Source organism: Rhodococcus sp. Z6_132, from assembly GCF_058133635.1.
The window spans coordinates 1-56278 of record NZ_JBYUNP010000003.1 but is presented as its reverse complement, the minus strand read 5'-3'; the positions used below and the strand labels follow the sequence as shown (position 1 = coordinate 56278).

Here is a 56278-nt window from a genome sequence, read left to right as displayed (position 1 = left end):
CTCGTCGTCCACCGAGCGCAGGTGGTCGTCGACGACGATGGCGCGCTCCACGGTGAGCCCGGCCCGCACGGCCAGTCCCACGTTGGGCCGGATTCCGGCGGAGACCACGAGCATGTCGCAGGGCACCTGGGTGCCGTCGGAGAACTCGATGCCGGTGACGGCGCCGTCGGCGCTGAGCACCTTCTCGGTGCGCTTCTCGGTGTGCACGGTGATGCCCAGGTTCTCCACCGACCGGCGCAGGATGGCCCCGGCGTCGTCGTCGAGCTGGGCGTTCATCAGGGTGGGCGCGGCGTGCACCACCTCCACCTCCAGGCCGCGGTTCTGCAGCCCGCGCGCGGCCTCCAGCCCCAGCAGCCCGCCGCCGATCACCACTGCGCGGGCCTTGCCGGCGGCGTAGTCGATCATCCCGGAGCAGTCGTCCAGGCTGCGGAAGCCGAAGACACCCGCGGTGAGCGTGGTGTTGTCCGCCCACATGCCCTCCATCGGCGGGAAGAAGGAGCGGCTGCCGGTGGCGATGACGAGGCGGTCGTAGTGCAGGGTGCTGCCGTCGTCGGCCAGCACCACCTTGGCGAAGCGGTCGATGCGCACCACGCGGACGCCGGCGCGCAGGTCGATGTCGTTGTCGGTGTACCAGTCGACGGGGTTGAGGTAGATCTCCGAGGTGTCGTCCGAGCCGGCCAGCACGTTGGACAGCAGGATGCGGTTGTAGTTGCCGTAGGGCTCGTCGCCGAAGACGGTGATGGCGAACTGCCCGGCACCGTCGCGGGCCAGGATCTCCTCCACGGCGCGCACCCCGGCCATCCCGTTGCCCACCACGACCAGGCGCGAGCGCGACGGCTCGTGGCCGTTGCGGGCGGCTGGGGCTTCCTCGAGCAGCGTCATCAGACCTCCACCAGCCCCAGGTCGACCACCACGGTCCCGCTGCACCCCTCCGGAGCGGCCACGTGGATCTCCAGCACGGTGTCGCCCAGCAGGTCCTCCACCACGCGCAGCGGCACGTGACAGGCCCCGGAGGCGGCGATCGGGAAGTAGCGCATGGGCGCTCCGTCGCGCACCAGAACCACGGTGATCATCTCCGGCGCGCTGTTGCCGCCGCGGAAGTAGACCGGTTGGGTGGTGGCTCCCGGCGGCACCGTGTAGCGCAGCTCGGGAGACAGCGGCAAGGGGCTGTCCAGGCCCTTGCCGTCGAAGGCGAAGACGCCCTGCAGGAATCGGGGAGTGCTGCTGTCAGGCATGGCTCGGCTCGCTCTCGGTGTCGGTGGGGCGGGCTGGGTCAGCAAGGTCGGCACGGTCCAGCGCGACGGCGCAGACCTTGAACTCGGGCATGCGGGAGTACGGGTCCAGGACCGGGTTGGTGAGCAGGTTGGCGTTGGACTCCCCGCCCCAGTGGAAGGGTGCGAAGACGGTGTCCGGGCGGATGCCCGCCACCACCTCCACTGCCATCACCGCCTTGCCCCGACGGGTGCGCAGCTGGACCAGGGCTCCGTCGCCCACGCCCAGGCGCTGGGCCAGGTCGCGGTGCAGCTGCACCGCGGCACCGGCCCCGTCGGCGGCCAGGGACGGCACTCGCCGGGTCTGGGTTCCCGACTGGTACTGCCGGGCCAGGCGGCCGGTGCTCAGGTAGTAGGGGTACTCCTCGTCGGGCACCTCCGCGGTGCCCTTGTGCTCCACCGGGTGCAGGTGGGCACGCCGGTCGGGCGTGGGGAAGTCCACCGTGAACAGCCGTGGGGTGCCGGGGTGCCGCGGGGAGGGACACGGCCAGAACACGCCCTGGTCCTGGGCGAGGCGGTGGTGGCTGAGCCCCGAGTAGTCGGCCTTGCCACCGGCGCTGGCGCGGCCGAGCTCGGCGAACACCACCTCCGGGTCGTCGGAGAAGAACGGCCGGCCGAGGCGCTCGGCCAGCTCACGCATGATCCACAGGTCGGTGCGCGCACCGTCCGGGGCGTCGATGGCCTGCTGCCGCAGGATGACCCGACCCTCCAGGTTGGTCATGGTGCCGGTCTCCTCGGCCCACTGGGTGGTGGGCAGCACCACGTCGGCCAGGGCCGCGGTCTCGGAGAGGAAGAAGTCCGACACCACCAGCAGGTCCAGCGCCCGCAGCCGCTCGGTGACGTGCGCGGCCCGCGGGGCGGACACCACGATGTTGGACGCGGTGACCAGCAGCGCCCGCACCCCGCCGTCGGTGCCCAGGGTGTCGAGCATCTCGTAGGCGGAGACCCCCGGCTGCGGCAGCTCGTCGGGGTGCACGCCCCACACCCCCGCCACGTGCGCCCGCGCCGCGGGGTCGTCCAGGCGGCGGTAGCCGGGCAGCTGGTCGGCCTTCTGTCCGTGCTCTCGACCGCCCTGCCCGTTGCCCTGGCCGGTGATGGTGCCGTAGCCGGAGTAGGGCCGTCCGGGCAGGCCCAGGGCCAGCGCCAGGTTGATGTAGGCCATCACCGTGTCCGAGCCGGAGCTGTGCTGCTCAGCACCGCGGGCGGTGAGGATCATCGCCCGCGGCGCCTCGGCCAGCAGGTGCACCGCCGCCACCAGGTCGGCCTCGGGGACGCCGGTGATGCGCTCCACCCGGTCGGGCCAGTACAGCCGCACCGCCCGGCGCACCGCCTCGAAGCCGGTGGTGCGCTCGGCGAGGTAGTCGTGGTCGACCAGGCCCTCGCGGATGGCGATGTTGAGCATGCCGTTGGCCAGGGCCAGGTCGGTGCCGGGCACCGGCTGCAGGTGCAGCTCGGCGCGACGGGCGGTGCCGGTCAGGCGGGGGTCGACGACGACGTGGCGGGCGCCGCGCTCGCGGCCGGCGTCGAAGAACTGCATGGCCGGGGGCATGGTGTCGGCCGGGTTGCTGCCCACCAGCAGAACGGCGTCGGCGTGGGCGACGTCGGCCAGCGGGAAGGGCAGGCCGCGGTCGATGCCGAAGGCCCGCCCGGCGGCGTTGGCGGCCGAGGACATGCAGAAGCGGCCGTTGTAGTCGATGGACGCCGTACCCAGCGCCACCCGGGCGAACTTGCCCAGCTGGTAGGCCTTCTCGTTGGTGAGGCCGCCGCCGCCGAAGCAGCCCACGCTGTCGCGGCCGTGGGCGTCCTGGCTGCGGCGGATGCCGGCCACCACCCGGTCGAGCGCGTCGTCCCAGGTGGTGGGGCGCAGTGGTTCGTGCCGGGAGTCACGCACCAGCGGCTGGGTGAGCCGCTCGGGGTGGGCCAGCAGCTCGGCGGAGGTCCAGCCCTTGGCGCACAGCCCGCCGAGGTTGGTGGGGAAGTCCTCCTGCGGCGCGACCGTGAGCGGCAGGGCGTCAGCCGGGGCGTCGGGAGCCGGGGCGGTGAGGGTCATGCCGCACTGCAGCGAGCAGTACGGGCAGTGCGTCTTGGTCGGCATGCTCCCCCTGCGTCGTGGCGACGACCTGGCCCCACGAACCTAGGAGGGCAAGGTTTCCTCGGTGTTGCTCCGAGGAGTCAGGGAGGAAGCCATGCGTTCACCGCCACCGCCCCGACACGCTGAGGTGCCGGGGCCAGCGGCTAGCCCGCGTCGGCGGCGAGCTTGCGGAACTTGCTGCCGTGGAAGACGATCGGCGCCACGTCCTGCAGCACCTCGAAGGAGTTGACCGCCATCAGCACGATGGCGTGGTCACCAGCGGGGACCTCCTCGGTGACGGTGGTGTCCAGCCACGTGGTCGCGCCCTCGATGAACACCGCACCGTCGTCACTGGTGCGCAGGGTGAGCCCGGCGAAGCGGTCGCCGGTCTTGGCGGCCAGGGTGCGGGCGGCGCCGTCGTGGGCCTCCCCCAGCACGCTGATGCCGATGCGCTGACAGGCCCGCAGCCGCGGCCAGGTGGACGAGGTGTTCTGCACGCAGAAGGCCACCAGCGGCGGCTCCAGGGACACCGCGACGAAGCTGCTGGCGGCCATGCCCACGGGGGTGCCGTCGATCTCGGCGCACACCGCCACCACGCCGCTGGGGAACTGTCCGAAGGCGTTGCGCAGCTCGCCCTGGTCGAAGGTGCTGGGGGTGGTCATGAAGTCTCCGTTCGTGAGCTGGCGGCGGCGGTGAGCACAGCTCCCCACCGGGCCGCGTAGTCGGCGACTCGAGTATCGCTGCTGTACGTCGAGTCAAGCAGGAACAGTCCCGGTGCCGGCGCAGTGGCCCCCAGCTCGACCAGCACGTGCTTGAGGAACAGGTCCGGCGCCATCGCGTGCGTGGGTCCGGCCCCGAGCATCAGCGGGACCACCACCACGCCCCGCAGCCCGTCGCCGGTGGCGAACTGGTCGAGGAAGAGCTTGAGCACCCCGGTGTAGGTCGCCTTGAACGTCGGGCTGGCCACCACCACCAGATCCGCCGCCTGCACGGTCGCCACCGCCGCCTGCACCCCGGCATCACCCCAGCCGAGCAGACCCGGCCCCAGGGTGATGACGTCGATGACCTCGGCGGGCTCCTCGCCGGTGAGCGCGCTGGCCACCAGGGTTGCCGCCTCGAGCGTGCGTGAGCCCGGCTTCGGGTTGCCCGCGACCACCACTACCTTCATGTTCGTCCTCCGCGCTGCGTGTGTCGGTGTATCTGCCAGTGTTGCTCAGCGCACTGAACGCCACGCTGATGGCCGGATTGCTACCGGCGAGTGGCCGGAGTGTTTCGCCGGCGCCCGAACCACCCTCTTGTGGCGGCGATCACTCGGCGCATCGGCGTCGACGCGAGTGAGCGCACCGATCTCGTGGTCACCGGCACGTTCGCCGTGGCGCGCAACCCCATCTTCACCGCCATGAGCCTGACCGGGCTCGGCCTGGTGCTGCTCAACCCGAACGTCGTCGCCGTGGCCGGGCCGGTGCTGCTCCTCGTGGCCCTGCCAGCTGCAGGGGCCTGGCCCGCCGCCAGGCTGCGCAGCACTGACCTGCGCTGGACTGACCTGGGTTGGACTGACCTGGGCAGCCCCGTCCGGGTCAGACCGAGCCGGCTCCCACCTTCGGGTAGGCCGAGCGCAGCTCGCCCTTGACGACCTTGCCGCTGGCGTTGCGCGGCAGCGCGTCCACCACCACCAGGTCCTTGGGGTGCTTGAAGCGCGCCAGCCGGGTGTCCAGCCACGCGGAGAGCTCGGTGATGGTCAGCTCACCGCCGGTGACCGCGGCCACCGCCACCGGGACCTCGCCCCAGCGCTCGTCGGGTCGGCCGATGACGGCGACCTCGGCGATCTGTGGGTGCTCGTAGAGCACGTTCTCCACCTCGGCGCAGTAGACGTTCTCCCCGCCGGAGATGATCATGTCCTTCTTGCGGTCGACGACGAAGACGAAGCCCTCCTCGTCCTGGCGCACCACGTCGCCGGAGTGGAACCAGCCGCCGTGGAACGCATCCGCGGTGCCCTGCGGGTTCTGCCAGTAGCCCTGCATGAGCGTGGGGCCGCGGTAGACGATCTCGCCGACCTCGCCGGGGCGGACGTCGTTCATCTCGTCGTCCACCACCCGGGCCTGGATGGTGGGGATGACCCGGCCCACCGAGCCCAGCTTGCGCAGCGCGTCCTCGCCGTCGAGCACGCAGGTGATGGGCGACATCTCGGTCTGGCCGAACACCGCGACGTTGAGCGCCTCCGGGAAGGTTTCCGCCATCGCTCGCAGCACCGTGTCCGAGGCCGGGGCCGCGCCCCAGGAGATCACCCGCAGCTGCAGCTGCCTGGGCCGGGCCGCCTGCTCGGCACACACCGCCTGCCACTGCACCGGCACCAGGAACAGCGTGGTCACGCCCTCGGCCTCCAGCACGTCCAGCAGCTGGCCCGGGTCGAACGCCCCCGTCGGGTGCACCACGGTGGGCACCCCCAGCAGCAGCGACGGCGCCAGGCTGCCCAGCGCGGCGATGTGGAACATCGGCGCGGCGCAGAAGCCAACCTCGTCGGTGCCGTGCATCTGCAGGGCCCGGATGCAGGTGAAGGCCTGGGCCTGCAGGTTGGCGTGGGTGAGCACCGCGCCCTTGGGCCGGCCGGTGGTGCCGGAGGTGTACATGATCAGCGCTGGGGTGTCGTCCGGGACGTCCACCGGGGCGTGCTGCGCACCGGTCTCGGTGAGCAGCTGCTCGTAGCCGAGCACGTCGCCCTCGGCGGGGCCACCGACGGTGATGCTGACCTCCAGCTCGCTCACCTGCTCGCGGACCTTGGCCACCAGCGGGGCCAGCAGGGCGTCGGCGACGACGGCCCGGGCGCCGCTGTCCTGCACCAGGAAGGCGATCTCCGGTGGGGTCATCCGGAAGTTGACCGGCACCGCGATGGCCCCGAGCAGGTTGGTGGCCAGCACCACCTCGAGGTACTCGGGGCGGTTCAGCATCACGATGAGCACTCGGTCGCCGAAGCCCACGCCGCGGCGGCTGAGCGCGTCGGCGAAGGCGGTGACCCGGCCGTCGAGCTCGCTCCAGCTGGTGGCGGCGCCCTCGAAGCGCAGCGCCACCGCAGCCGGGTTCATCAGGGCGTGCCGGCGGACCTGGTTGTTCCAGTTGCTGCGCCGCGACCGCAGCGGCTCGGCGGTGAGATCAGCAGCGGGGTCGGCAGCGGGGTCGGCAGCGGGGTCGGCGGTGGGGTCGGCGGAGACAGTCATCGAGGGGTTCCTCTCACCAGAGCTGACCGGCGCGAGAGCGAGCCCGCACCCGGCCGTGATTGTGACGAGTATTACACAACCATGACACCGGGCGTCCGCTCTTGTTAACCATCATTCTTCACACGAAGCACGATCCTTCGCCGCGAGACGTGCTGAAGTTTGCCGCTGTTCGCTCAGGCGAACCGAGTGCGCCGGTGCTCGAGCACCGCGGCGATGCCCTCGGCGAAGTCCGGGGACCCCAGCAGCTCCCGCTGCCCCACCGACTCCCGCTCCAGCGCGTCCTCCAGCAGCGCCAGGGTGGACGCGGTGAGGGCGCGCTTGGTGAGCTCGAGGGCACGCCGTGGCCCGCGCGCCAGGCGGCGGGCCACCTTGTCCACCCGCTCAGCCAGGTCCGCCGCCGGGAGCACCTCGTTGATCAGTCCCGTCGCGCAGGCGTGCTCGGCCGTCATCGGCTCGGCCAGCAGCGCCATCGCGTTGGCCCGCGCCCGGCCGAGCGCTGCGGGCACCAGCAGGCTGGCGCCGCCGTCGGGCATCAGCCCGACGTTGGCGAAGGCCAGCAGGAAGTAGGCCTCCTCGGCCGCGTAGACCAGGTCGCAGGCCAGCGCCAGCGACACCCCGAGCCCGGCCGCGGGGCCATTCACCGCCGCGACGACCGGCAGCGGCAGCTCGATGATGGCCCGCACCAGCCGGTTGGCGGTGTCCATCGTCTGCTGGGCGCGGGCGTCCGCCTCCGCCTGGTTGGCCGGGGGCTCGGCGCTGGCGATGGCCAGCACGTCCGCACCGGTGCAGAACGCGCCGCCGGTGCCGGCGATGACCACCACCCGCACGTCGGGCTGGACGGCGTCCTTGGTCAGGGCGTCGGCGAGCGCCAGGGCGGTGGGCCCGTCCAGGGCGTTCATCCGCTCCGGCCGGTCGATGGTCAGCCGCAGGACGCCGCCCTCCCGGCTCACCAGCAGCCCGCTCACGCGCGGCCGACCCACGTCAGCACGCCCTGCACCACGGGGCGGCACACCCTGAACCCCTGCGCGCACCGGGTGCTCAGCACGCCGAACCGCCCGCGGAGTCGAACGGGATCTCGGAGCGCCCCATGAATCGTCCTTTGCTCACGACGTCAGAATGGCGGTTAACATCCTCGCAACGCACGCCGTTGTCAACACCGGGCGGACAGGGTGCTCGTGGTGCACGCTCGCGCCCCCCGCCCAGCTGCGGGGACCTCCGACGTCGGAACCAGCAGGTGCAGCCTCGGGTAACATCGCCGCACCGTGCCGCCTGCTCCACCCGCACCGAGCGCACCCGCGCCCCGCGCTCCCGACCCGCACCGGGGAGTCCCATGACCAGTGAGCCAGCGACCGGCGCGCCGCCAGCGGACGTGGCTCCGGTCCGCCGGCGGCCGAAGAACCGCAAGGCCCAGATCGCCGCGACGGCGGCCGAGGCGTTCAGCGAGAACGGCTACCACGCGGTCGGCGTGGCCGACATCGCGTCCCGGCTGGGGATCTCCGGGCCGGCCCTCTACCGGCACTTCCCCAACAAGTACGCACTGTTCCGGCACGCCGCCATGACCCTGGCCGACGCCCTCGTGGCTGCGACTGACGAGGCAGCGGAGCAACCGGCCGAGGACGCCGAGGAGCAGCTGCGCCACGCGCTGCTGGCCATCATCGCCACCACCCTGGACAACCGCCGCACCGGTGGGCTCTACCGCTGGGAGGGCCGGTACCTGCGGCCGGCGGACCGCGCGCGACTGAGGGAGAAGATCACTCGCGTCAGTCGTCGGCTGGTGGACCCGTTGAGCCAGCTGCGCCCGGAGCTGACCGCCCGGGACGCCCAGGTTCTCGGCGTGGCGGCGCTCAGCGTGATCGCCAGCACCACCGCGCACCGCGGCACCCTCTCCACGGACCGGGTGCGGGCGCTGCTGCTGCAGGCCTGCTGGTCGGTGCTGCGCTGCGAGCTGCCCAGCGAGCCGGGCGTCGAGGCCCCGCCGGCACGGGCGGGGCTGGCGGTGACGTCCAAGCGCGAGGTGCTGCTGCAGGAGTCGGTGGCGCTGTTCCACCGCCGCGGCTACCACGAGGTGAGCATCGAGGAGATCGGCGCCGCCGCGGGGATGAACGCCTCCGGGGTGTACCGGCACTTCGCCAGCAAGAGCGACCTGCTGGCCACCGCCTTCCACCGCGCCTCGGAAAGGCTCACCCAGGCGATCACCTCGTCGCTGGCGGCCTCGCGGAGTCCGGAGGAGGGGCTGGCCCGGCTGGTCGAGGTCTACGTGGAGCTCTCCTTCGCGCAGAGCGAGCTGATGTCGGTGTACTTCGCCGAGATCGGCAACCTGCCCGCCGACCAGCGCGCGACGCTGCGCACGATGCAGCGGCTCAACGTCGAGGAGTGGGTGCACCTGCTCGCCGAGGTGCGCCCGGACCTGGCTGCGGCCCAGGCCCGCTTCCTGGTGCACGCCGCCTTCGGCCTGGTGCTCGACGTCGGCCGCCTCCTGCGCTTCTCCCCCACCGCCGAGGCGCACCACCGGGTCGAGCAGCTGATGCTCACGACGATGCTGGGCCGGGCGGCCTCCCGCTCGTCCTGATCCACCTGACCCGTGCAGCCACCACGACCGCCGCGGGTGCCCGCAGGGAAAAGGGGTGGGAGCCCACGCACGGGCGGGTGGTTCAATCGAGGGGTCGACCCGCCACGAGCGACGGGCCCGGACGAGAGCGGCGTGGCCCCACCTTGTTGATCCAGCTCCTGCGTTCCACCCTGGCGCCCTACCGTCGCGACATCAGCTGGGTGGTGGCGCTGCAGCTGCTGCAGACGCTGGCCACCCTGTACCTGCCCAGCCTCAACGCCGACATCATCAACAACGGCGTGGTGCTCGGCGACACCGGCTACATCGTCCGCATCGGCGGCTGGATGCTGGCGGTCACCCTGGTGCAGATCGCCTGCGCGGTGGCCGCGGTGTACCTCGGGGCGCGCACCGCGATGGCGGTGGGCCGCGACCTGCGCTCGGCGGTGTTCCGCCGGGTGCTCACCTTCTCCGCGCGGGAGATGGGCCGCTTCGGGGCGCCGTCGCTGATCACCCGCACCACCAACGACGTGCAACAGGTGCAGATGCTGGCCCTGATGACGTTCACGCTGATGGTCACCGCGCCCATCATGTGCGTGGGCGGGATCCTGCTGGCCCTGGAGCAGGACGTGCCGCTGTCCGGCCTGCTCGTCCTCGCCGTGCCGCTGCTCGGCGTCATCGTCACCATCATCGTCTCCCGGCTGCGACCGCTGTTCCGGGTGGTGCAGGACCGCATCGACACCACCAACCAGGTGCTGCGCGAGCAGATCACCGGGGTGCGGGTGATCCGGGCGTTCGTCCGCGACCGCGCCGAGCAGGAGCGCTTCGCCGAGGTCAACGGCGAGCTCTACGACGTCTCGCTCCGGGTGGGGCGGCTGATGGCGTACATGTTCCCGCTGGTGATGCTGGTGATGAACGTCTTCAGTGTGGCCGTGCTCTGGTTCGGCGGGCACCGCATCGACAGCGGCGCCATGGAGATCGGCGCGCTCACCGCCTTCCTCACCTACCTGATGCAGATCCTGATGGCCGTGATGATGGCGACGTTCATGTTCATGATGGTGCCGCGCGCGGAGGTCTGCGCCGAGCGGCTGCGCGAGGTCCTGGACACCGCCTCCAGCGTGGTGCTGCCCACCCGCCCGGTCACCCGCGGGCTGCAGCGCGGCCACCTGGAGCTGCGCGACGTGGAGTACCGGCTGCCGGGTGCGGAGCAGCCGGTGCTGCAGGGCATCACCCTGCGCACCGGACCCGGGGAGACCACCGCGATCATCGGGGCCACCGGCAGCGGCAAGACCACGCTGGTCAACCTGGTGGCCCGGCTGATGGACGCCACCGCGGGAGCGGTCCTGGTGGACGGGGTGGACGTGCGCGAGCTGGACGGCCCCACGCTGTCCACCGCCATCGGCCTGGTGCCGCAGAAGCCGTACCTGTTCAGCGGCACGGTCGCCTCCAACCTGCGCTACGGCAACCCCGACGCCACCGACGACGAGCTCTGGCACGCCCTGCGGGTGGCCCAGGCCAGCGACTTCGTGGCCCAGCTGGCCGACGGGCTGGACTCGCGGGTCGCCCAGGGCGGCTCCAACCTCTCCGGCGGGCAGCGCCAGCGGCTGGCCATCGCCCGCGCCCTGGCCCACCGCCCGGAGATCTACCTCTTCGACGACTCCTTCTCCGCGCTGGACTACGCCACCGACGCCGCGCTGCGCGCCGCGCTGGTGCAGGAGACGGCCGACGCCACGGTGGTGATCGTGGCGCAGCGGGTGAGCACCATTCGCGGCGCCGACCGCATCGTGGTGCTCGACGCCGGCCGGGTGGTCGGCTCGGGCACACACGAGGAGCTGATGGCCGACAACGGCGTCTACCAGGAGATCGTGCTGTCCCAGCTCACCGCGGAGGAGGCGGCATGAGCCACCCTGGACCACGCCGCGGCCCCGGACCGGGCCCGGGCATGGGCGCGCCGGTGGAGAAGGCGATGAACTTCCGTGGCTCCGGCCTGCGGCTGCTGTCCACCCTGCGACCGCAGCGGGCGCTGGTGCTGGTGTCGCTGCTGCTGGCGGCGGGAAGCGTGGGCCTCACCGTGCTGGGTCCGCTGATCCTGGGCTGGGCCACCGACCTGATCTTCGCCGGCATCCTCGGCCGCTCCGTCCCGGAGGGCACCAGCACCGACCAGGCGGTCCAGCGGCTGCGCTCCGACGGCGAGGGCAACCTCGCCGACATCGTGGCGCGGATGGACGTGGTGCCCGGCCAGGGCATCGACTTCCACGCCATGGGCCGGGTGCTGCTGCTCGCCGTGGCCGTCTACCTGGGCGCCTCGCTGCTGAGCCTGCTGCAGGGCCGCATCACCGCCACCGTGGTGCAGGGCAGCGTCTACCGGTTGCGCGAGGACGCCGAGCACAAGCTGTCCCGGCTGCCGCTGAGCTACTTCGACCGCCACCCGCGCGGGGAGCTGCTCAGCCGGGTGACCAACGACGTGGACAACATCGCCCAGTCGCTGCAGCAGACGCTGAGCCAGATCGTCAGCTCGCTGCTCAGCATCATCGGGGTGCTGGTGATGATGCTGGTGATCTCGCCGCTGCTGGCGCTGATCGCGGTGATCACCGTCCCGGTGTCGGTGGTGGTGGCCACCATGATCGGCAAGCGGGCGCAGCCGCAGTTCGTCAAGCAGTGGGCCAGCACCGGCCGGCTCAACGCGCACGTGGAGGAGATGTACACCGGCCACGCCCTGGTCAAGGTCTTCGGCCGTCAGGACCAGGCCATCGCCACCTTCGACGAGCACGACGACGCGCTGTACCAGGCCAGCTTCAAGGCCCAGTTCATCTCCGGCACCATCCAGCCGGCGATGACCTTCATCGGCAACCTCAGCTACGTGCTGGTGGCCGTGGTCGGCGGGCTGCGGGTGGCCACGGGTGCGCTGTCGCTGGGCGACGTGCAGGCCTTCATCCAGTACTCCCGTCAGTTCAGCCAGCCCATTACGCAGGTGGCCAGCATGGCCAACCTGCTGCAGTCCGGCGTCGCCTCGGCCGAGCGGGTCTTCGCCCTGCTCGACGCCGCGGAGCAGGAGCCCGACCCGAAGCTGCCGCAGCGCCCCGCCGAGCTGCACGGGCGGGTGGCCTTCCAGGACGTCTCCTTCCGCTACGACCCGCAGACCCCGCTGATCGAGCACCTCTCCCTCACCGTGCAGCCGGGCCAGACGGTGGCCATCGTGGGCCCGACCGGGGCCGGCAAGACCACGCTGGTGAACCTGCTGATGCGCTTCTACGAGGTGACCGGTGGTCGGATCACCCTGGACGGGGTGGACATCGCCGCCATGGCCCGCGAGGAGCTGCGCGCGTGCACCGGCATGGTGCTGCAGGACGCCTGGCTCTTCGGCGGCACCATCGCCGACAACATCGCCTACGGCGTGCCCGGTGCCACCCGGGCGCAGGTGGAGGCGGCTGCGGAGGCCACCCACGTGGACCGCTTCGTGCGGGCGCTGCCGCTGGGCTACGAGACGGTGCTGGACGAGGAGGGCTCCAGCGTCAGCGTGGGCGAGAAGCAGCTGATCACCATCGCCCGGGCCTTCCTGGTGCAACCGACCATCCTGATCCTGGACGAGGCGACCAGCTCGGTGGACACCCGCACCGAGGTGCTCATCCAGCGGGCCATGAGCTCGCTGCGCCAGGGCCGCACCAGCTTCGTCATCGCCCACCGGCTGTCCACCATCCGCGACGCCGACGTCATCCTGGTGATGGAGTCCGGCAGCATCGTGGAGCAGGGCACGCACACCGAGCTGCTGGCCGCCGACGGCGCCTACGCGCAGCTGTATGCCGCGCAGTTCGCCCAGGCGGTCGCCGAGGTGGACTGAGCCTGGGTCGACCAGACCGGTCTACCCGGTGTGCACCTCGCCCCAGAAGGCCAGCTCGAAGCTGACCACCTGGGCGAAGGCCTGCTCCTGCTGCGGTGTCGGGGCGCCCTGGCCCAGCAGGGCGCCGAGGTCGTCGGCGTAGGCACCGAAGGCCGGGGCCGACCAGTTGTCGATGAACCCGCGGTAGGGCGAGCTGGTCAGCGCCGCCCGCTCGCGCACCGCGGTCCAGGCGTCGAAGTAGGCCTTCTCCACCCCGTAGAGCACCGCGGCGGCCACGCCGTAACCGTCGGCCAGGCTGGCCAGCAGGAAGGACGTGTAGGCCAGCACGGCCCCCGTGGGCCGGTAGGTGTGCGGCGCCAGCCCGCGCTCGGCCAGCTGCTCCCGGAACAGCGCCAGCTCCGGGGTGAGGGCGGCGATGCCACCGGCGAGCACGTCCCGGGCGGGCTCGTCCGGAGCCTGGGCGAGCACCCCGGCCAGGAAGCGGCGGAACTGCACCACGAAGTGGTGGTCGGCCAGCAGCCAGCGGTCGAAGGCGCCGGGGGGCAGCGAGTCCTCCGCGGTGGCCAGCACGAACGGGTGGGTCAGGCACTTGTGCCACAGCTGAGCCTGACCGGCCACCAGCTGCTCGGCGGTGCTGGTGCTGGCGGCGGGGGCGGCGCTCACCGGGCGTCCCAGAAGTCGAGCTCGTGGCGCATCGCCTGCAGGAACGCCGCCTCGGCGCGGACCGGGTCGGGATCGGCCTCGTCCAGCATCTGCCCGCACCGGCGGGCCAGCTCCGCGAACCCGGGGTCGGCGTAGGTGTCCACCCACTGCCGGTACTGCGGGTCGGCCGGCGGGTGCTGGGCCAGGCGCTGTCCGAGCTGGGAGTAGCCCCACATGCAGGGCAGCAGCGCGGCCAGGCCGGTGCCGTAGTCGGCGGCCGAGCTGAGCAGGAAGCCCGTGTACGCCGCGCACTGCGGGCTCTTGGTGGCGGTGTCCAGCTGCGCGCCGAAGGGTGCGGCCAGCGCGCGGTGCAGGTCCAGCTCCTCGTGCCAGGTGCTGTGCGCCAGGTCCACCAGCTCCCCCAGGTGCTCCTCCGGCGCCTGCCAGGCCAGCCGGCTGAACACCCGCACGTAGTCGAGCAGGTAGAGGTAGTCCTGCTCCAGCCAGCGGCCGAACTCGTCGCGGTCCAGGTCACCACGGCCGATGCCGACCACCGTGGGGTGCGCCAGCTGCTGCTGCAGCAGCGGCTCCCCCAGCCGGTGCAGGCGCTGCGACAGCGTGCTCATGCGCGCACCGTCCGGCGCACGCGCTGCGACACCAGCCCCACCGCCACGGTGAGCCCACCGGCCACGGCCAGTGACACCAGCGAGGCCGACCAGCCGCTGCCGGAGAGCCCGACGTCGGCCTGTCGCGCGGTCCACCAGCTGGTCCAGCCCTGCGCCCAGCCGGTGAGCGCGGTGGGCGCCACCAGCTGGTAGGCCACGAATCCGGCAGCCCAGGGCAGCAGCATCTCCCACCGCGCGGGGGCACCGGCGGAGACGTCCCACGCGGCGCGGGAGCGGCGGGCCAGCAGGTAGTAGGCGACCAGGAAGGTGGCGGTCAGCGGGACGAAGACGGCGCCGAGCAGGAAAAGGAAGGGCTCGTAGCCGGTGGCGTCCACCGTGAGCGCCAGCACGGTGGCCAGCGCCCCCACCCCCAGCACCAGGTGGCGGCGGTCCCAACCCGGTCGCAGGTTCTGCGCGCTGACGGCCGTGGAGTACAGGTTGGCGAACGCCTCGTCCAGCTCGTCGAGCACCAGGATGAGCACCGCGACCACGGCCACCGGCAGCAGCAGCAGCTGGGCCACCACGTCGAAGCCGGTGACGCCGTAGACCTTGACGGCCAGCACGCCGAGGGCGAAGAACAGGATGGTGGCGGTGCCGTAGCCTACGCTGGCCCCGAGGAACGACGCCGTGGCCGAGCGGGAGTGCCGGGCGTAGTCCGCCGCCAGCGGCACCCAGGACACCGGCAGCGCGATCACCAGGTCGACGCTGAGCCAGAAGCCGCCGAAGTCGCCGTCGGTGAGTCCGGGCAGTGGCTCGCGCAGCACCTGCACCAGCAGGTACGCGGTGGAGGCGACCGCCGCCCACACCGCGTAGCGGGCCAGCAGGTGCACCACGCCCAGCGGGTGGAGCGCCATCACCGTGGCCAGCACTCCGCCGACGAGCACGAACACCCAGCGCGGGCCGTCGGTGAGCTGGGTGGCCACCTCGGCGATCACGAAGATCTCGAAGGTCGCCCAGCCCACGCACTGCACCAGGTTGGCCGCGGTGGGCAGGCTGGACAGCCGGGTGCCCAGCAGGCCGCGCATGAGCACCATCGCCGGGGCGCCGGTGCGTGCACCCGCGGCGGCGGCCAGGCCGAGCAGGGTGCTGCCGATGACCGCTCCCACCACCACCGCCAGCAGGGTGGCGAGCAGGGACTGTCCGCTGAGGACGATGTAGGTGGCGGCGACGGGCAGCAGCAGGGAGATGCCCAGGTTGCCCCACAGGCCCAGCTGCGAGCGCAGCCCGAGGGTGCGCACCGGCGTGGCGGTGAGCGTGGCGGCGGGCTCGGCGTTGGTCTCGGTGCCGGTCACGGGCCGGTCACGGGGTCGGCCACCAGGCGTGGAAGTGGTGCTGGGGGCCGTGGCCGGTGCCCACGTCCAGCCGGTCGGCAGCGCGGAAGGCCGCGGAGAGGTACTCCTTGGCCTCGGCGACCGTGCTGCACCAGTCCGGGCGCTGCGGGCGCAGGGCGGTGATGGCCGCGGACAGGGTGCAGCCGCTGCCGTGGGTGTTGCGGGTGTGCACCCGGGGCGCCGACAGCCGGGTGACCTCGCCGTCGAGCAGCAGCAGGTCCACGCTGTCGGCGCCGTCGAGGTGGCCGCCCTTGAGCAGCACTGCGGGGCCCAGCTCGCCGAGCCGGTGCAGCTGCTCGAGCATGGTCGCCTCGTCGGTGGCCTCGTCCTCGCCGAGCAGGTCGGCAGCCTCGGGCAGGTTGGGGGTGATCAGGTCGGCCAGCGGCAGCAGCTGGGTGCGCACCGCGTGCACCGCGTCGGCGGCCAGCAGCCGGTGGCCGCTGGTGGACACCATCACCGGGTCGACCACCAGGTAGCCGTGCGCGTGCCGACGCAGGCCGTCGACCACCACCTCCACCACCTCGGCGGTGCCGAGCATGCCGGTCTTGGTCGCGGCGATCCGCACGTCGGCGAGGAGGTTGTCTAGCTGGTCGGTGATGAAGGCCCCGGGCGGCTGGTGCACCGAGTGCACGCCGTGGGTGTTCTGCGCGACCAGCGAGGTGATCACCGTGGTGCCGTAGGCCCCGAGCGCGGAGAACGCCTTGAGATCGGCCTGGATGCCCGCGCCGCCGCTGGGGTCGGTGCCGGCGATGCTGAGCACGTTGGGCGGCGGCACGGCCTGGCTCATGCGTCCTTCCCCGGCAGGGTGGGTGAGGACGCCTGCGCCCAGAAGCGGCGCGGGATGCGACCCGCCCGGCGGGCGGCGTGGCCGGCGATGACGGCCGCGGCCATGGCCTGCGCCATCAGCTCCGGGTGCTGGGCCCGGGTGACCGCGGTGGCCAGCAGCACCGCGTCGCAGCCCAGCTCCATGGCGAGCGCAGCGTCGCTGGCGGTGCCGATGCCCGCGTCCAGGATCACCGGAACCTCGGCGGCGTCCACGATCATCTCGATGTTGTGGGGGTTGGCGATGCCCAGGCCGGTGCCGATGGGCGAGCCCAGCGGCATGACGGCGGCACACCCCACGTCCTGCAGCCGGCGGGCCAGCACCGGGTCGTCGGTGGTGTAGGGCAGCACGGTGAAGCCGTCGTCCACCAGCCGCTCGGCGGCGTCGAGCAGCTCCACCGCGTCGGGCAGCAGGGTGCGCTCGTCGGCCACCACCTCCAACTTCACCCAGCTGGTCTCCAGCGCCTCGCGGCCGAGCTGGGCGGTGAGCACCGCCTCCGCCGAGCCACGGCAGCCAGCAGTGTTGGGCAGCACGTCGATGTTGTTGCGTCGCAGCAGCTCCAGCACTCCGCTGCCGCCGGCGGCGTCGACGCGGCGCATGGCCACCGTGGTCAGCTCGGTGCCGGAGGCGAGCAGCGCCCGCTCCAGCACCGACTGGTTGGCCGCACCGCCGGTGCCCATGATCAGCCGGGACCGGTAGGTGCGGTCGGCGATGCGCAGCCCGGTGTCGGCCGGCTGGTGCTGGTCCCGGCTAGCCACCTTGCACCGCCGTCACGATCTCCACCACGGCGCCGGCCGGCACCTCTGCGGTCCACCGGCCTCGGGGGACGACGGTGCCGTTGAGGGCCACCGCGATCCCCTTCTCCGGTGCGCCCTCGGCGAGCAGCAGCTCGGCCACGGTGCAGCCGGCGGCCAGCTCGCGGGCTGAGCCGTTCACGGTCACGGTCATGAGAACCTCCTGGGGTGGGCGGGCGCCGCCTCCGGCAGCGGGCTGCCGTCGAGCTCGGCCAGCACGGCGTCAGCGGTGAGCGGGAGCAGCAGCAGGCCGTTGCGGCCGTGGCCGGTGGCGGCCACGGTGCGCTCGTCGAGACGGCCGATCAGCGGCAGGTTGTCCGGAGTCATCGGCCGCAGCCCGGCGATGGCCTCGGTGAGCTCGTACTCGGCGATGCTCGGCAGCACCGCCTCGGCGTCGGCGATGAGGTCGCGCACCCCACCCACGGTGACGTCGCGGTCCTCGCCCACCTCGTGCTGGGTGGCCCCCACGACGATGCCGTCCGAGCGGGGCACCAGGTAGACGTGCCGGCCGTGGACCACGCCGCGCACCGTGCAGCCGGGCGCGGGCAGCACGCTGCGGCGGTGGCGCAGGCGCAGGATCTCGCCCTTCACCGCGCGCACCGGCAGGCTGGGCACCAGGGCGGGTGAGCCGGCACCGGCGGCGAGCACCACCTGGTCGGCGGGCAGTGCGGCCAGGTCGGTGACGGCCTCGTGCACCAGCTCCACCCCGGCGGCCAGGCAGGCCGCCTGCAGCGCCGCGAGCAGCGCCCGGTTGTCCACGAAGAGGTCACCGGGAACGTCCAGGCCGCGCCGAATGCCTTGGGCCAGTGCGGGTACGCGCTCGCGCAGCTCGCGGCGGCCGAGCTCGGTGACGGTGCGCCCGCGCGCGGCCAGCCACTCCGCGAGCACCGCCAGCTCACCGACGTCGGCGCTGTCCAGGCCCACCACCAGGGTTCCCGCGGTACCCAGGCCCGCGTCCGTCCCAGCGCCGGCGCTCAGCTCGGCGGCGAAGTCGGGCCAGCGGTGCAGCGAGTCGGTGTTGAGGACGAGGGCGTCCTCCTCGCCCGGCCAGCCCTCGGTGAGCGGGGCGAGCATCCCGCCCGCCACCCAGGAGGCACCGCGGGCGGGAAGGGGGTCGTGCAGCCGTACGCGCCAACCCGCGCAGGCGGCCCGCCAGGCCACGGACAGACCCACGCCACCAGCCCCGACGACGCTCAGGCGTCCACGGTCGTGCACACGCATCTGTTCTCCTCGCTCCCTGCGCCGGCATGATCCGGATCAGGTTCGACGGTCGGAGCTCCCAGCTCCCTCTCAGCCCCCTGTGCGGGACTCCCGTGCGTACCGAGAGCCACCGTAGTCGCTAGCCTCGGCAACATGCACATCCGCCAGCGACTCGCCACTGCCCGGCTCTACCTGTGCACTGACGCGCGTCGGGAGAAGGGTGACCTCGCCGCCTTCGCCGACGCCGCCCTCGCCGGTGGGGTGGACATCATCCAGCTGCGCGACAAGGACTCCGCCGGTGAGCAGCAGCTCGGTCCGCTCGAGGCTCGCGAGGAGCTGGCGGCCCTGGCGGTGCTCTCCGCAGCCTGCCGTCGGCACGGCGCGCTGCTGGCGGTCAACGACCGCGCCGACCTCGCCGCCGCGGCCCGGGCCGACGTGCTGCACCTGGGCCAGGACGACCTGCCGGTGGCCATGGCGCGGGAGATCGTGGGCGAGGACATGATCATCGGCCGCTCCACCCACACCCTGGAGCAGGCCCAGGACGCGGACCTGGCACCGGGCGTGGACTACTTCGCCACCGGACCGTGCTGGCCCACGCCCACCAAGCCCGGCCGTGAGGTGCCGGGCCTGGACCTGGTGCGGGCCACCGCCGCCCATGGCACGCAGCGGCCGTGGTTTGCCATCGGCGGCATCGACGCCGCCCGGCTGCCGGAGGTGCAGGCTGCCGGCGCCACCCGGGTGGCGGTGGTGCGAGCGATCACGACGGCCGCCGACCCCCGTGCCGCCGCCGCCGAGCTGGCCGCGGCCCTGCGCGACTGACCCAGAGCTCGCGCCGGCCCGGTCGGGCGGTGCTGGCTGTCTGTCGGAGCTAGCTGCCGACTCGCAGGCTCAGCCCGTAGGCGTCCAGCACCGGGCCGAGCGGCTGGAAGTACGTGGTGCCGTTGGTCGCGCAGTCGCCGACTCCGCCGGAGACGACCCCCTGGGCCTGGTTGCCACTGATGAAGGCGCCGCCGGAGTCGCCGGCGTCGGAGCAGATCGAGGTGGCCGTCAACCCGCTGACCAGTCCCTGGTCGTACTGCACGGTCTGGTCCAGCGCCACGATCTCGCCGCAGTGCCAGCCTGAGGCCTGCCCGGACATGCACACCGGGTCGCCGACCGCGGCGGGCGCGGCGCCTCGCACCGGGACGGTGGTGCCGTCGTGCTGGCTGACCGTGCCGGTGCCGGTGAAGCCGGGCAGCGTGGCCACCCAGCCGAAGTCGGTCTCCGGGAAGCTGGTGGCCGCGATGCTGCCCAGCTCGGCCCCGCCGGCGGTCTGCACCGCGTTGCCGGACCGGCCACAGTGCCCGGCGGTGATGAACCCCTCGGCTCCGCTGCGGGCGGTGACGGCGAAGCCGGTGCTGCACACCTCGTCGTTCTCCACGACGTACTGCTCGCCAGCCACCACGGGGAGGCCGGCAGGGGCGACGACCACCGGACCCTCGGCCGCAGGAACGGTCACGCTGGCCACCGGCGCGGCCACCCCGCTGGGGACCGGCTCGACCGTCAGCTCGGATGCTCCGGCCGTGGTGATGGCAACCAGGCCACTGGCGACGAGGGCCAGCCCGACGAGCGTCGCTCGCACCGCGTGAAAAGTGCGCTTCCGCGAGGGGACGCTACTGCGCATGTGACACCTCAAATCTCACCACTGCAACACTCACAACCAGGCCCCGACGACCTTTGCCAACAGTACCTGGACGTGGGCAGCGTCCTGCGGGTGTGCACTGTGGAGCGGCCGACAGCCCGGTTCGCCGAAGCGGAACCGGGCCATCGTGCCTTGCGTGAACCAGAGCTTTAGCTAGCCTCTACACCTTTGCGAGGATTGACCGTCGCCGCACCGTCACCGCTGCTGCGGGCCGCGCCGGGCATCGTCTCAGCCCGGCGGCGGGCGCGGAGCTGGTCCTTGCGCTCCTCGGCCGACAAGCCGCCCCAGATGCCGTAGGGCTCGTGCACCTGGAGGGCGTGCTCCCGGCACCGGTCGATGACCGGGCAACGCCGGCAGACGGCCTTGGCCTCTTGCTCCCGGCGCAGCCGCGTCGGGCCGCGCTCGTACTCGGGATGAAAGAACATCGTGGTCTGCAGGCCTCGGCAGGCGCCTTGCGCCTGCCACTGCCAATGATCTTCCACCGGACCTGGAAGTCGACTGTAATCCGCCACTGGGCACCACCCTCGATAATCCTTCGAGATGGCATCAACCCGCTGTCTGGAGTATCCGCGTCGTGGAATGACGTTATCGCAGCGTGCGCCAGGACACCAAGTTCTTGATCAATTCGGGTCAGCGCAGCAGAAGGTTAGCCACGATCGCCGCTGCATAAAGGGCGATTGCTCCAGACAGTGCCAATATGACCACTGTGCGTGGACCAGGAGGATCATCTCGGTGTGCGGCGATCTGTCGTGATCGCACTCGGCCAAAACATACCGTGAGTGCCGCTATAACTACAGAGAGTGCCGCTAAGGCTATGTCCGCTCGGCCCACCTCGCCCTCCTGCGGATAGCGCAGCAGCAACAGTGCGCCGTTCACCAGCACCGCCAGCGAGGTGCGGCTCCAGGCCAGCTGGGTGCGCTCAGCGACGCCCTGCCCGCCGCCTGGCGCGCGCACGGCGGTCGCAGCCCGCCGGACCGGCACCGTCAGTGCTCGCCGAGCAGGAGGACCACGGCCAGCGCCGCCACCAGCATCAGCCCGCCCCCGAGGATCCAGGTGAGCCAGGTGCGCGGCAGCGGGTGACCGCGCCGCATGGCCCGCTGCGTGGCGTACCAGCGCCAGGTGCCGCCCACCGACATCACCACGCTCAGCACGCCGAGGGTGACGCCGACGCCGATCCGCACTGCGGCCACCGAGAACTCCGGGACCAGCTGGACCACGGCGACGCCCGCGGCGAGGAGGGCGAGGGCGGTGCGCATCCAGGCCAGGAAGGTGCGCTCGTTGGCCAGGGTGAACCGGTAGTCCGGCTCCTCCTCCGGCACTGCGGTGCGGGAGGAGGACGAGCTCATCCGAACCATGCCGTCAGGGCCGCCGGCTCCACCGTCAGGACCTCCGGGGGCAGCTGCCCGTGCAGCCCGCGGTCGGCGGTGACCACCACCACCAGGCCCGACCGCCCGTGCGCGGCCGTGGCCGGGTCCGGGCACACCTGGATCTCGCTGACCCAGCCGAACGTGCGGTCCGGCAGCTCGACCGTCCGCTGCGCGGCCAACCCGTCGGGCAGGCCCGGGAGGCGGGAGTCGAGCACCAGCAGCAGCGGCCGGGCGCGCAACAGCGACCAGCTGCCCGCCAGCCCAGGGTGCAGCTCCAGCTCGGGCACCGCGTCCTCGGCCACCCAGCGCAGCTCGGCACTCTCGCCGTTGCGCTCGGTGGCCAGCTCGTGCGCGGCATCGGCCACCACGGTGGTGTAGCTCCACCCCTCGGGCACCGACGAGGTCACCCGCTCCGCGCGCACCGTGACGTCCTCGCTGCGCACCCCGGTCTCCTCCGCGGCCTCCCGCAGGGCCGCCTGGGCCGCCGACTCGTGGCTGTCTCGAGCACCCCCCGGCAGCCCCCAGGTGCCGCCGTGGTGGCTCCAGACGGCCCGGTGCTGCAGCAGCACGGCGGCCACCCCGGCCCGGGGCGCGCGCAGCAGCAGCCCGGCCGCGCCGTGGCGGCCCCACCGCTTGGCGCCGTCCGGCCCCACGGCCCAGCCATCACCGTCACCGCGCACGACAAGTCCTCGCGCCCGGCCACGTACCGCGGGCTGGGCGCCCAGGCGAGTGGATCACTGCGGAGTGATCGCCTCCAGCACGAACACCGGGATGTCCCGGTCGGTCTTGCGCTGGTAGTCGGCGTAGTCGGGGTACGCCGCCACGGCCCGCTCCCACCACACCTGCTTCTCCTCGCCGGTCACCTCACGGGCGGTCATGTCCCGCACCGTGGTGCCGTCCCGGAGCTCCACCACCGGGTTGGCCTTGATGTTGTAGTACCAGACGGGGTGCTTGGGGGCTCCGCCCAGCGAGGCCACCACCGCGTAGACACCGTCGTGCTCCACCCGCATCAGCGGGATCTTGCGCAGCTTGCCCGACTTGGCGCCCTTAGTGGTGAGCACCACCACCGGCATGCCGTTCAGCAAGTTGCCGCGGGTACCGCCGGACTCCTCGATCTCCTCGACCTGCTTGCGGACCCATTCCTGGGTGCTGGGCTCGTACTCTCCTTCAAGGGGCATGGCTCCATCCAACACTGGCGGAGCGACGCTCGCCAGGCACCGTCCCCGCACCCGGGACGTACCCTCGCCAGGTGCCCTCCACCGCAGCCACCTCGGCGCGGGAGCTGTCCGCCAGGGACGCGTTGCGCCGCGCGGTCGACGTCCTCGCCGGGCTCCGCGTCACGGCCCTGACCGGGGCCGGGTTGTCCACCGACTCCGGCATCCCGGACTACCGCGGGCCCGGCTCGCCGCCGCGCAACCCCATCACCTACCAGCAGTTCATCGGCGATCCGGTGTTCCGCCGGCACTACTGGGCGCGCAACCACGTCGGGTGGCTGCAGCTGCGGGCCAAGCGGCCCAACGCCGGGCACCGCGCGCTGACCCAGCTGGAGCGCTGCGGGGTGCTGACCGGGGTGATCACCCAGAACGTGGACCTGCTGCACAGCGCCGCCGGCAGCCGCCGGGTGATCGACCTGCACGGCACCTACGCGCGGGTGGTGTGCCTCGGGTGTGGCGAGCTGACCAGCCGTGCCCAGCTGGCCGGGCGCCTCACCGCGCTCAACCCCGGCTTCACCGAGGGGGTGCTCGAGCTCGGTGACGTGGAGGTGGCTCCGGACGCCGACGCGGTGGTCTCGGCCACCGCCGGCTTCCGGGTGGCCGACTGCCTGGCCTGCGGCGGGCTGCTCAAGCCCTACATCGTGTTCTTCGGCGAGAGCGTGGCCAAGGAGCGGGTGGCGCGGGCCTTCGCGCTGGTGGAGGAGAGCGAGGCCCTGCTGGTGGCCGGCTCGTCCCTCACCGTGATGTCCGGCCTGCGCTTCGTCCGGCACGCGGCGAGGACCGGGCGCCCGGTGGTGGTGGTCAACCGTGGTGCCACCCGGGGCGACCCGCTGGCCGCGGTGACGGTGGATCTCGGGTGCAGCGAGGCGCTCACCGGGCTGGCCGAGGAGCTGGGGGCGCGCCCGCCGGGGCAGGAGCCAGGGGTGGAGCCGAGTGTCGGGTTCGAACCGACGACAACCGCTTTACAAGAGCGGTGCTCTACCAGCTGAGCTAACCCGGCGCGAGTGTGCGGCGTGATGCTATCCGACGGCGGCGCTACGGTCAGAAGGGTGAGCACCTCGGAGATCGCCACCGTCCTGGCCTGGCACGACGCCCTCACGGGGCACGACCTGGACACCCTGCTGAACCTGTCCAGCGACGACGTCGAGCTCGCCACCCCCACCGGCGCCAGCCAAGGGATCGCGGCGCTGCGCGAGTGGGCCGAGCGCTTCCGCGGCACCGTGTCCCCCGGACGGATGTTCGTCCACCACGGGGTGGTCGTGGTGGAGGAGGAGCTCGCCGGCGCCGAGCAGGAGCAGCGCCAGGCCGTGGCCACCGCCTTCCGAGTGGTGCACGACCAGGTCACCTCGGTCTTCCGGCACGACAGCCTGGCCGAGGCGCTGGCCGACACCGGCCTGCTGCCCAGCGACGAGGTCACCGACGGCTGAGCAAGGGGCCGCACACGCTCGCGACCGGTGCACCGAGCTGGTTGTGAGGCAACTCATGGCTGAGAGGCTTGGTCCGCGGGACGCAGGCGGGACCATGGGTGGAAGGCCCCGCAGCGGTGGCCGTCGTCGGCGAGAACACGAGGTGTTGGTAGTGCAGTGGGTCAGGGGCAACGAGCCCATCCGGGGCAGCGGCGCCGGGAGCGGGTTGCACCCGTCCTCCGTCCCCCCACCTCGGCGCCCCCCGCGCGCGCCCGTGGTGCGGCAGAAGGACCCGAGCACGGTGCAGTTCGCCGCGCCGGCCCAGTACCCCACCGGCCCCGCGCCCGCCTTCACCGGCGAGGCGGCCATCGCCGAGGTGCTCGACCTGGCGCTGCGGGTCGGCGAGGTGCTGCTCTCCAGCGGAGCGGCCACCGCTGACGTCACCGCCGACATCCTCACCCTCACCTCGGCCTACGGACTGCCCCGGTGCGAGGTGGACATCACCTACACGGCCATCACCATCAGCGCGCACCGCGGGCTGTCCAGCCCGCCGGTGAACACCATGCGGGTGGTCAACTACCGCTCGCTGGACTACACCCGCCTGGCCGACGTCGACCGGGTGATCTGCGACGCCGAGGCCGGCGCGCTCAGCGCCCGCGAGGCGCACCAGGCCCTGGACAAGATCACCACTGCGCCGCACCCCTACCCGCGGTGGGTCTCCACCCTGGCGTGGGCCGGCATGGCCGCCAGCATCGCGGTGCTGGTCGGTGGTGAGTGGCTGGTGGCGCTGGTGGCGCTGCTGTCGGCCGTGGTCATCGACCGCACCCGACGGGTGCTCAACCGCACCGGTCTGCCCGGCTTCTTCCAGCAGGTGGTGGGCGGTTTCATCGCCACCCTGCCCGCGGCTCTGCTCTACGCGGTGCAGGATCCCCTGCACCTCACCGTGCGCCCCTCCCAGGTGGCGGCGGCCGGAGTGATCGTGCTGCTGTCCGGGCTGTCGCTGGTGGGTTCCATGCAGGACGCCATCACCGGCGCGATGGTCACCGCCGCGGCGCGCTTCACCGAGGTGCTGATGCTCACCGCCGGCATCATCGTCGGCGTCGGCCTGGCGCTGAAGTTCGCCTCGGGCGTGGGCGTCGACCTGCCTCCGCTGCTCGCCAGCACCACCAGCCTGTCCCGGCTGCCGGTGCAGGTGCTCGGGGCTGCGGCGGCAGCGGGCTTCTTCGCGCTGGCCTGCTACGCCGAGCGCCGGGCCCTGGCCTTCGCAGCGGCGGCGGGGGCGGTCGGCTTCCTGGCCTTCGGCCTGTTGTCCAACCTGGCCGGCGGCACCCTGATGGCCTCCGGCGCGGCGGCCGCCTTCGTCGGCTTCGCCGGCGGGGTGCTCTCCCGGCGCTACCGGGTCCCGCCGCTGGTGATTGCCGTCTCAGGCATCACCCCGCTCCTGCCGGGCCTGGCGGTGTACCGCGGGCTGTATGCGATGACCAACGACGACGCGGTCATGGGCCTGTCGGAGATGAGCGCGGCACTGGCCACCGGAGCCGCGCTCGCGGCCGGCGTGGTGTTCGGCGAGTGGCTCGCCAAGCGGTTCCGCACCACCCTCGCGCCGAGGCTGCGCACGAGGTCAGCCGCATGAACCCTTGATCGTTGGGCCACAGTGCTTCTACGCTTAGCCCACACTTCACCGCGCAGCGCCTCCGACACCCCGTCGCCGGCCGGCCGGCGGCCGTCGTGGGGGGACTCAGCTGAGGAGGCGTGGCCGAGACATGACGACTGTGGCGCGGCTCGCCCTGCCCCTGGTGGAAGACTGGCAGTGGCAGCAGCACGGCGCGTGCGGCGGCCTCGAGGAGTCCCGCTTCTTCCACCCCGAGAACGAGCGCGGATCCGAGCGTGCCCGCCGAGAGGCGGAGGCCAAGCAAGTGTGCAGACGGTGCCCGGTGGTCGTACAGTGCCGCGAGCACGCGTTGCTCGTCGGCGAGCCTTACGGAGTATGGGGTGGGCTCGGTGAGGGCGAGCGTCGGGCAATTCTCGGCCAGCGCCGTCGCGCGAACCGGGAGGTGCTGGTCGAGGACTGAGAAAGAGATGAAGGAGGGTGCCGCAACATGGCACAGGTGAACGGAACCAAGTCTGCTGGCGAGACCAGTGACGTCGCTACCAACTTGGAAGATGGTGAGGTCGTGGAGACCGTCACTCAGGAAACCGCACGCAAGGCCCAGCGCGTGATCGCGGCGCACTCGAACGACACTGCCGAGTGCATCATGCTGCTCGACATGCTCGGCGTGGGCCCGCACTCCAACAGCTAGACCCGTCCCATGGCCGCCCGCGCTCGGCCCCGTGCCGGCCGCGGGCGCACCTGGGGCACAAGCCGTCTCGGCGTCGACCGAGACGGAATGTCCTTGTCTCGACCAGCACCTCGAGTCCCCGGCCAACTAGGCTGATCGCGTGACCGAGACGAGCACGCCCGAGACCCAGGAACACGGCCAGTCCGAATTCGTCGTGGTCGCCAACCGGCTTCCGGTGGACCTCGAGCGTGTCGAGGGTGGTCCCGACCGGTGGAAGCGCAGCCCCGGCGGGCTGGTCACCGCGCTGGAGCCGGTGCTGCGCAGCCAGGACGGCGCGTGGGTCGGCTGGACCGGCGTGGCCGACGTGGACGTCGAACCCTTCGAGGAGGGCGGCCTGCGGCTGCACCCGGTGCGCCTGAGCGCCGACGAGGTCGCCGAGTACTACGAGGGGTTCTCCAACGCCACCCTGTGGCCGCTGTACCACGACGTGATCGTGCACCCGGACTTCAACCGCACCTGGTGGGACACCTACGTCCGGGTCAACCGGCGCTTCGCCGAGGAGACCGCGCGCACCGCCGCGCACGGTGCCACCGTGTGGGTGCAGGACTACCAGCTCCAGCTGGTGCCGCAGTACCTGCGAGAGCTGCGGCCGGACCTGCTCATCGGCTTCTTCCTGCACATCCCGTTCCCACCCGTGGAGCTGTTCATGCAGCTGCCGTGGCGGCGGGAGATCGTGCAGGGCCTGCTGGGCGCCGACCTGATCGGCTTCCACCTGCCCGGCGGCGCGCAGAACTTCCTCTACCTGTCCCGCCGGCTGGCTGGCCAGAACGCGTCCCGGGCCTCGGTGGGTGTGCGCTCGCGGATGGGCACGGTGCAGATCGACGACCGCACCGCCCACGTGGGTGCCTTCCCCATCTCCATCGACTCCGCGGAGATCTCCAAGCTGGCCAGCAGCCCCCGCGTGCAGGCTCGGGCCAAGGAGATCCGCCGCGACCTCGGCCACCCGCGCCGCATCATGCTGGGTGTGGACCGGCTGGACTACACCAAGGGCATCGACGTGCGCCTCTTCGCGCTGCGCGAGCTGCTGGCCGAGGGCCGGGTGGACGCCGACGACACCGTGATGATCCAGCTGGCCACCCCCAGCCGGGAGCGGGTGGACAGCTACATCAAGATGCGCGGCGACATCGAGCGCGAGGTCGGCGGCATCAACGGCGAGTACTCCAAGGTGGGCCACCCCGCCGTGCACTACCTGCACCGGCCGGTCCCCCGCGAGGAGCTCATCGCCTTCTACGTGGCCGCCGACGTCATGCTGGTGACCCCCATGCGCGACGGCATGAACCTGGTGGCCAAGGAGTACGTGGCCTGCCGCAGCGACCTCGGCGGCGCGCTGGTGCTCAGCGAGTTCACCGGGGCAGCCTCCGAGCTGCGCTCGGCGTACCTGGTCAACCCGCACGACCTCGACGGGGTGAAGGCGGCCCTGGTCGAGGCGCTGGACCAGACCGAGGACGAGGGCCGCCGACGGATGCGAGCGATGCGCCGCCAGGTGATGACCTTCGACGTCGACCGCTGGGCCCGGTCCTTCCTCAGCGCGCTCGGCCGGCCCGACCTCGCGGAGGAGACCACCGCCTGAGCCGGGGAGCCGCCGCCACGGCAGGCTCCCCGGCCCGGGTGCGGGTCGCTAGCCGGCGAAGTTGAACGCGTGGGTGGCGGTGGCGCCACCGTCGGCCACGAACTCGGCCCCCGTGCAGTACGAGCTCTTGTCGCTGGCCAGGAACACCAGCACCTCGGCGATCTCCTCCGGGCGGCCCACCCGGCGCAGCGCCACCTTCCGCCCGGCCGGCGAGAGGTCCACCTCGCCACCCCCGGCCGCGGTGGACACCATGTTGGTGTCGATCATCCCGGGGTGCACCGAGTTCACCCGGATGCCGACCTCGCCCAGCTCCATCGCCGCCACCTTGCTCATCCCCCGGATGGCGAACTTGCTGGAGGAGTAGGCGACCAGCAGCGGCACCGCGGCCAGGCCCTCGATGGAGGAGGTGTTGATGATCGACCCGCCGCCGGCGGCGGTCATCGGCTTGACCACCGACCGCATGCCCAGGAACGTGCCCACCTGGTTGATCCGGATGACCCGCTCGTACTGCTCCAGCGTGGTGTCGGCCAGCGCGGAGAACATCAGGATGCCGGCGTTGTTCACCAGCACGTCCACCTTGCCGAGCAGCGCCACGGTCTCCTCGACCAGGTCGGCCCACTGCTCCTCGTTGCCCACGTCCAGGTGCCGGTAGTGGGCGTGCTCCCCCAGCTCGTCGGCGAGGGCGGCACCCTTGACGTCGTCGATGTCGGCGATCATCACCTGGGCGCCCTCCTCGACGAACCGCCGCGCCGCTGCGGCGCCCTGCCCGCCCGCGGCACCGGTGATGATGGCGACCTTGCCGGCCAGGTCGGCCATCACATCACCTCGTCGGTCAGCGGCAGCAGCACCGTCTTGAGCTCGGTGTAGGCCTCGATGGCGCTCTGCCCGCCCTCACGTCCCATGCCCGACTCCTTGAAGCCACCGAAGGGCAGGTGCGGCTCGATGGTGAAGCCGTTGATGCCCACGGTGCCGGCCCGCACCGAGCGGGCCATGCGCATGGCCCGGCTGACGTCGCTGGTGTAGACCCCGGCGCCGAGGCCGTACTGGGTGTCGTTGGCCAGCCGGATCGCCTCCTCCTCGGTGTCGAAGGGCACGACGGCCAGCACCGGCCCGAAGATCTCCTCCTGGGCCAGGCTGGAGCGGTTGTCCACGTCGGCGAAGATCGTGGGCTGCACGAAGTTGCCGGCGCTGAGGTCCCCGTCCACCCGCGACCCCCCGGTGACCAGGCGGCTGCCCTCGCCGGCGCCGCGGTCGAGGTAGCCCAGCACCCGCTGCAGCTGCTTGTCGTTGATCAGCGGCGCGGCCAGCACCGCCGGGTCGAACGGGTCGCCGTAGGTGATGGCACCGGCCATCATCTCCGCGCCGGCGAGGAACTCCTCCATCGCGTCGCGGTGCACCAGCGCCCGGCTGTGCGCCACGCAGGCCTGCCCGGACAGCCCCATCGACACGGTGCCCATGGTGGTCATGCCGGCCATGGTGATGTTGGGCGCGTCCGGGAAGACGATGGCGGGGCTCTTGCCGCCCAGCTCCAGCGAGACCCGCTTGAGGGTGCCCGCCGACGCCCGCAGGATGTGCTGGCCGATGGTCCGGCTGCCGGTGAAGCTGATCTTGTCCACCGCGTCGTGGGTGATCATCGCCTCGCCGACGGTCTCGCCCGGGCCGGTGACCACGTTCAGCACGCCGTCGGGCAGGCCCGCCTCCACCAGCAGCTCCACCATGCGCAGCACGGCGAAGGAGGCGTACTCCGAGGGCTTGAGCACCACCGTGCAGCCGGCGGCGAGCGCCGGGGCCACCTTCTGCGCGTAGAGCAGGAACGGCGCGTTCCACGGCAGGATCGCCGCGACCACGCCGATCGGCTCGCGGAAGGTCATCGCCACGTGGTCGCCACCCTGGTACGCGGGCAGGGTCTGGCCGCCGATCTTGTCGATCCACCCCGCGTGGTGGTCGAACACGTCGGCCGCCACGTCGATGGAGGCGGCGTAGATGCCACCGAAGGACAGCGGCACGCTGTTGTCCAGCGCCAGCAGCCCGGCGAGCTCCTCGCCGTTGGCGCGCAGCAGGTCGGCGTAGCGGTGGATCAGCTTGATCCGCTCGCCCGCCCGCATCCGGGGCCAGGCCCCGTCGTCGAACGCGGTGCGCGCCGCCTGCACGGCCTCCTCCACGTCGGCGGTGGTGGCGACGGCGAACTCGCCGACCGCCTCGCCGGTGGCCGGGTGGTGGTGGGTCCAGGTGGCTCCGTCGGCGGAGTCGCGCCACTGGCCGTTGACCAGGAGCTGGCCGGTCTTGAGCCCGAGCGCGTCGATCCGGGGCTGCATGGTGAGTGTCATGGTGGTGCGGCCTCCTCAGGCGAGGTGTGCGAGGTCGGTGTTGACGAACATCCGCGCAGGATCGCGGTCGGCGAAGTACCCGCCGATGGAGCGCTCGATGTCCTCGGGGGTCCACATCGCACCCGCCGAGGAGAACTTCTGCTCGATGGTCGGCGGCGCCATCAGCGCCACCTTCCCGCCGTAGACCACGAACACCTGGCCGTTGACGGCCGCGGCGGCGGGCGAGGCCAGGTAGGCCACCAGCGGGGCCACGTTGTCCACCGAGAGCGGGTCGGGCCCGTCGGACGGTGGGGCGTCGAAGACCGCCTCGGTCATCGCGGTGCGGGCCCGCGGGCAGATGGCGTTGGCCCGCACCCCGTAGCGGCTCAGCGCCTTGGCGGCGGTCATGGTCAGGGTGGTGATGCCGGCCTTGGCCGCGCCGTAGTTGGCCTGCCCGGCGGGGCCGAAGAAGGCTGCCTCGGACGAGGTGTTCACCAGCGAGGCGTACACCGGGGCGCCGGCCTGCTTGGACTGCTCGCGCCAGTACGCGCCGGCGTTGCGGGTGAGCAGGAAGTGCCCCCGCAGGTGCACCCGCACCACCAGGTCGAAGTCGGCGTCGCTCATGTTGAACAGCATCTGGTCGCGGGTGACGCCGGCGTTGTTGACCACCACGTGCAACCCGCCGAGGTCCTCCACCGCGGTGCGGACCAGCTCGTCGGCGGTGGTGCGCTCACCCACGTCGCCCTGCACCAGGGCCGCCCGCACGCCGAGCGCCTTGATCTCGTCCACCACGTCGGTGTCGGCCATGTCGTTGACCACCACGTCGGCACCCTGGGCGGCGAGCGCGAGCGCTTCCGCCCGGCCCAGCCCGGCGCCGGCTCCGGTGACCACGGCGACCTTGCCGGCCAGTGGCTTCTCGCTCACCGGCGGCACACCCGACCGGTCGGACCTGATCTGCGGGCAAAGCTCATCGGTGCTCCTCGAGTCGGCTGGGCGGCGGGACTTTCGACGCTAGAACGTGTTCTCGTCCGGCTCGACAGCACCAAGACGGACGGGCCTCACTCCTCGAGGGCGAGGGCGCTCTTGGGGCAGCGCTCCACGGCCTTGCGCACCCGCGCCTGCAGCTCCTCCGGCGGCTCCGGCTGCAAGATCGTCAGCTGCTCGTCGTCGTCGAGGTCGAAGACCTTGGGCGCCAGGCCGGCACAGACTCCGTTGGCCTCGCACAGGTCGAAGTCGACAGTGACCTTCATCGGAATGCCTCCACTGCGAACGATCGGTGACCGACTCGGCCCGGCCGCCTCGCGAGCAGGCCCTGACCGACACTAGAACCGGTTCTACCGAGAAGCAATGGTCCGCGCTAGTGTCGCAAGAACCTGTTCCAGCCAGGAGGGCCCATGCGGATCAGCTACACCCCCGAGCAGGAGGAGCTGCGGCGTGAGCTGCGCAGCTACTTCGCGCGCCTGATGACCCCGGAGCGCCGCGAGGCGATGAGCTCCACGCAGGGCGAGTACGGCACCGGCGACACCTACAAGGAGATCGTCCGCCAGATGGGCGCCGACGGGTGGTTGGCCCTGGGTTGGCCGACCGAGCACGGCGGGCAGGCCCGCCCGATGATGGACCAGCTGATCTTCACCGACGAGGCGGCGGTGGCCGGGGCGCCGGTGCCGTTCCTGACGGTGAACAGCGTGGCCCCGACGATCATGCGGTACGGCACCGAGGAGCAGAAGGCCTTCTTCCTGCCCCGCATCGCCGCCGGTGAGCTGCACTTCGCCATCGGCTACTCCGAGCCCGAGGCCGGCACCGACCTGGCCTCGCTGCGCACCCGGGCGGTGCGCGACGGCGACGACTACGTGGTCAACGGGCAGAAGATGTGGACCAGCCTCATCCAGTACGCCGACTACGTGTGGCTGGCCTGCCGCACCGATGCCGAGGCACCCAAGCACAAGGGCATCAGCATGCTCATCGTGCCGACCGACGCGCCCGGGTTCTCCTGGACGCCGGTGCACACCATGGCCGGACCCGGCACCAGTGCCACCTACTACGAGGACGTCCGTGTCCCCGTGACCTCCCGGGTCGGGGCGGAGAACGCGGGCTGGCCGCTGGTCACCAACCAGCTGAACCACGAGCGGGTCGCCCTGACCTCCTCCGCCCCGGTGCGCACCGCCCTGCGCGAGGTGCGGGAGTGGGCCCAGCAGACCAAGCTGCCCGACGGCACCCGGGTGATCGACCAGGAGTGGGTGCAGCTGCACCTGGCCCGGGTGCACGCCAAGGCCGACTTCCTCAAGCTGATCAACTGGAAGATCGCCTGGAGCGTGGGCCAGGCCCCCACCCCCGCCGACGCCTCGGCCACCAAGGTCTTCGGCACCGAGCTCGCCACCGAGGCGTACCGGCTGCTGATGGAGGTGCTGGGCAACAGCGCCGTGGTCCGGCACGGCTCGGCCGGCGCCCTGCTGCAGGGCCGCGTCGAACGGATGCACCGCTCCTCGCTGATCCTCACCTTCGGTGGCGGCACCAACGAGGTCCAGCGCGACATCGTGTCCATGCTCGCCCTCGGCCTGCCCGCCGCCAAGCGCTAGGAGCTCGACGTGGACTTCTCCCTGACCGATGCCCAGCAGGACCTCGGCGGCCTGGCTCGCCAGATCCTCACCGACAAGGTGACCCAGGAGCGGCTGCGCGCCGTGGAGACCGGGCCGCGCTGGGACCAGCAGCTGTGGGCCGACCTGGCCACCGCGGGCGTGCTCTCCGCCGCCCTCCCCGAGCAGGTGGGTGGCGGTGGCTTCGGCCTGCTCGAGCAGTGCAGCGTGCTGGTGGAGCTGGGCCGGGCGGTGGCGCCCGTGCCGTACCTGCAGTCGGTGGTGATGGCCGCCGCGGCCATCGCCGAGCTGGGCACGGACAGCCAGCGCGAGCGGTGGGCGGCACCGGCCGCGGCGGGTGAGCTGGTGCTCACCGTGGCGCTGGTGGACGAGCCCGGCACCGGTGGCACCCGGGCACAGCGCAGCGGCGACGGCTGGGTGCTCAACGGCGCCAAGTCCGCGGTGTCCTGGGCGCCGGTGGCCGATGCCGTGCTGGTCGCGGCCGCCACCGACGCCGGCCCGGTGGTGCTGCTGGTGCGCAGCGACGATCCCGGCGTGCAGGTGCAGGACCAGCAGCTGGTGGACGGGGGCAGCGCCGGCCTGGTGGAGCTGACCGACGTGCGCCTGGACGCCGACCGGGTCCTCGGCACCGACGGCGAGGCGGCACTGACCTGGCTGGTGGACCGCGGCACCGTCGGGATCTGTGCGCTGCAGCTGGGCGTCACCGAGCGGGCGCTGGAGCTTACCGCGGAGTACGCCAGGGAGCGGGTGCAGTTCGGCCGTCCCATCGGCAGCTTCCAGGCAGTGGCCCAGCGCCTGGCGGACGCCTACATCGACGTGGAAGCCATCCGGCTCACGCTCTGGCAGGCGGCGTGGCGGCTGGCGGAGGACCTGCCCAGCACCGCGGAGGTGGCCACCGCCAAGTTCTGGGCTGCCGACGCCGGGCACCGGGTGAGCCACACCGCGGTGCACGTGCACGGCGGCGTGGGGATCGACACCGACCACGCCCTGCACCGGTACTTCACCGCGGCCAAGCGCAACGAGTTCGAGCTGGGGGCGGCGACGGCGCAGCTGCTGCGCCTGGGCGCCACCCTGGCCGCGGAGCCCGCCTAGCCACCGCCCTCCGGCCGTCCACGCAGACAGCACAGGACCCCGCACACCGTTGCCGGTGGCGGGGTCCTGTGCTGGTTCAGCTGGCTCAGCCGAGGCCGAGCCGGTGAGCAGGATCAGGCGAGGGTCAGGGTCTGGCCCGCGAAGATCATGTTCGGGTTGCTGATCTTGCCCTTGTTGATGCTGAACAGCGCCTGGTAGCCGCCGCTCACACCCTGGGTGGAGGCGATGGACGACAGGGTGTCGCCCGACTTCACCGTGTAGGTCTTGCCGCTGGACTTGGCTGCCTTCGCCTTGGTGGTGGCCTTGGCGGAGCTGGCCTTGGGGGCCTGCGCCTTGGCAGCCGAAGCCTTGGGCGCCTGTGCCTTGGCGGTGCTGGCCTTGGGGGCCTGCGCCTTGGCGGTGCTGGCCTTGGGCGCCTGCGCCTTCTGCGTGGTCGCAGCCTTGGGGGCCTGCGCCTTGGGGGCCGACTTGGTGGTGGCCTTCGCGGTGGAGCTGCTGGCGGAGGCGTTGCCCGAACCGAGGTTCTTGCCGCACACCGGCCACGCACCCTTGCCCTGGCCGGCGAGCACGCGCTCGGCGACCGCGATCTGCTCGGACTTGGAGGCGTTGTGGGCCGAGCCCGAGCCGCCGAAGGCCTTCCAGGTGCTCGGGGTGAACTGCAGGCCACCGGAGAAGCCGTTGCCCGAGTTGATGGACCAGTTGCCGGTGCTCTCGCACTGCGCGACCGCGTCCCAGTCGTTGCCGGCGGCGGAGGCCGGCGAGGCGAAGATCGCCATCGGGGCACCGACGACGAGGCCGGCGATGACGACCTTGGCGGCGTTGCGGGCGCCGGTGGAGTGCTTGGAGGCGGTGGTGGTCTTGCGAGTCATATGGGTAGATCCTCTCCCTGCGCCTGCGGAGTCAGCTGTCGGGTTCGGGCTGAGAGGTTGCCCGGCCACCAGGTCCACGAGCTGGGCCTGCTGGCTTCACCCCAAGGTCAGAGCCGCTGATCAGCGGTTCCGGCCGGCATCCCGGGTGTGCCCCTGGATGTGGGTCCTCCGTCCCTGTCCCTGGTTAGATCGGAGGTTCCGGATGCCCGCGGGACAGGATTGAGCGCGGCGGGCCCGGTGTCGGCCGGTTGTTCCCGGCCACAAACGAACGTACGGACCGAGCACGGGTGCGTCGAGGCCCCGCAGCGCCAAGGTCTCGGGTAGGTAACGCCTCCCCGGCGACCCGCGACGTCACCGTTTCCGCAGGTCAGCCGGCATGTCCGCAAAACGGGACGCTTTTGTCAGCAGCCCGGGATCGGTGACTCGGATCACAGGCTGGACCCCCGAAATCGGCCCCGGAAAGCGGCCTGCGTCACGCCCTGAGAGGCGACAAGTCCCAGGTCACAGGCAGTTTTCCTGGTCCACGACACCACCTGGTGATGCCCCGGTGGCGACGGGGCGGCGGGGATCGCTGCTGTACTGCGACCACGACCCCGGGTAGAGGCGACCGGCACCCAACCCGCTGAGCTCCAGAGCCAGCAGGCTGTGGCAGGCGGTCACTCCCGAGCCGCAGTAGGCGGTCACCGGCGCACCCGCCCGCACGCCCGCCGCGGTGAAGCGACGGCGCAGCTCGGCCGCCGGGAGGAAGGTGCCGTCCTCGGCCAGCGTGGCCTGGGTGGGCAGGTTCTTCGCCCCGGGGACGTGGCCGGCCCGGGCGTCCACCGGCTCGTGCTCGCCGCGGTAGCGCTCGGGGGCCCGGGCGTCGAGCACCACGCCGGCGCCACCGCCCGCCTGCGCCACCACCTCGTCCAGGTCCGCCAGCCGCTCCCGCGGCCAGGGCCGGGCGGTGAAGGTGGTGGGCGCGCGGCCGACGGGCGCCGTCTCCAGCGGACCCCGGTAGGCCGCCAGCCCGCCGTCGAGCAGCGCAGCCTGGTGGCCGGTGGCCCGCAGCAGCCACACCAGGCGGGCAGCGCTGCGCCCCCCGGCGTCGTCGTAGGCCACGACCGTGTCGTCGTCGCCGATGCCCAGCCGGCCCAGCTCGGCGGCGAACACCTCGGGGTCGGGCAGCGGGTGGCGGCCCTGCTCCGGGCTCGGCGGGGCGGCCAGGCACCGGTCGAGGTCGACGAACACCGCTCCCGGCAGGTGGCCCGCCTCGTGGGCGGCGCGGCCGGAGCGGCCGTCGAGGTACCACCGCACGTCGGCGAGCACGACGTCGGTGCGGTGGGCGTCCCACCAGGCGGGGCTGACGACGGGGGCGATCATCCCGTCACCCTAGAAGCCCCACCCGGTGGGAAGCGCTCAGCCAAGGGTCGTCAGCGCAGCGTGTCCAGCCGCGACACCGTCGCGTCGAACTCGCCCACCAGGTCGGCCATCACCTCGGCCACCGGCCTGATCTCGTTCATCCGGCCCACGATCTGCCCGATCGGCATGGAGACCACCTCGGGGTCGGTGGAGCGAGCGATGCGCTGGTGCGCCTCCCCCACCAGGACGTTCTGCAGCGGCATGGGCAGCGGGGAGGGGGCACCCTCGGCGCTCCACGCCTCGGTCCAGCGGGTCTTGAGCAGCCGGGCGGGCTTGCCCGAGTAGCTGCGCATCCGCACGGTGTCGCTGGAGGTGGCCGCCAGCAGCGCCCGCTGCATCGTGGAGGGCCCACCGTCGTCGGCGGGCATCTCACCGAGCTTGTACTCCGCGGTGGTCAGCCAGTAGGAGCCCATCCAGACCCCGGAGGCACCCAGCGCCAGCGCGGCGGCGACCTGCCGGCCGGAGCCGATGCCGCCGGCCGCCAGCACCGAGGCGCGGTCGCCGATGGCGTCCACGATCTCCGGGAGCAGCACCATGGAGGCGATCTCCCCGGTGTGCCCGCCGGCCTCGTAGCCCTGGGCGATGACGATGTCCACGCCGTTGTCCACGTGCCGCACCGCGTGCTCGGCCTTGCCGGCCAGCGCCGCCACCGGCACGCCCTTCTCGTGCGCCAGGTCGATGACGTCCTTGGGCGGGGACCCCAGCGCGTTGGCGATCAGCTTGATCGGGTGGCGCAGCGCCACGTCGACGTGCGAGCGGGCGATGGAGTGCAGCCAGCCCAGCACCCCTTCGTTGCGCTCCTCGTCCTCGTCCAGCGGCGGGACGCCGAGCTCGTCCAGCGTGCGGTTCACGAAGGCCCGGTGCTCGTCGGGGATGAGCTTCTGCAGGTCCATGGACGCGGCTTCCTGCGGAATCTTCGCCGGCATCACGATGTCCACCCCGTAGGGCTTGCCGTCGGTGTTCTCGTCCATCCAGGTCAGCACCGCGTCGAGCTCCTCGGCGTCGTTGAACCGCACGCAGCCGAGCACCCCCAGACCGCCGGCGCGGCTGATGGCCGCGGCGACGTGCTCGGACGGGGTGAAGCCGAAGATCGGGTGCTCTATGCCGAACTGTTCGCTGAGCGCGGTGCGCACAGGTCCTCCTCAGGTCGTTGCTCGGCGTGCTGCCGAGCCCACTTGTAGTCCGCCTTGCCGGTGGACAGGCGCTCAATCTCCTCGACCAGCCAGAGGCTGCGCGGGGCCTTGTAGCCGGCGAGCTGACCACGGACGTGGCGGTCCAGGTCGTCGAACGCCGGAGAGGTGCCGGGGCGGGGCTGGACGAGGGCGGCCACCCGCTGGCCCCACGTCTCGTCGGGCACGCCGATCACCAGTGCGTCGAACACGTCGGGGTGACCCTTGAGCGCACCCTCCACCTCCTCGGGGAACACCTTCTCACCACCGGTGTTCACGCAGGTGTTGCCGCGGCCGAGCAGGGTCATGGTGCCGTCGGCCTCGATGCGCGCCAGGTCCCCGGGGACGGCGTAGCGCTTGCCGTCCACCTCGGTGAAGAGCGTGGCGGTCTTCTCCGGGTCCTTGTAGTAGCCCATCGGGATGTAGCCGCCCCGGGCGAGCCGGCCGATCTCGCCGGAGCCGGGCTCCACCTGCTTGCCCTCGTCGTTGACGACGATGGCGTTGGGGATGAGCTTGACGCGGGGGCCCTCGGTCCACTTCTCCGAGTCCTTGGTCAGCATGCCGATCCCGCTGAAGCCGGTCTCGGAGGAGCCGACGGCGTCGGTGATGACCACGTTGGGCAGCGCGTCCAGGTACTGGTCCTTGACGGTGGGCGAGAACAGCGCCGCGCTGCTGGAGATGGCGAACACCGACGAGGCGTCGTAGTCACCGCGCAGGTACTCCTCGATCATCGGGCGGGCCATGGCGTCACCGATGAGCACCACCACGTTCACCTTGTGCTGGGCGATGGAGTGCCAGATGGCGACCGGGTCGAACTTGGGCACCAGCACCACGGTGTCGCCGGCGAAGAGCGCCTGCATCGCCGCCCACTGGGCGTTGCCGTGAATCAGCGGAGCCAGGCACAGCCGGGTCATCCCTCCGGAGGCCTCTCCCTCGCGCGCCTGGGCCCACTCGTCGGCCATCGCCTCGCCGGTGACGAAGCTGACGCCGCCGCCGAGCACCCGCCAGACGTCCTCGTGCCGCCACATCACGCCCTTGGGCGGACCGGTGGTGCCGCCGGTGTAGAGGATGTAGAGGTCGTCGGAGCTGCGCTCGCCGAAGTCGCGCTCCGCGGACTCCCCGGCCATCGCGGCCTCGAAGTCGGTGCCCGCCGCGGCGCCGTCGGCGTTGTCCAGCACCAGCACGTGCTGCAGCGTCGGGGTCTCCGGGCGCACCGCGGCCACCTTGTCGGCGAACTCCCGCTCGGTGAGCAGCGCGACCATGTCGGAGTTCTGCACCACGTAGCGCAGCTCCTGCTCGCCGTAGCGGTAGTTCACGTTGATGATCACGCCGCGCAGCTTGTAGACCGCCATCATCCAGATGATGGCCTCCACCCGGTTGTGGGTGTAGAGCCCGACGTGCGAGCCGGTGCCGACGCCGTGCGCGGCGAGGTGGTGCGCCAGGCGGTTGGCGCGCTCCTCGAGCTCGCGGTAGCTGACGACGATGTCCTCGCAGGCCAGGGCCTTGCGGTCCGGAAACAGGTCGACCGCGTGTTCGAACAGGTCCGCTATGTTGTAGGCCACATTTTCAAACTAGAACCTGTTACTGTTCGGCGCAATAGCAGACCGCGTTCCCACCGCCAGGAGGCCCATCGTGACTTCGACCGAAGCGACCACCGCAGAGGCGCCGCACTGCCTCGTCGAGCTGCAGGGGTCCACCCTCGTCGTCACGATGAACCGGCCGCAGGCCAAGAACGCGCTGTCCGGCCCGATGATGCAGATCATGCGCGAGGCCTGGGACCGGGTGGACGAGGACCCCGCGATCCGCGCCTGCATCCTCACCGGGGCGGGCGGGGCGTTCTGCGCCGGCGCCGACCTCAAGGCCATGAGCAGCGCGCACCCCGGTGACAACGGCGGCGCGGACTTCTCGGTCATCGAGCCGCTGCTCAAGGGGCGCCGGCTCACCAAGCCGCTCATCGCCGCGGTGGAGGGGCCCGCCATCGCCGGCGGCACCGAGATCCTGCAGGCCACCGACATCCGCGTGGCCGGCGAGAGCGCGCGCTTCGGCGTCTCCGAGCCCCGCTGGGGCCTGTTCCCGCTGGGCGGCTCCGCGGTGCGCCTGCCCCGCCAGATCCCCTACACCGTCGCCGCCGACCTGCTGCTGACCGGACGCCACGTGCGTGCGCCCGAGGCCAAGGAGATCGGCCTGATCGGCCACGTCGTGCCGGACGGGCAGGCGCTGGCCAAGGCCCACGAGCTGGCCGACATGATCGCGGCCAACGGCCCGCTCGCCGTGCAGGCCATCCTGCGCACCATCCGGGAGACCGAGGGCCTGCACGAGAACGACGCCTTCAAGATCGACGCCAAGCTGGGCCTGTCGGTGTTCCAGAGCGAGGACGCCAAGGAAGGCCCCCGGGCGTTCACGGAGAAGCGCACGCCGCAGTTCAAGGGCCGCTAGGCCGGCGCCGGCCCGGGCCCCGCCTCGGCAGGGTCCGGGTTGACCAGCGTCTCGCCCAGCACCTGGATGCTGGCGGTGTCGCGGCAGCCGACCACCAGGCTGGTGACTCCCGCCTGCTCCCACTGCCACACCTGGGCGCGGACGTGCTCGGCGTCGCCGATGATCGCGGTCTCGGCCACCAGCTCGTCCGGAACCGCCGCCACCGCCTCCTCCTTGCGCCCGGAGAGGAACAGCCGGGTGACGTCGTCGACCACCTCCCCGTAGCCCATCCGACGGAACAGCTCGGCGTGGAAGTTCATCTCCGGCGCGCCCATGCCGCCCACGTACAGCGCCATCGTCGGTTTGAGGCGGGCGAGCTCGGCAGCGGCGTCGTCGGTCACCACCACGGTGCAGGTGGCCGCGATCTCGAAGTCCGCCCGGCTGCGTCGCGCGCCGGCCCGGGCGAAGCCCTCGTCCAGCCACTCGTCGTACATGCCCGCCAGCGACAGCGAGTAGAAGACGGCCAGCCACCCGTCGGCGATCTCCGCCGTCATCGCCACGTTGCGCGGCCCTTCGGCGCCCAGCCAGATGGGCAGGTCCGCGCGCAGCGGGTGGGTGATGGGCTTGAGCGACTTGCCCAGCCCCGTCGAGCCGGGCCCGCGGTAGGGCAGCGGGTAGTGCGGTGCGTCGTTGACCACGGGAGCCTGCCGCTGCAGCACCTGCCGCACGATGGACACGTACTCGCGGGTGCGCGCCAGCGGCTTGGCGAAGGGTTGGCCGTACCAGCCCTCCACCACCTGGGGGCCGGAGACGCCGAGGCCCAGGATGAAGCGCCCGCCGGTGAGGTGGTCCATGGTGAGGGCGTGCATCGCGCAGCCGGCGGGGCTGCGGGCGGACAGCTGCGCCACCGAGGTGCCCAGCCGCACCCGTGAGGTCTGCGAGCCCCACCAGGCGAGCGGGGTGAACGCGTCGGAGCCCCACGACTCGGCCGCGAACACCGAGGTGAAGCCGGCGTCCTCGGCCGCGAGCACCAGCTCGCCGGTGTTCTCCGGCGGCTGTGCGCCCCAGTACCCGAGCTGTAGTCCCAGCTGCATGTCCACACCCTCCGTCGCAGTTGCTGCATCGTAAGGTCTTGTGAAACAAAGTTGTAACGTGTTCTACTCCGGTTGTGGAGAACCTGAGCGCACCACTGGACATCGCGTTCGACTACACCCGATCCCTCGGCGCCACTCTCGGCCCGTTCATGACGGCGCTGCGGTCGCGCCACGTCATCGGGGTCCGCGGCTCGGACGGCACGGTGCACGTACCCCCCGTGGAGTACGACCCGATCACTGCCGCTGCGCTCACCGACTTCGTGGACGTGGCCGACACCGGCACGGTGCTGAGCTGGTCGTGGGCCCCGCAGCCGCTGGAGGGTCAGCCGCTGAGCACGCCCTTCGCCTGGGCGCTGGTGCAGCTGGACGGGGCGGACACCGCCCTGCTGCACGCCGTGGACGTGGGCGGCGACCCCGGGCGGGTGAGCACCGGCATGCGGGTGCGGGCCCGGTGGGCGGCCCAGCCGCTGGGGCGCATCCAGGACATCGTCTGCTTCGAGCCCGCAGGTGACGCCCCGGCAGCCGGCGCTCCCGCGGCGAGCGCGGACGGTGCGCAGGTCACCATGCTGACCACACCGTTCTCGCTCAGCCTCACCCACTCCGCCTCCCCGGAGGAGAGCGCCTACCTGCGTGGCCTGGCCGAGGGCAAGCTGCTCGGCCAGCGCTGCCCGGTCTGCGAGAAGGTCTACATCCCGCCCCGTGGCGCCTGCCCCACCGACGGCGTGCCCACCGAGGAGGAGGTGCAGCTGCCCGACACCGGGACGGTCACCACCTTCTGCATCGTGAACGTGCCGTTCGCCGGGCAGCGGATCAAGCCGCCCTACGTCGCCGCGTACGTCCTGCTCGACGGCGCCGACATCGCCTTCCTGCACCTCATCCTCGGCTGCGACGCCGAGGAGGTCCGGATGGGCATGCGGGTGCGAGCCGTGTGGAAGCCCGCCGAGGAGTGGGGCTACACGCTGGAGAACATCCGTCACTTCGAGCCGAGCGGCGAGCCCGACGCTGCGTACGAGACCTACTCCCACCACCTGTAGACCCGAGAGGAGGCCGACCAGTGGGAGACGTTGCCGTTGTCGGCTTTGCCCAGGCGCCGAACGTGCGCCGCACCCATGGCACCACCAATGGTGTCGAGATGTTGGTGCCCATCTTCCAAGAGCTCTACGCAGCCACCGGGCTGACCAACCGAGACATCAGCTTCTGGTGCTCGGGGTCGTCGGACTACCTGGCCGGCCGCGCCTTCTCGTTCATCTCCGCCATCGACGCGATCGGGGCCTTTCCGCCCATCACCGAGTCGCACGTGGAGATGGACGCCGCCTGGGCCTTGTACGAGGCCTGGGTGAAGATCAAGCTCGGCGAGGCCGACACCGCCCTGGTGTACGGCTTCGGCAAGTCCTCCGCGGGCGACCTGCGCCGGGTGCTGGCCATGCAGCTAGACCCGTACGTGGCCGCGCCGCTGTGGCCGGACTCCGTGGCGCTGGCCGGCCTGCAGGCCCGGCTGGGCATCGAGAGCGGTCGCTGGAGCGAGCGGGAGATGGCCGAGGTGGCCGCCCGCAGCCGCAGCGACGCGATGAACAACCCGCACGCGCAGCTGTCCGGCCACGTCGACGTGGACGAGCTGCTGGCGGCGCCCTACCTGGCTGACCCGCTGCGCATGCACGACTGCGCCCCGATCACCGACGGGGCCTCAGCCGTCATCCTGGCCTCGGCCGAGCGGGCCAGGGAGCTGTGCGAGAACCCGGCGTGGATCACCGGCATCGAGCACCGGGTGGACTCCCCGGCCATCGGCACCCGCGACCTGCTGGCGTCGGCCTCCACCACCGCCTCCGCCCGCGCTGCCGGCGGGGTGGACGGCGTCACCGCAGCTGAGCTGCACGCCCCGTTCAGCCACCAGCAGATCCTGCTGCGCGAGGCCATCGGCCTCAACGGCCAGACCACCGTCAACCCCTCCGGGGGGGTGCTGGCGGGCAACCCGATGTTCTCCGCCGGGCTCAGCCGCATCGGCGAGGCCGCGTCGCGGGTGATGCGCGGGCAGGACCAGAAGGTGCTCGGCCACGCCACCAGCGGGCCGCTGCTGCAACAGAACCTGATCTGCGTGATGGAGGGCCGGGACTCATGAGCAAGCAGCCAGCCGCCGTGCTCGGCGTCGGACAGACCAACCACACGGCCAAGCGCCTGGACGTGTCCATGGCCGGGCTGTGCCGCGAGGCCATCGACCGCGCGATGATCGACGCCGGCGTGGGTTGGGACGACATCGACGCCGTGGTCATCGGCAAGGCGCCCGACCTGTTCGAGGGCGTGATGATGCCCGAGCTGTACCTGGCTGACGCCCTGGGCGCGCGGGGCAAGCCGCTGCTGCGGGTGCACACCGCCGGCTCCGTCGGTGGCTCCACCGCCAACGTCGCGGCCAGCCTGGTGCAGGCCGGGCTGCACAAGCGGGTGCTGGCGGTGGCGTGGGAGAAGCAGTCGGAGTCCAACGCCATGTGGGCGCTGTCCATCGCCGTGCCCTTCTCCATGCCGGTCGGTGCGGGCGCGGGCGGGTACTTCGCCCCGCACGTCCGCTCCTACATCCGCCGCTCGGGCGCGCCGCTGCACATCGGCGCCATGGTGGCGGCCAAGGACCGGCGCAACGGCGCCACCAACCCCTACGCGCACCTGCACCAGCCCGACATCACGGTGGAGTCGGTGCAGGCGTCGAAGATGCTGTGGGACCCCATCCGCTACGACGAGACGTGCCCGTCCTCCGACGGTGCCTGCGCCATGGTGATCGGCGACGAGTCCGCGGCGGCGGCCACCGGCAAGCAGGTGGCCTGGATCCACGCCACGGCGATGCGCTCGGAGCCCACCACCTTCGCCGGTCGCGACCAGGTGAACCCGAAGGCCGGCCGGGACGCCGCAGCCGCGCTGTGGAAGCAGGCCGGCATCACCGACCCGCTGCGCGAGATCGACGCCGCGGAGATCTACGTGCCGTTCTCCTGGTTCGAGCCGATGTGGCTGGAGAACCTCGGGTTCGCCGAGGAGGGCGCGGGGTGGAAGCTCACCGAGGCCGGTGAGACTGAGCAGGACGGGCGCTTGCCGGTCAACGCCAGCGGTGGTGTGCTGTCGTCGAACCCGATCGGCGCCTCCGGCATGCTGCGGTTCGCCGAGGCGGCCCGTCAGGTGATGGGCACCGCCGACGATCACCAGGTGGACGGGGTGCGCACCGCGCTCGGTCACGCCTACGGTGGCGGCTCCCAGTTCTACGCCATGTGGGTGCTCGGGCAGGACAAGACTCCCGACGATCGAAAGCGAGCTGCACGGTGAAGTTCACCCTGGCCATTGCCATGAGTCCCCTCGACCAGCTTCCCGAGCTGGCCAGGACCGCGGAGGAGTGCGGGTTCACCTCCGTCTCCCTGCCCGACTCCCTCTTCTACGCGGAGAAGGTGGCGGCCAAGTACCCGTACACCCCCGACGGTGGCCGGATGTGGACCGAGGAGACACCCTGGGTCGACCCGTTCGTCGCCGCTGCCTCCATGGGTGCGGTCACCAGCACCCTCCGCTTCTACACCGCGGTGCTCAAGCTGGGCTCGCGCAACCCGCTGCTGCTGGCCCGCCAGATCGGCTCGGTCGCCAACATGACCGGGAACCGGTTCGGTCTCGGCGTCGGCCTGGGCTGGTCGCCGGAGGAGTTCGAGTGGTGCGGCGTCCCCTTCGAGCGCAAGGGCGCCCGGGCGAACGAGTCCATCGAGGTCATCAAGCTCGCCCTGGGCGGCGGCATGGTGGAGTACCACGGGGAGTTCTTCGACTTCGACCGGCTGCAGATCAGCCCCGCTCCCACCGAGCCGGTGCCCATCTACGTCGGCGGCCACGTCGACGCCGCGCTGCGCCGGGCTGCCCGGCTCAGTGACGGCTGGACCTCGGCGATGATGAAGATCGCCGAGCTGGAGCGGGTCATCGGCCGCCTCGGTGAGCTGCGCGCAGAGTACGACCGCGCCGACGAGCCCTTCGAGATCCAGGCGGTGTGCATCGACCGCTTCGGCCTGGAGGGCTACCAGGAGCAGGCGGCCATCGGTGTCACCGACGCCATCGTGGTGCCGTGGTCCTTCGACGGCATCCCCTTCGACGGCGAGCTCGAGGCCAAGAAGGACTCCATCCGCAAGTTCGCCGAGACCGTCATCGAGAAGGTGTGACGCCATGACCGCTCCGGACGCCGCTGCCTCCCACACCGTCGGGCACCAGCCCGAGGAGCATCCTGCGCGGGTGGCGTCCCGGCGGTCGATGGACGCCGTCGGGCGCCGCGCCAAGGACGAGTGGGTGGCCCTGTTCGCCGAGGACGCGGTGATCGAGGACCCCGTGGGGCCCTCGCACTTCTCCCCCGACGGCAGCGGCCAGCGGGGCAAGCAGGCCATCGCCGACTTCTGGGACGCCTCGGTGGGCACCGCGCAGAAGGTGGCCTTCACCATCGCCGACTCCTTCGCCTGCGGCGACGAGGTGGCCAACGTCGGCGTCATCACCACCACGGTGGACGAGAACGTGCAGGTCGACGCCGAGGGCGTGTTCATCTACCGGGTGAACGCCGAGGGCCTCATCGTCTCCCTGCGGGCGTTCTGGGAGACCGATCGGGCGATGGCCACGCTGCGCCGCCCGTCCTGACCGGCCCGGCCTCGTGCTCGACCTGGTACGCGTGTACGGGGTTCAGCGGTCGGCCGGGTAGTCGGCCACCTTGCCGCCGCGCTGCAGGATCTCCAGCACCTCCGCCGGCGGCACCGGCTTGCTGAACAGGTAGCCCTGGGCGTTGCCGCAGCCCAGCTCCAGCAGCATCTCGGCTGCCTGCACGGTCTCCACCCCCTCGGCCACCACGTCCAGGCCGAAGGAGTCGGCGAGGCTGATGATGGACTTGACGATGGCCAGGTCGTCGCTGCTGTTGCCGAGGTTGTGCACGAAGCCGCGGTCGATCTTGAGGGTGTCCACCGGCAGCTGCTTGAGCTGACCGAGCGAGCTGCGCCCCGTGCCGAAGTCGTCGATGGCCACGTGCACGCCCAGCTCGTTGAGTCCCCGCAACGTCACCAGCACGCGGTCGAGGTCGTGGATCACGGCGTGCTCGGTGATCTCCAGGCACAGGTCCACCCCGCTGAGCTCGTACTCCTCCAGCACCCGCGCCACGGTCTCCACGAAGTCGGTGGAGATGAGCTGGGCGGGCGAGATGTTCACCCGCAGCTTCAGCGACAGCTCGGGCAGGGACTCCTGCCAGTCGTGCATCTGCCGGCACGCCTCCCACAGCACCCAGCGGCCCAGCTCACCGGCGAGGTTGGTGGACTCGGCGATGCCGATGAAGGAGTCCGGCAGCAGCAGGCCCCGGATCGGGTGCTGCCAGCGCACCAGCGCCTCCACCCCGATGATCTGCCCCGACGCCAGGTCCACCTCAGGCTGGTAGTACAGCACCAGCTCGTCGCCGTGGATGGCCGAGCGCAGGTGCATCTCGATGTCGTTGCGCTCCTGGGCGCGGGTGCGCATCTCGTCGGTGAAGCCGACGACGGCGTTGCCGCCCTGCGCCTTGGCCGCCAGCGCCGACTGGTCGGCGAACCCGACCAGCTCCGCCACCGAGCTGCGCCCGGGCACCCCGAGGGCGATGCCGATGCTGACGCTGCGGCTGACCTCCTCGGTCTGCAGCTGGACGGGCTCCGCGGCCACCACCTGCGCCTGCTTGGCCAGCTGGTGCGCACCGTCCATCGTGGTCGGCGCCCGCACCACGATGATGAACTCGTCGCCGCCCATCCGGACCACCAGGTCAGCGGCGAACGCCGCCTCCAGCCGGCCACCGATCGCCCGCAGGTAGGCGTCGCCGGCGGCGTGGCCCAGCGCGTCGTTGACCACCTTGAGCCGGTCGACGTCCAGGAACAGCACGGCCACCGGGCCAGGTCGTCCCGGCTCCAGCCGGTGCTCCAGCTCGCTGAGCAGGCTGCGGCGGTTGGCCAGCCCGGTGAGGGCGTCGTGCTCGGCGAGGTAGCGCAACCGGTCCTCGGCGGCGATGCGCGCCTGCAGCTGGGCGAGAAAGGCGGCGATGGCCTTGAGCGCGTTGATCTCCGAGACCAGCCACTCACGGTCCCCGTGCTTGACGAAGCCGAGCACGCCGGTGGTGACCGATCCGGACAGCAGCGGCACGGCCGCCATGGACGTCTGGTCCACACCGGACCCGTCCTTGACGCGGCGCTGGTAGTCGTCGGCGTGCGGCCGCACGATCTTCACCTCGGTGGCGTGCTTGGCCGCGGCGAAGATGGGGTCGGCGTCGCGGAAGAACACCACGGCGAGCGGGTCCGGGGTGGGCACGTTGGTCCGTGGTGGCCACTCCGCGACGAGGACGGTGGCGTCCAGCTCCTCGTCGTTGCGGCGCAGGAAGCAGACGTCCACGTCGAGGTACTCGACCAGGTCGCGCAGCACGGCGGTACAGGCCTCGACGACGGTGCGGGAGTCCACTGCCATGAGGCGGGCGGCGACTCCCGTGACCAGCTCCTCCAAGGTCCGCCGCTGGTGCATCGGTCTCCGCTCCGTCGTGTCAGTCACCGGGGCTGCCCGGAGCCGCTGCACCGTCCTGGTGGCACAGCTGAGCCACCGACAGTCGTTGACTGCGAACAGTAACTGCAGCAGCACTGCTGAGTCGAAGGACGAGCGCGACACCGTGGTTGGGCGGCAGCTCCACCAGGCTGTGGAAGGCCTTCTGCAGCTGCGCCAGCTCGTCGAGGAACGGCTCGGAGAGCTCACGGAGCTCGGCACTGTCCACGGCGTACAGGAACACCGGTGAGGTCGGGTGCACCGCCAGCCCCAGCTCGTGGGCGCGCAGCCACACCGACTGCACGGCCTCCCCACCCCGCACGTAGCTCGCGGCGTCGGTGCCCGCCACGGTGACCACCGCCAGCGCCGAGCTGGACAGCACGCGGGCACGGGTGTCGCGGCCCAGCGGTCGGCCCGCGTTCCAGGCGGCGAGCTCGGCCATGACGTCGGCCCGCCGGACCACGTCCAGGGTGGCCAGGTCCGGCGCGGCGAGCCCCAGGGTGCGCACGTCCAGCCCGGACGCCACCGAGTCACGGCCGGGCCAGCGCAGCTCACCGACCATCTCCGCGTGCAGGCGCGGGGTGAGGTAGCGGATGCGGTCGGCCGCGGCGAGCAGCTCGGCCGCCTCCGCCAGGTCCGTCCGGTCGGTGACCAGGCGCAGCCGCCCGCCCTGGTCGGCGGCGGCCTGCGTGAGCAGCTCGGCCACGTCGGGCTCCAGCGGCGCGCCGTCCCCGGTGGCCCGGTTGGTCACCCGCTGCAGCACCAGCCCAGCGCGCCCGCGCAGCTGCTCGTCGGTTCCGGTGCCGAACGACAGCTCCGCCACCACGTCGCTGCTCGGCCCCTCGGGGAAGAGCTGCACGGGACCGAGCACACCGAGCGAGGCCGCCGCGACCCTGGCGTTGTACAGCGCAGCACCCAGCGCCACGTGCCCTGCCCGGTGCGCGACGTCCATGGCGGTGGTGCGCTCGCGCACCAGGTGCAGCCGGGCCCCCGTGGCGTCGGCGGAGACCGACCACGGCTGGATGTTGCCGCCCGACGGTGCCCAGCGCACCGCCTGCACCACCGCCAGCGCCGGGTCGGTGCCAAGCTCGGCAGGGTTCTCGGCGCCCGGGTCCTGGCCGTCGGCGGGCGCGGGATCCTGCCGGTCCGCCTCCAGCGGGTCGCTGAGGTGGGCGACCTGACCGTCGATGTCGATGCGCACCCGCCCGGACGGCATGGGCTCGCCCGTGCCGATCCGGCGCACCACGGCGGCCACGGTGGCCGCACCCAGCAGCACGTCCTCCCCCAGCTGCGGCCAGGTGGACAGGGTGCTGCCGGTCTCCACCAGGGAGGCGCCCATCTTCGCCGACACCTGGGTGGCGTCGACCACGCGGAGCACGTAGGGAATCTTCTCCTGCACGCTCAGTCCGGCCAGCTCCGCGGAGGTGAGCCCACCGAGCCGGCCGTGGAAGAGCGGGCGGGACGGGTCCACGTCGAAGCGCTCCACGTCCAGCAGGCCGCGGTCGCTGGTCTCCATCACCACCGGGACGCCACGCGCGCGGGCCAGCTCGCGCACCAGCACCTTCACGTCCAGGGAGTCGCACTCCTCCACCACCAGGTCGAGCCCGTCGAAGAACTCCTCGGCGTTGTCGGCGGTGAGCCCCTCGGTGCACACGGTGACCGGGAGGTAGGGGTCCAGCTCAGCGATGCGACGCGCGGCCAGCACCGCCTTGTTCAGGCCCAGGTCGAGCAGCGTGGCCGGGATGCGGTTGAGGTTGGACAGCGCGAGGGTGTCGAAGTCGGCCAGGCGCAGCTGCCCGCACAAGCCCTCCAGGGCGAGTGCGTGCGCCACCGCGTGCCCGACGCTGAGCCCCACCACGCCCACGGTGCGGCTGCGCAGCGCCAGCTGCTGCGACCGGGTGATCTTGTTGCGGTTGCGGTCCAGGCGCAGCAGGTCGAACGACCGGGGGCCGACCACCCCGACGAGGGTGTTGCGCCACGGGTAGTGCACCCAGCGGTCGGGCTCGGTCAGCGGCTCCGCACCGACCAGGCTCTGCACCCGGGCCAGGTCCGCGTGCTGCTCCGCGCGCAGGTCGAGCACCCGGGTGCCCGTCGAGCGCAGCCGCTCGAGGGTGGCTCCATCCTCGGCAGTCCGCTCGTCCAGAACCTGCGCACGCCACTCCTGGTCCTCGGTCACAGCTGGGTGGCTCCCCGCCCGTGCGCCGCGGCGTAGCGGCGGCCGACGCCCCCCTGCTCGGCCAGCGCGGCACTCTCCCGCAGGATGTGGACCACTTGGTCCTGCTTGGCCAGCTCGCCGTAGGTGAGACGGTCGAACCACATCAGCTTCGTCTCGTAGCGGTCGTCGGGGTAGGGCACCGCCGGCACGTCGTCGGCGATCACGCCCCCGCAGGTCGACCACCGGTCCAGCACGTAGCCGGCCGCGGTCGCGTGGGCGTGGCGCACGTCCAGCAAGCCCAGAGCGTGGATGACCGTGCGCGACAGCGCCGCGGTGAGGGCGCTGCGGGAGGCGACCCGATCGGACACCCAGGCGGTCTTCAGCTCGATCACCCCCTCCGGCAGTCGGCTGGCCACCATCTCGTGGATCTGCTGGTAGCCGGGCTGGCCGGCCCACTCGGTGAGGGCGTGGGACTGCGCGGGGCTGGTGTAGGGGCCCTGCACGCGCACGCCGCCGGCGAGCTCACCCGCCGGGGAGGTGATGGCGAAGAACATCGAGGTGCTCCGGCCGTCCCGGACGCTGTCCAGGTCGATGGCGCTCTGCACGCCGAACTTCCGGTAGTTGTCGACGGCCCCCGCCAGGTACTCCTGCCAGGTGTCCGGCGCCCCGTCCGGAGTGAGGGCGGTGAACCGGCAGCCCGTTGCCGCGTCCACATAGCTCTGCCCCCCGACGAGCGCCGGCTGCCGCTCGTGCCCGTTCATCAGCCGACCCATGTTTCCCCATCCCCGACCGTCTGCAGCTGACGCCGTGTGCGCCCACTGCTGAGAGGAACAAACTGCCTTCCCGTCTGCCATGCGAACGTCACCGCTGCGGGAGCACCACCAATCTCTCAATGGCTTGCCGGCTCAGTGAAACACAACTGGCACAAGAACACCGACGATTCCCCTGGCCAATTCTGCACCGCGCTCCGTTGTGGGCAATTCCCGTACGGCGGCGCTGCCGAGCGCTCCCGCAACGCCCGGAGGGCACCACGCTGTGACCAGCGCAGTGCCCTCGTGGAGCCCTAGGGCGGAACCGGTCGTCCCGGCTCGCCCGTCGATCAGGCGTACTTGACCTGAAGCTCCTTGATGCCGTTCAGCCAGCCCGAGCGCAGCCGGCGCGGCTCGGCCACCTTGGTGATGTTGGGCATGTGGTCGGCAATGGCGTTGAACATCAGGTTGACCTCGAGCCGCGCAAGGTTGGCGCCGAGGCAGTAGTGCGCACCGGTGCCGCCGAAAGCGAGGTGGGGGTTGTTCTCCCGGGTGATGTCGAACTTCATCGGGTCGTCGAAGACCGTCTCGTCGAAGTTGCCCGAGCTGTAGAACATCACCACTCGGTCGCCCTTCTTGATCTGCTGGCCGCCGAGGACGGTGTCCTCCAGCGCAGTGCGCTGGAAGTTGATGATCGGCGTGGCCCACCGGATGATCTCGTCGGCCGCAGTCTCCGGACGCTCCTTCTTGAACAGCTCCCACTGCTCGGGGTGCTCCATGAACGCGATCATCCCGTGGGTGATGGCGTTGCGAGTGGTCTCGTTGCCGGCCACCGCCAGCAGGATCACGAAGAAGCCGAACTCCTCGGAGGACAGCACCTCGCCGTCGATGTCCGCCTCGACGAGCTTGGTGACGATGTCGTCCATCGGACAACCCTTGCGCTGCTCAGCCAGCTCGTAGGCGTAGCCGAGCAGACCCATGGACGCCTGGATCTCGTCCGTCTCCATCTCCGGGTCGTCGTAAGCCGTCATCTGGTTGGACCAGTCGAAGACCTTCATGCGGTCCTCCTGCGGCACGCCCAGCATCTCCGCGATGGCCTGCAGCGGCAGCTCGCACGCCACCTGGGTGACGAAGTCGCCCTGGCCGGTGGCCGCGGCCTCCTCGACGATCCGCTTGGCCCGCGCGTTCAGGGCCTCCTGCAGGCTGTTGATGGCCCGGGGGGTGAAGCCACGGGAGACCAGGCGACGCAGCTTGGTGTGCTCCGGAGCGTCCTTGTTCAGCAGGATCACCCGCTGCAGCTCGATCTGCTCACGCTCGATGTCGTCGCGGAAGCGGGTGATGGCGGTGTTCTCCTCCGAGGAGAACACGTCGCTGCGGCGGGACACCTCCTTGATGTCGGCGTGGGTGGACACCACCCAGTAGCCACCGTCGTGGAACCCGCCACCGGTCCCCTCCTGCTGGTCCATCCAGAAGACTGGAGCGGTCTTGCGCGCCTCGGCGAACTTCTCCATCGGGATGCGGTCGAGGTACAAGTCCGGGTCAGTGAAGTCGAAACCCGGCGGGAAGCCGGGTCGTGTCCGAGTCTCGTCCTGGCTTGTGGTCACGCTGCACTCCTGACGTGGGGGGCTTGGCTCTCCGTTGCGCGGTATTACGGCCAGTGTGGCCCGTAACACGTTCTAGCCCATTCAAGCACGAGAAGCGCCGCCCGGCTAGGGGAGAGCGTGGCGCCTGTTGCCCGCCCGGTGAACCTGTTCTAGGTTGGCGGCAGGCCAGGAGAGGAGCCCCCCAGTGGGTAGTCCAGTCATCGTCGAGGCAGCGCGGACCCCGATCGGCAAGCGCGGAGGCTGGTTGTCCGGCCTGCACGCCGCGGAGCTGCTCGGCAAGGCGCAGCAGGCGGTCATCGACCGGTCCGGGATCAGCCCGGAGGTGGTGGAGCAGGTGATCGGCGGTTGCGTGACGCAGGCCGGCGAGCAGTCCAACAACGTCACTCGCACCGCCTGGCTCAACGCGGGCCTGCCCTGGCAGACCGGCACCACCACCGTCGACTGCCAGTGCGGCTCGGCCCAGCAGGCCACCCACCTCGTGGCGGGACTCATCGCCACCGGCGCCATCGACGTCGGCATCTCCTGCGGCATCGAGGCGATGAGCCGCGTGCCCCTGGGCTCGCACCTGAGCGTGGACGTCGGGACCCCGCGCCCGGACTCCTGGGACATCGACATGCCGGGGCAGTTCCTGGCCGCCGAGCGGATCGCCGAGCGTCGCGGCCTCACCCGGGACGACGTCGAGGCGCTCGGGGTGTCCTCGCAGCAGCGCGCCCGCCAGGCCTGGGACGAGGGCCGGTTCGACCGCGAGGTCGTGCCGGTGCAGACCGCGGACGGGTTGGTGAGCCGCGACCAGGGACTGCGGGAGACCACCAGGGAGGGCCTGGCCAAGCTCAACCCCGTGATGCCCGACGGCATCCACACCGCCGGCACCTCCTCGCAGATCTCCGACGGCGCCGCCGCCGTGCTGCTGATGGACTCCGACCGCGCCGAGGCGCTGGGCCTGCGGCCCCGTGCTCGCATCGTCACCCAGGCACTGGTGGGCGCCGAGCCGTTCTACCACCTGGACGGACCGGTGCAGGCCACCGAGCGGGTGCTCGAGCGCAGCGGCATGAAGATGGGCGACATCGACCTCTTCGAGGTGAACGAGGCCTTCGCGTCCGTCCTGCTGTCCTGGGCCCAGGTGCACAAGGCCGACATGGACAAGGTGAACGTCAACGGCGGCGCACTGGCCCTGGGTCACCCGGTGGGATCCACCGGCGCGCGGCTGATCACCACCGCGCTGCACGAGCTGGAGCGTCGGGACGCCTCCACCGCGCTGATCACCATGTGTGCCGGCGGAGCCCTGTCCACGGGCACCATCATCGAGCGGCTCTGAGCGAGATGAGCACTCCGACCAGGCCCCGCGGGCTGGACTCCCCGTGGACCGTCAAGGTCATCAAGGCGATGTCCGCGGTCAACGTCCGGCTCTACCAGCTGACCGGGGGCCGGGTGGGCAGCAAGTGGCGCGTGGGCAGCGCCTTCCCACGGGGCATCCCGGTCTGCCTGGTCACCACCACCGGCCGCAAGACCGGCCAGCCCCGCGTCTCCCCGCTGCTGTTCCTGCCCGACGGTGACCGCATCGTGCTGGTGGCCTCCCAGGGTGGCCTGCCCAAGAACCCGATGTGGTTCCTGAACATGCTGGCCACCCCGGAGGTCACCGTGCAGATCCGCTCGGACGTGCGCACGATGCGGGCGCGCGTCGCCGCTCCCGACGAGCGCGCCGAGCTGTGGCCCAAGCTGGTGGCGATGTACGCCGACTTCGACAGCTACCAGTCCTGGACCGAGCGCGAGATCCCGGTGGTGATCTGCGAGCCGGCCTGACGGCTCGGGCTAGCGGGCGCCGTAGACCGGCGACGGCTTCGGCGCCTCGCCGAGGATCTCCCGCACCACCGGGCCCAGCTCGGCCGGGTCCCAGCGCGCACCCTTGTCACGCTGCGCGCTGCGCTGCCAGCCGTCGGCGACCGCGACCATGCCGCCCTCGACCTCGAAGACCCGCCCGGTGACGTCGCTCGACTCCTCGGAGCCCAGCCAGACCACCAGCGGGGAGATGTTCGCCGGGTCCATCGCGTCGAAGGCGTCGCCCTCCGGCTTGGCCATGGTGTCGGCGAAGACCGCCTCGGTCATCCGGGTGCGGGCAGAGGGGGCGATGGCGTTGACGGTCACGCCGTACGAGGCCATCTCCGAGGCCGCCTGGATGGTCAGCAGGGCGATGCCGGCCTTGGCTGCGGCGTAGTTGCCCTGGCCGATCGAGCCCAGCAGGCCTGCGCCGGAGGAGGTGTTGATGACGCGGGCCTGGCGGGGACGCCCGGCCTTGGACTCCGCGCGCCAGTAGGCGGCCGCGTGACGCAGGGTGGCGAAGTGGCCCTTGAGGTGCACCCGGATCACCGAGTCCCAGTCCTGCTCGCTCATCCCCACGAGCATCTTGTCGCGGAGGAAGCCGGCGTTGTTCACCAGCACGTCCAGGCCACCGAAGGTGTCGATGGCGGTGCGCACGAGGTTCTCCGCGCCGGCCCAGTCGGCCACGTCGTCGCCGTTGACCACGGCTTCGCCACCGGCGGCCTTGATCTCGGCCACCACCTGCTCGGCGGGCGACTCACCGGTCGCCGAACCGTCCAGGCCGGCCCCGATGTCGTTGACGACAACCTTGGCACCCGCGGCGGCGAAAGCCAGCGCGTGCTCGCGACCGATGCCCCGGCCTGCTCCGGTGACGATGACGACGCGTCCGTCCAACAACGTGCTCACGTGTTCTCCTTCTCGATGTGTCCCGGAGTCAGCTCCCGGACAGTGAACCTAACAAGCACTCGCTTGGCTAGGGAGTCAGTACCGCTCAGGCCGGAGCCGAGATGCCGTGCAGGACGATCCCCAGGTACTCCTGAGCCACCACCTCGCTGCTCATCGCCAGGCCCGGCCGGTACCAGCGCACGGCTACCCACACCGTGTCGCGGATGAAGCGGTAGGCCACGTCGATGTCCAGGTCCGCCCGAAAGCTCCCGTCGGCGACGCCGCGCTGCAACACACCGATCCAGAGGTCCCGGAACTCGGTGTTGCGATCAGCGATGAAGCGAAACTGGGGAAGCGCCACCAGGTGCTTGGCCTCGTCCTGGTAGATCGCCACCGCGGAGTGCCTGCGGTCGATGGCGTCGAACGAGGTGGCCACCAGCGCCTCGAGCGTGTGGCGGGGATCGAGGCCCGCTGCCACGATGGAGCGGTAGCTGTCGAAGAGCTCGTCCAGGAACTCCCGGAGGATCTCCTCGACCATCGCCTCCTTGGAGCGGAAGTGGTGGTAGAGGCTGCCGGAGAGGATGCCTGCGCTGTCGGCGATGTCGCGCACAGTGGTCGCGCGCAGGCCCTGCTTGGCGAACAGCTCAGCCGCGAGCTGCAGCAGCTCGGCCCGCCGGCCAGAAGTCTCGGTCACCCCGGCAGCATACCAACCAAGCACTTGCTAGGGTGCCGCCATGGAGAACACGTGCGCGCTGGTCACCGGCGGTACCGGCGGCCTCGGCGCCGAGACGGCGCGTCGCCTGTCCGCCCAGGGGCACCCCGTCGCCCTGGCCTACCAGTCCAACCACACGGCGGCGGACGCCCTGGTCGCCGAGCTCACCGCCGGCGGCGGTCGTGCTCGGGCCTGGCCCCTCGACCTCACTGACGTCCAGGAGTGCGCCGCGCTCGCCCAGCAGGCGGAGGCGGACTTCGGTCCGGTGGCCGTCCTGGTGCACGCCGCGGGGCCGCACGTGCCGATGGTGCACCTGTCGCGCGTGGCACCGGAGACCTACGCGCAGCACCTGCGCGAGGAGGCGCTGGCCTTCTTCACCATCGTGAGCGCGTGCCTGGACCAGCTGCGTCGCACCCGCGGCTCGGTCGTGGCGGTGACCACCGCGGCCACCGCCCGCTACCCCGTCCGTGACGGGCTCTCCGCCGGCACCAAGGGAGCCGTGGAACAGCTGGTGCGCGGATATGCGGCCGAGGAGGGCCGGTTCGGGGTGCGCTTCAACGCCGTGGGTCCGGGAATGCTCACCGACGGCATGGCCGCCCGCCTCATCGGCACCGGCGAGCTGGACGAGCGAGCGCTGGAGGTCACCCGCGCGAACATTCCGCTCGGGCGGTTCGGATCAGCAGGCGACATCGCCGAGGCGGTGTGCTTCCTGGCCAGCGAGCGAGCCGGTTTCATCACCGGACAAAAGCTCGACGTGGACGGCGGTTACTCGGTCTGACCATTCATCCCGCAGCCGGGGAACGTATTGCTGAAATGGTCGTGAACGCACGAAAGAGGATCCCCGCAAGGGGATCCTCTTTCGTGGTGGTGCAAATGATGTTCGGCGGCGTCCTACTCTCCCACACCCTGTCGGGTGCAGTACCA

General features: G+C 71.7%; 55 protein-coding genes, 1 tRNA gene, 1 pseudogene and 2 riboswitches (1 of these 59 cut by a window edge). Of the genes and pseudogenes, 21 read left to right on the top strand and 36 right to left on the bottom strand.

Annotation, left to right across the window (positions count from 1 at the left end):
• The 7 genes from nirB to AC3YO9_RS13385 form a co-directional block, all read right to left on the bottom strand.
• Positions 1-882, bottom strand: the beginning of a protein-coding gene (gene nirB / locus AC3YO9_RS13415) for a nitrite reductase large subunit NirB (RefSeq protein ID WP_489983520.1). The gene continues 1632 nt to the left of window position 1, outside the view; 882 of the gene's 2514 nt are visible here — the first part of the coding sequence; the start codon lies at positions 880-882; its stop codon lies beyond the left edge, outside the window.
• Entirely contained in the window at positions 882-1235 is a 354-nt protein-coding gene (locus tag AC3YO9_RS13410) for a molybdopterin oxidoreductase (RefSeq protein WP_489983519.1), read from the bottom strand. Before AC3YO9_RS13410 ends, nirB begins: the two co-directional genes overlap by 1 nt.
• A complete protein-coding gene (locus tag AC3YO9_RS13405; protein ID WP_489983518.1) occupies positions 1228-3366 on the bottom strand; it encodes a molybdopterin oxidoreductase family protein in 2139 nt (712 codons plus the stop codon). Before AC3YO9_RS13405 ends, AC3YO9_RS13410 begins: the two co-directional genes overlap by 8 nt.
• A gap of 140 nt (positions 3367-3506) precedes the next feature.
• Positions 3507-4004 (bottom strand): flavin reductase family protein, encoded by a 498-nt coding sequence (locus AC3YO9_RS13400; RefSeq protein WP_127781942.1) that lies wholly within the window; start codon positions 4002-4004, stop codon positions 3507-3509.
• The gene (locus tag AC3YO9_RS13395) at positions 4001-4510 is read right to left on the bottom strand and encodes an NAD(P)H-dependent oxidoreductase (protein ID WP_127781941.1); all 510 of its coding nucleotides are present in this window, start codon (positions 4508-4510) and stop codon (positions 4001-4003) included. Before AC3YO9_RS13395 ends, AC3YO9_RS13400 begins: the two co-directional genes overlap by 4 nt.
• A gap of 409 nt (positions 4511-4919) precedes the next feature.
• On the bottom strand, positions 4920-6554 hold the full coding sequence (gene fadD5, locus AC3YO9_RS13390; protein WP_489983517.1) for a fatty-acid--CoA ligase FadD5: 1635 nt from the start codon (positions 6552-6554) through the stop codon (positions 4920-4922).
• 173 nt (positions 6555-6727) lie between these two features.
• On the bottom strand, positions 6728-7534 hold the full coding sequence (locus tag AC3YO9_RS13385; protein WP_489983516.1) for an enoyl-CoA hydratase: 807 nt from the start codon (positions 7532-7534) through the stop codon (positions 6728-6730).
• 350 nt (positions 7535-7884) lie between these two features.
• Here AC3YO9_RS13385 and AC3YO9_RS13380 point away from each other — a divergent pair, with 350 nt between their 5' ends.
• The 3 genes from AC3YO9_RS13380 to AC3YO9_RS13370 all read left to right on the top strand — a co-directional run bounded on the left by AC3YO9_RS13380 (position 7885) and on the right by AC3YO9_RS13370 (position 12937).
• Positions 7885-9123 carry a TetR/AcrR family transcriptional regulator gene (locus AC3YO9_RS13380; protein ID WP_489983515.1) on the top strand — a complete coding sequence of 413 codons (1239 nt, stop codon included), beginning with the start codon at positions 7885-7887 and terminating at the stop codon, positions 9121-9123.
• Between the two features lie 143 nt (positions 9124-9266).
• Positions 9267-11000, top strand: coding sequence for an ABC transporter ATP-binding protein (locus tag AC3YO9_RS13375; protein WP_489983514.1), 1734 nt, complete (start codon positions 9267-9269; stop codon positions 10998-11000).
• Positions 10997-12937, top strand: a complete 1941-nt coding sequence (locus tag AC3YO9_RS13370) for an ABC transporter ATP-binding protein (protein WP_489983513.1) — start codon at positions 10997-10999, stop codon at positions 12935-12937. Before AC3YO9_RS13375 ends, AC3YO9_RS13370 begins: the two co-directional genes overlap by 4 nt.
• A gap of 21 nt (positions 12938-12958) precedes the next feature.
• Here the strand turns inward: AC3YO9_RS13370 and AC3YO9_RS13365 are convergent, their stop codons facing one another.
• The 7 genes from AC3YO9_RS13365 to thiO form a co-directional block, all read right to left on the bottom strand.
• A complete protein-coding gene (locus AC3YO9_RS13365) occupies positions 12959-13600 on the bottom strand; it encodes a TenA family protein (RefSeq protein ID WP_489983512.1) in 642 nt (213 codons plus the stop codon).
• Positions 13597-14205, bottom strand: a complete 609-nt coding sequence (locus tag AC3YO9_RS13360) for a TenA family protein (RefSeq protein WP_489983511.1) — start codon at positions 14203-14205, stop codon at positions 13597-13599. The genes AC3YO9_RS13365 and AC3YO9_RS13360 overlap by 4 nt, the downstream gene beginning before the upstream one ends.
• Positions 14202-15536: a purine-cytosine permease family protein gene (locus tag AC3YO9_RS13355; RefSeq protein WP_489983510.1), complete on the bottom strand. Its 1335-nt coding sequence runs from the start codon at positions 15534-15536 to the stop codon at positions 14202-14204. Before AC3YO9_RS13355 ends, AC3YO9_RS13360 begins: the two co-directional genes overlap by 4 nt.
• 7 nt (positions 15537-15543) lie before the next feature.
• Positions 15544-16362 (bottom strand): bifunctional hydroxymethylpyrimidine kinase/phosphomethylpyrimidine kinase, encoded by an 819-nt coding sequence (gene thiD, locus AC3YO9_RS13350; RefSeq protein ID WP_489983509.1) that lies wholly within the window; start codon positions 16360-16362, stop codon positions 15544-15546.
• Complete coding sequence (locus AC3YO9_RS13345; protein ID WP_489984054.1) at positions 16359-17117, bottom strand: thiazole synthase; 759 nt, start codon at positions 17115-17117, stop codon at positions 16359-16361. The genes thiD and AC3YO9_RS13345 overlap by 4 nt, the downstream gene beginning before the upstream one ends.
• Before the next feature lie 31 nt (positions 17118-17148).
• Positions 17149-17346 (bottom strand): sulfur carrier protein ThiS, encoded by a 198-nt coding sequence (gene thiS / locus AC3YO9_RS13340; protein WP_127781935.1) that lies wholly within the window; start codon positions 17344-17346, stop codon positions 17149-17151.
• Entirely contained in the window at positions 17343-18413 is a 1071-nt protein-coding gene (gene thiO / locus AC3YO9_RS13335; protein WP_489983508.1) for a glycine oxidase ThiO, read from the bottom strand. The genes thiS and thiO overlap by 4 nt, the downstream gene beginning before the upstream one ends.
• Positions 18410-18517: riboswitch (TPP riboswitch) on the bottom strand. Its footprint overlaps the gene before it by 4 nt.
• Positions 18518-18545: 28 nt before the next feature.
• Between thiO and thiE the strand changes: the two genes are divergently transcribed.
• Positions 18546-19211, top strand: coding sequence for a thiamine phosphate synthase (gene thiE, locus AC3YO9_RS13330; protein ID WP_489983507.1), 666 nt, complete (start codon positions 18546-18548; stop codon positions 19209-19211).
• 49 nt (positions 19212-19260) lie between these two features.
• Here the strand turns inward: thiE and AC3YO9_RS13325 are convergent, their stop codons facing one another.
• The 6 genes from AC3YO9_RS13325 to AC3YO9_RS13300 form a co-directional block, all read right to left on the bottom strand.
• A complete protein-coding gene (locus tag AC3YO9_RS13325; RefSeq protein WP_489983506.1) occupies positions 19261-20013 on the bottom strand; it encodes a S1 family peptidase in 753 nt (250 codons plus the stop codon).
• Between the two features lie 209 nt (positions 20014-20222).
• Positions 20223-20585: a WhiB family transcriptional regulator gene (locus AC3YO9_RS13320; RefSeq protein WP_127781931.1), complete on the bottom strand. Its 363-nt coding sequence runs from the start codon at positions 20583-20585 to the stop codon at positions 20223-20225.
• 118 nt (positions 20586-20703) lie between these two features.
• Entirely contained in the window at positions 20704-21027 is a 324-nt protein-coding gene (locus AC3YO9_RS13315; RefSeq protein ID WP_206518073.1) for a DUF202 domain-containing protein, read from the bottom strand.
• A gap of 29 nt (positions 21028-21056) precedes the next feature.
• Positions 21057-21419, bottom strand: coding sequence for a YidH family protein (locus AC3YO9_RS13310; RefSeq protein ID WP_127781929.1), 363 nt, complete (start codon positions 21417-21419; stop codon positions 21057-21059).
• Complete coding sequence (locus AC3YO9_RS13305; RefSeq protein ID WP_489983505.1) at positions 21416-22120, bottom strand: NUDIX domain-containing protein; 705 nt, start codon at positions 22118-22120, stop codon at positions 21416-21418. The genes AC3YO9_RS13310 and AC3YO9_RS13305 overlap by 4 nt, the downstream gene beginning before the upstream one ends.
• A gap of 54 nt (positions 22121-22174) precedes the next feature.
• Positions 22175-22618 (bottom strand): nitroreductase family deazaflavin-dependent oxidoreductase, encoded by a 444-nt coding sequence (locus tag AC3YO9_RS13300; RefSeq protein ID WP_127781927.1) that lies wholly within the window; start codon positions 22616-22618, stop codon positions 22175-22177.
• Between the two features lie 122 nt (positions 22619-22740).
• Between AC3YO9_RS13300 and AC3YO9_RS13295 the strand changes: the two are divergent.
• Positions 22741-23559, top strand: a pseudogene (locus AC3YO9_RS13295) (Sir2 family NAD-dependent protein deacetylase); the annotation flags it as partial.
• A 19-nt stretch (positions 23560-23578) separates the two neighbouring features.
• Here AC3YO9_RS13295 and AC3YO9_RS13290 read toward each other — a convergent pair.
• Positions 23579-23654 (bottom strand) — tRNA-Thr (locus AC3YO9_RS13290).
• 49 nt (positions 23655-23703) lie between these two features.
• Between AC3YO9_RS13290 and AC3YO9_RS13285 the strand changes: the two genes are divergently transcribed.
• The 5 genes from AC3YO9_RS13285 to AC3YO9_RS13265 all read left to right on the top strand — a co-directional run bounded on the left by AC3YO9_RS13285 (position 23704) and on the right by AC3YO9_RS13265 (position 27969).
• Positions 23704-24081 carry a nuclear transport factor 2 family protein gene (locus tag AC3YO9_RS13285; protein WP_489983504.1) on the top strand — a complete coding sequence of 126 codons (378 nt, stop codon included), beginning with the start codon at positions 23704-23706 and terminating at the stop codon, positions 24079-24081.
• A 280-nt stretch (positions 24082-24361) separates the two neighbouring features.
• A complete protein-coding gene (locus tag AC3YO9_RS13280) occupies positions 24362-25693 on the top strand; it encodes a threonine/serine exporter family protein (protein WP_489983503.1) in 1332 nt (443 codons plus the stop codon).
• 130 nt (positions 25694-25823) lie between these two features.
• Positions 25824-26132 (top strand): WhiB family transcriptional regulator, encoded by a 309-nt coding sequence (locus tag AC3YO9_RS13275; protein WP_127781924.1) that lies wholly within the window; start codon positions 25824-25826, stop codon positions 26130-26132.
• A gap of 27 nt (positions 26133-26159) precedes the next feature.
• Positions 26160-26360 carry a hypothetical protein gene (locus tag AC3YO9_RS13270; RefSeq protein WP_127781923.1) on the top strand — a complete coding sequence of 67 codons (201 nt, stop codon included), beginning with the start codon at positions 26160-26162 and terminating at the stop codon, positions 26358-26360.
• Positions 26361-26499: 139 nt separating this feature from the next.
• Positions 26500-27969, top strand: coding sequence for an alpha,alpha-trehalose-phosphate synthase (UDP-forming) (locus tag AC3YO9_RS13265; RefSeq protein WP_127781922.1), 1470 nt, complete (start codon positions 26500-26502; stop codon positions 27967-27969).
• Positions 27970-28017: 48 nt separating this feature from the next.
• Here the strand turns inward: AC3YO9_RS13265 and AC3YO9_RS13260 are convergent, their stop codons facing one another.
• From AC3YO9_RS13260 to AC3YO9_RS13245, 4 genes are all read right to left on the bottom strand, one after another.
• Positions 28018-28785: a glucose 1-dehydrogenase gene (locus tag AC3YO9_RS13260; RefSeq protein ID WP_489983502.1), complete on the bottom strand. Its 768-nt coding sequence runs from the start codon at positions 28783-28785 to the stop codon at positions 28018-28020.
• Entirely contained in the window at positions 28785-30296 is a 1512-nt protein-coding gene (locus AC3YO9_RS13255) for an aldehyde dehydrogenase family protein (protein WP_127781920.1), read from the bottom strand. The genes AC3YO9_RS13260 and AC3YO9_RS13255 overlap by 1 nt, the downstream gene beginning before the upstream one ends.
• Before the next feature lie 15 nt (positions 30297-30311).
• Positions 30312-31199, bottom strand: a complete 888-nt coding sequence (locus AC3YO9_RS13250) for a 3-oxoacyl-ACP reductase (protein ID WP_489983501.1) — start codon at positions 31197-31199, stop codon at positions 30312-30314.
• A gap of 134 nt (positions 31200-31333) precedes the next feature.
• Positions 31334-31525 (bottom strand): ferredoxin, encoded by a 192-nt coding sequence (locus AC3YO9_RS13245; protein ID WP_127781918.1) that lies wholly within the window; start codon positions 31523-31525, stop codon positions 31334-31336.
• A gap of 144 nt (positions 31526-31669) precedes the next feature.
• Here AC3YO9_RS13245 and AC3YO9_RS13240 point away from each other — a divergent pair, with 144 nt between their 5' ends.
• The gene (locus AC3YO9_RS13240; RefSeq protein WP_127781917.1) at positions 31670-32851 is read left to right on the top strand and encodes an acyl-CoA dehydrogenase family protein; all 1182 of its coding nucleotides are present in this window, start codon (positions 31670-31672) and stop codon (positions 32849-32851) included.
• A 9-nt stretch (positions 32852-32860) separates the two neighbouring features.
• Positions 32861-33961, top strand: a complete 1101-nt coding sequence (locus AC3YO9_RS13235; protein ID WP_127781916.1) for an acyl-CoA dehydrogenase family protein — start codon at positions 32861-32863, stop codon at positions 33959-33961.
• A gap of 113 nt (positions 33962-34074) precedes the next feature.
• Here AC3YO9_RS13235 and AC3YO9_RS13230 read toward each other — a convergent pair whose 3' ends face one another.
• From AC3YO9_RS13230 to AC3YO9_RS13215, 4 genes are all read right to left on the bottom strand, one after another.
• On the bottom strand, positions 34075-34830 hold the full coding sequence (locus AC3YO9_RS13230) for a transglycosylase family protein (RefSeq protein WP_489983500.1): 756 nt from the start codon (positions 34828-34830) through the stop codon (positions 34075-34077).
• A 6-nt stretch (positions 34831-34836) separates the two neighbouring features.
• A riboswitch (cyclic di-AMP (ydaO/yuaA leader) is annotated at positions 34837-35035 on the bottom strand.
• A 296-nt stretch (positions 35036-35331) separates the two neighbouring features.
• Positions 35332-36189 carry a sulfurtransferase gene (locus AC3YO9_RS13225; RefSeq protein WP_489984053.1) on the bottom strand — a complete coding sequence of 286 codons (858 nt, stop codon included), beginning with the start codon at positions 36187-36189 and terminating at the stop codon, positions 35332-35334.
• 53 nt (positions 36190-36242) lie between these two features.
• Positions 36243-37364, bottom strand: coding sequence for an NAD(P)H-dependent flavin oxidoreductase (locus AC3YO9_RS13220; RefSeq protein ID WP_489983499.1), 1122 nt, complete (start codon positions 37362-37364; stop codon positions 36243-36245).
• Positions 37331-38962: an acyl-CoA synthetase gene (locus AC3YO9_RS13215; RefSeq protein ID WP_127781913.1), complete on the bottom strand. Its 1632-nt coding sequence runs from the start codon at positions 38960-38962 to the stop codon at positions 37331-37333. The genes AC3YO9_RS13220 and AC3YO9_RS13215 overlap by 34 nt, the downstream gene beginning before the upstream one ends.
• Positions 38963-39032: 70 nt before the next feature.
• Between AC3YO9_RS13215 and AC3YO9_RS13210 the strand changes: the two genes are divergently transcribed.
• The gene (locus AC3YO9_RS13210) at positions 39033-39836 is read left to right on the top strand and encodes a crotonase/enoyl-CoA hydratase family protein (protein ID WP_489983498.1); all 804 of its coding nucleotides are present in this window, start codon (positions 39033-39035) and stop codon (positions 39834-39836) included.
• Here AC3YO9_RS13210 and AC3YO9_RS13205 read toward each other — a convergent pair.
• Positions 39833-40909: an LLM class F420-dependent oxidoreductase gene (locus AC3YO9_RS13205; protein ID WP_489983497.1), complete on the bottom strand. Its 1077-nt coding sequence runs from the start codon at positions 40907-40909 to the stop codon at positions 39833-39835. The two genes, AC3YO9_RS13210 and AC3YO9_RS13205, sit on opposite strands and share 4 nt — an antisense overlap.
• Positions 40910-40983: 74 nt before the next feature.
• On the opposite strand from AC3YO9_RS13205, the gene AC3YO9_RS13200 reads away from it, so the two are divergent.
• From AC3YO9_RS13200 to AC3YO9_RS13180, 5 genes are read left to right on the top strand one after another with little or no spacing between them, the layout of a single operon-like run.
• The gene (locus tag AC3YO9_RS13200; protein ID WP_241249637.1) at positions 40984-41943 is read left to right on the top strand and encodes a Zn-ribbon domain-containing OB-fold protein; all 960 of its coding nucleotides are present in this window, start codon (positions 40984-40986) and stop codon (positions 41941-41943) included.
• A gap of 20 nt (positions 41944-41963) precedes the next feature.
• Entirely contained in the window at positions 41964-43025 is a 1062-nt protein-coding gene (locus AC3YO9_RS13195; RefSeq protein ID WP_127781910.1) for a thiolase family protein, read from the top strand.
• On the top strand, positions 43022-44209 hold the full coding sequence (locus AC3YO9_RS13190) for a thiolase domain-containing protein (RefSeq protein ID WP_127781909.1): 1188 nt from the start codon (positions 43022-43024) through the stop codon (positions 44207-44209). The genes AC3YO9_RS13195 and AC3YO9_RS13190 overlap by 4 nt, the downstream gene beginning before the upstream one ends.
• Positions 44206-45075, top strand: coding sequence for a TIGR03619 family F420-dependent LLM class oxidoreductase (locus AC3YO9_RS13185; RefSeq protein ID WP_127781908.1), 870 nt, complete (start codon positions 44206-44208; stop codon positions 45073-45075). Before AC3YO9_RS13190 ends, AC3YO9_RS13185 begins: the two co-directional genes overlap by 4 nt.
• Positions 45076-45079: 4 nt before the next feature.
• The gene (locus tag AC3YO9_RS13180) at positions 45080-45538 is read left to right on the top strand and encodes a nuclear transport factor 2 family protein (RefSeq protein ID WP_489983496.1); all 459 of its coding nucleotides are present in this window, start codon (positions 45080-45082) and stop codon (positions 45536-45538) included.
• Positions 45539-45580: 42 nt separating this feature from the next.
• Here the strand turns inward: AC3YO9_RS13180 and AC3YO9_RS13175 are convergent, their stop codons facing one another.
• The 4 genes from AC3YO9_RS13175 to AC3YO9_RS13160 form a co-directional block, all read right to left on the bottom strand.
• Entirely contained in the window at positions 45581-47419 is a 1839-nt protein-coding gene (locus AC3YO9_RS13175) for a putative bifunctional diguanylate cyclase/phosphodiesterase (RefSeq protein ID WP_127781906.1), read from the bottom strand.
• A 19-nt stretch (positions 47420-47438) separates the two neighbouring features.
• The gene (locus AC3YO9_RS13170; protein ID WP_489983495.1) at positions 47439-49610 is read right to left on the bottom strand and encodes an Rv1355c family protein; all 2172 of its coding nucleotides are present in this window, start codon (positions 49608-49610) and stop codon (positions 47439-47441) included.
• The gene (locus AC3YO9_RS13165) at positions 49607-50362 is read right to left on the bottom strand and encodes a hypothetical protein (RefSeq protein WP_127781904.1); all 756 of its coding nucleotides are present in this window, start codon (positions 50360-50362) and stop codon (positions 49607-49609) included. Before AC3YO9_RS13165 ends, AC3YO9_RS13170 begins: the two co-directional genes overlap by 4 nt.
• 326 nt (positions 50363-50688) lie before the next feature.
• Positions 50689-51942, bottom strand: a complete 1254-nt coding sequence (locus AC3YO9_RS13160; protein ID WP_241249628.1) for a cytochrome P450 — start codon at positions 51940-51942, stop codon at positions 50689-50691.
• A gap of 184 nt (positions 51943-52126) precedes the next feature.
• Between AC3YO9_RS13160 and AC3YO9_RS13155 the strand changes: the two genes are divergently transcribed.
• Entirely contained in the window at positions 52127-53257 is a 1131-nt protein-coding gene (locus AC3YO9_RS13155) for a steroid 3-ketoacyl-CoA thiolase (protein ID WP_489983494.1), read from the top strand.
• A 5-nt stretch (positions 53258-53262) separates the two neighbouring features.
• A complete protein-coding gene (locus tag AC3YO9_RS13150; protein WP_489983493.1) occupies positions 53263-53742 on the top strand; it encodes a nitroreductase family deazaflavin-dependent oxidoreductase in 480 nt (159 codons plus the stop codon).
• Positions 53743-53751: 9 nt separating this feature from the next.
• Here the strand turns inward: AC3YO9_RS13150 and AC3YO9_RS13145 are convergent, their stop codons facing one another.
• Together AC3YO9_RS13145 and AC3YO9_RS13140 are read right to left on the bottom strand one after the other, a co-directional pair.
• A complete protein-coding gene (locus tag AC3YO9_RS13145; RefSeq protein ID WP_489983492.1) occupies positions 53752-54663 on the bottom strand; it encodes an SDR family oxidoreductase in 912 nt (303 codons plus the stop codon).
• Positions 54664-54748: 85 nt separating this feature from the next.
• Complete coding sequence (locus AC3YO9_RS13140; protein ID WP_164860550.1) at positions 54749-55336, bottom strand: TetR/AcrR family transcriptional regulator; 588 nt, start codon at positions 55334-55336, stop codon at positions 54749-54751.
• Positions 55337-55376: 40 nt separating this feature from the next.
• On the opposite strand from AC3YO9_RS13140, the gene AC3YO9_RS13135 reads away from it, so the two are divergent.
• Positions 55377-56132, top strand: coding sequence for an SDR family NAD(P)-dependent oxidoreductase (locus AC3YO9_RS13135; protein ID WP_489983491.1), 756 nt, complete (start codon positions 55377-55379; stop codon positions 56130-56132).
• Positions 56133-56278: the final 146 nt, after the last annotated feature.

Bases quoted from the DNA above. Each gene is read 5' to 3' on its own strand.
- AC3YO9_RS13395 (WP_127781941.1), bottom strand. From the start codon at position 4,510: ATGAAGGTAGTGGTGGTCGCGGGCAACCCGAAGCCGGGCTCACGCACG.
- AC3YO9_RS13135 (WP_489983491.1), top strand. From the start codon at position 55,377: ATGGAGAACACGTGCGCGCTGGTCACCGGCGGTACCGGCGGCCTCGGC.
- AC3YO9_RS13360 (WP_489983511.1), bottom strand. From the start codon at position 14,205: ATGAGCACGCTGTCGCAGCGCCTGCACCGGCTGGGGGAGCCGCTGCTG.
- AC3YO9_RS13150 (WP_489983493.1), top strand. From the start codon at position 53,263: ATGAGCACTCCGACCAGGCCCCGCGGGCTGGACTCCCCGTGGACCGTC.
- AC3YO9_RS13230 (WP_489983500.1), bottom strand. From the start codon at position 34,830: ATGACTCGCAAGACCACCACCGCCTCCAAGCACTCCACCGGCGCCCGC.
- thiD (WP_489983509.1), bottom strand. From the start codon at position 16,362: ATGAGCCAGGCCGTGCCGCCGCCCAACGTGCTCAGCATCGCCGGCACC.
- AC3YO9_RS13370 (WP_489983513.1), top strand. From the start codon at position 10,997: ATGAGCCACCCTGGACCACGCCGCGGCCCCGGACCGGGCCCGGGCATG.
- AC3YO9_RS13205 (WP_489983497.1), bottom strand. From the start codon at position 40,909: ATGCAGCTGGGACTACAGCTCGGGTACTGGGGCGCACAGCCGCCGGAG.
- AC3YO9_RS13175 (WP_127781906.1), bottom strand. From the start codon at position 47,419: ATGCACCAGCGGCGGACCTTGGAGGAGCTGGTCACGGGAGTCGCCGCC.
- AC3YO9_RS13405 (WP_489983518.1), bottom strand. From the start codon at position 3,366: ATGCCGACCAAGACGCACTGCCCGTACTGCTCGCTGCAGTGCGGCATG.
- AC3YO9_RS13255 (WP_127781920.1), bottom strand. From the start codon at position 30,296: ATGACACTCACCATGCAGCCCCGGATCGACGCGCTCGGGCTCAAGACC.
- thiE (WP_489983507.1), top strand. From the start codon at position 18,546: ATGCACATCCGCCAGCGACTCGCCACTGCCCGGCTCTACCTGTGCACT.
- AC3YO9_RS13180 (WP_489983496.1), top strand. From the start codon at position 45,080: ATGACCGCTCCGGACGCCGCTGCCTCCCACACCGTCGGGCACCAGCCC.
- AC3YO9_RS13380 (WP_489983515.1), top strand. From the start codon at position 7,885: ATGACCAGTGAGCCAGCGACCGGCGCGCCGCCAGCGGACGTGGCTCCG.
- AC3YO9_RS13300 (WP_127781927.1), bottom strand. From the start codon at position 22,618: ATGCCCCTTGAAGGAGAGTACGAGCCCAGCACCCAGGAATGGGTCCGC.
- AC3YO9_RS13310 (WP_127781929.1), bottom strand. From the start codon at position 21,419: ATGAGCTCGTCCTCCTCCCGCACCGCAGTGCCGGAGGAGGAGCCGGAC.
- AC3YO9_RS13165 (WP_127781904.1), bottom strand. From the start codon at position 50,362: ATGGGTCGGCTGATGAACGGGCACGAGCGGCAGCCGGCGCTCGTCGGG.
- AC3YO9_RS13275 (WP_127781924.1), top strand. From the start codon at position 25,824: ATGACGACTGTGGCGCGGCTCGCCCTGCCCCTGGTGGAAGACTGGCAG.
- AC3YO9_RS13270 (WP_127781923.1), top strand. From the start codon at position 26,160: ATGGCACAGGTGAACGGAACCAAGTCTGCTGGCGAGACCAGTGACGTC.
- AC3YO9_RS13245 (WP_127781918.1), bottom strand. From the start codon at position 31,525: ATGAAGGTCACTGTCGACTTCGACCTGTGCGAGGCCAACGGAGTCTGT.
- thiS (WP_127781935.1), bottom strand. From the start codon at position 17,346: ATGACCGTGACCGTGAACGGCTCAGCCCGCGAGCTGGCCGCCGGCTGC.
- AC3YO9_RS13190 (WP_127781909.1), top strand. From the start codon at position 43,022: ATGAGCAAGCAGCCAGCCGCCGTGCTCGGCGTCGGACAGACCAACCAC.
- AC3YO9_RS13260 (WP_489983502.1), bottom strand. From the start codon at position 28,785: ATGGCCGACCTGGCCGGCAAGGTCGCCATCATCACCGGTGCCGCGGGC.
- AC3YO9_RS13410 (WP_489983519.1), bottom strand. From the start codon at position 1,235: ATGCCTGACAGCAGCACTCCCCGATTCCTGCAGGGCGTCTTCGCCTTC.
- fadD5 (WP_489983517.1), bottom strand. From the start codon at position 6,554: ATGACTGTCTCCGCCGACCCCACCGCCGACCCCGCTGCCGACCCCGCT.
- AC3YO9_RS13400 (WP_127781942.1), bottom strand. From the start codon at position 4,004: ATGACCACCCCCAGCACCTTCGACCAGGGCGAGCTGCGCAACGCCTTC.
- thiO (WP_489983508.1), bottom strand. From the start codon at position 18,413: ATGCGTGTGCACGACCGTGGACGCCTGAGCGTCGTCGGGGCTGGTGGC.
- AC3YO9_RS13240 (WP_127781917.1), top strand. From the start codon at position 31,670: ATGCGGATCAGCTACACCCCCGAGCAGGAGGAGCTGCGGCGTGAGCTG.